The 56690-nt window shown below is 72.8% G+C and carries 54 protein-coding genes (1 of these 54 cut by a window edge); 22 read left to right on the plus strand and 32 right to left on the minus strand.

All coding sequences use genetic code 11. The features are described from left to right. Window positions 1-3 precede the first annotated feature (3 nt). Complete coding sequence (edd, locus tag LNK82_RS10245) at window positions 4-1869, plus strand: phosphogluconate dehydratase (protein WP_230566694.1); 1866 nt, start codon at window positions 4-6, stop codon at window positions 1867-1869. Further along, window positions 1866-2504, plus strand: coding sequence for a bifunctional 4-hydroxy-2-oxoglutarate aldolase/2-dehydro-3-deoxy-phosphogluconate aldolase (eda, locus tag LNK82_RS10250; RefSeq protein WP_230566695.1), 639 nt, complete (start codon window positions 1866-1868; stop codon window positions 2502-2504). The genes edd and eda overlap by 4 nt, the downstream gene beginning before the upstream one ends. A 57-nt stretch (window positions 2505-2561) precedes the next feature. Here eda and LNK82_RS10255 read toward each other — a convergent pair whose 3' ends face one another. After that, window positions 2562-3203, minus strand: coding sequence for an HAD family hydrolase (locus LNK82_RS10255; RefSeq protein WP_230566696.1), 642 nt, complete (start codon window positions 3201-3203; stop codon window positions 2562-2564). A gap of 54 nt (window positions 3204-3257) precedes the next feature. On the opposite strand from LNK82_RS10255, the gene LNK82_RS10260 reads away from it, so the two are divergent. After that, complete coding sequence (locus tag LNK82_RS10260) at window positions 3258-3947, plus strand: YqeB family protein (protein WP_230566697.1); 690 nt, start codon at window positions 3258-3260, stop codon at window positions 3945-3947. A 19-nt stretch (window positions 3948-3966) separates the two neighbouring features. Further along, entirely contained in the window at window positions 3967-4455 is a 489-nt protein-coding gene (locus LNK82_RS10265) for a hypothetical protein (RefSeq protein ID WP_230566698.1), read from the plus strand. Between the two features lie 37 nt (window positions 4456-4492). On the opposite strand, the gene LNK82_RS10270 is transcribed toward LNK82_RS10265, so the two are convergent. The 6 genes from LNK82_RS10270 to LNK82_RS10295 form a co-directional block, all read right to left on the minus strand. Continuing rightward, window positions 4493-5047, minus strand: coding sequence for a regulatory protein RecX (locus LNK82_RS10270; protein WP_372470461.1), 555 nt, complete (start codon window positions 5045-5047; stop codon window positions 4493-4495). 36 nt (window positions 5048-5083) lie between these two features. Further along, a complete protein-coding gene (gene recA, locus LNK82_RS10275; RefSeq protein WP_230566699.1) occupies window positions 5084-6127 on the minus strand; it encodes a recombinase RecA in 1044 nt (347 codons plus the stop codon). A 172-nt stretch (window positions 6128-6299) separates the two neighbouring features. Further along, on the minus strand, window positions 6300-6494 hold the full coding sequence (locus LNK82_RS10280; RefSeq protein WP_230566700.1) for a DUF3046 domain-containing protein: 195 nt from the start codon (window positions 6492-6494) through the stop codon (window positions 6300-6302). A gap of 61 nt (window positions 6495-6555) precedes the next feature. Continuing rightward, window positions 6556-7317, minus strand: a complete 762-nt coding sequence (locus LNK82_RS10285) for a glucose 1-dehydrogenase (RefSeq protein WP_230566701.1) — start codon at window positions 7315-7317, stop codon at window positions 6556-6558. 81 nt (window positions 7318-7398) lie between these two features. Then, window positions 7399-8247 (minus strand): helix-turn-helix transcriptional regulator, encoded by an 849-nt coding sequence (locus tag LNK82_RS10290; protein ID WP_230566702.1) that lies wholly within the window; start codon window positions 8245-8247, stop codon window positions 7399-7401. Window positions 8248-8271: 24 nt separating this feature from the next. Next, window positions 8272-8733: a cupin domain-containing protein gene (locus LNK82_RS10295; protein ID WP_230566703.1), complete on the minus strand. Its 462-nt coding sequence runs from the start codon at window positions 8731-8733 to the stop codon at window positions 8272-8274. A gap of 71 nt (window positions 8734-8804) precedes the next feature. Between LNK82_RS10295 and LNK82_RS10300 the strand changes: the two genes are divergently transcribed. Together LNK82_RS10300 and LNK82_RS46665 are read left to right on the plus strand one after the other, a co-directional pair. Continuing rightward, window positions 8805-9644, plus strand: a complete 840-nt coding sequence (locus tag LNK82_RS10300) for a LysR family transcriptional regulator (protein ID WP_230566704.1) — start codon at window positions 8805-8807, stop codon at window positions 9642-9644. 9 nt (window positions 9645-9653) lie between these two features. Then, window positions 9654-9779, plus strand: a complete 126-nt coding sequence (locus LNK82_RS46665; protein ID WP_268996229.1) for a hypothetical protein — start codon at window positions 9654-9656, stop codon at window positions 9777-9779. Here the strand turns inward: LNK82_RS46665 and LNK82_RS10305 are convergent, their stop codons facing one another. Next, complete coding sequence (locus tag LNK82_RS10305; protein WP_230566705.1) at window positions 9780-10997, minus strand: MFS transporter; 1218 nt, start codon at window positions 10995-10997, stop codon at window positions 9780-9782. A 51-nt stretch (window positions 10998-11048) separates the two neighbouring features. Then, window positions 11049-12980 (minus strand): Hsp70 family protein, encoded by a 1932-nt coding sequence (locus LNK82_RS10310; protein WP_230566706.1) that lies wholly within the window; start codon window positions 12978-12980, stop codon window positions 11049-11051. Between the two features lie 216 nt (window positions 12981-13196). On the opposite strand from LNK82_RS10310, the gene LNK82_RS10315 reads away from it, so the two are divergent. Then, window positions 13197-17741 carry an ATP-dependent helicase gene (locus tag LNK82_RS10315; protein WP_372470454.1) on the plus strand — a complete coding sequence of 1515 codons (4545 nt, stop codon included), beginning with the start codon at window positions 13197-13199 and terminating at the stop codon, window positions 17739-17741. A gap of 656 nt (window positions 17742-18397) precedes the next feature. Here LNK82_RS10315 and LNK82_RS10320 read toward each other — a convergent pair. The 3 genes from LNK82_RS10320 to LNK82_RS10330 all read right to left on the minus strand — a co-directional run bounded on the left by LNK82_RS10320 (window position 18398) and on the right by LNK82_RS10330 (window position 20890). After that, window positions 18398-19393 carry a 1-aminocyclopropane-1-carboxylate deaminase gene (locus tag LNK82_RS10320; RefSeq protein WP_230566707.1) on the minus strand — a complete coding sequence of 332 codons (996 nt, stop codon included), beginning with the start codon at window positions 19391-19393 and terminating at the stop codon, window positions 18398-18400. A 1-nt stretch (window position 19394) separates the two neighbouring features. Then, a complete protein-coding gene (locus LNK82_RS10325) occupies window positions 19395-20039 on the minus strand; it encodes a GntR family transcriptional regulator (protein WP_230566708.1) in 645 nt (214 codons plus the stop codon). Between the two features lie 158 nt (window positions 20040-20197). Further along, the gene (locus LNK82_RS10330; RefSeq protein WP_230566709.1) at window positions 20198-20890 is read right to left on the minus strand and encodes a class I SAM-dependent methyltransferase; all 693 of its coding nucleotides are present in this window, start codon (window positions 20888-20890) and stop codon (window positions 20198-20200) included. 133 nt (window positions 20891-21023) lie between these two features. On the opposite strand from LNK82_RS10330, the gene LNK82_RS10335 reads away from it, so the two are divergent. Beyond that, the gene (locus tag LNK82_RS10335; protein WP_230566710.1) at window positions 21024-21920 is read left to right on the plus strand and encodes an RNA polymerase sigma-70 factor; all 897 of its coding nucleotides are present in this window, start codon (window positions 21024-21026) and stop codon (window positions 21918-21920) included. 39 nt (window positions 21921-21959) lie between these two features. Here LNK82_RS10335 and LNK82_RS10340 read toward each other — a convergent pair whose 3' ends face one another. After that, window positions 21960-22670 (minus strand): VOC family protein, encoded by a 711-nt coding sequence (locus LNK82_RS10340; protein WP_230566711.1) that lies wholly within the window; start codon window positions 22668-22670, stop codon window positions 21960-21962. A gap of 23 nt (window positions 22671-22693) precedes the next feature. Here LNK82_RS10340 and LNK82_RS10345 point away from each other — a divergent pair, with 23 nt between their 5' ends. Beyond that, window positions 22694-24286 carry an alkaline phosphatase D family protein gene (locus LNK82_RS10345; RefSeq protein ID WP_230566712.1) on the plus strand — a complete coding sequence of 531 codons (1593 nt, stop codon included), beginning with the start codon at window positions 22694-22696 and terminating at the stop codon, window positions 24284-24286. Window positions 24287-24357: 71 nt separating this feature from the next. Here the strand turns inward: LNK82_RS10345 and LNK82_RS10350 are convergent, their stop codons facing one another. After that, complete coding sequence (locus LNK82_RS10350; RefSeq protein WP_230566713.1) at window positions 24358-25122, minus strand: maleylpyruvate isomerase family mycothiol-dependent enzyme; 765 nt, start codon at window positions 25120-25122, stop codon at window positions 24358-24360. Then, entirely contained in the window at window positions 25119-25532 is a 414-nt protein-coding gene (locus tag LNK82_RS10355) for an SAV_6107 family HEPN domain-containing protein (protein WP_230566714.1), read from the minus strand. The genes LNK82_RS10350 and LNK82_RS10355 overlap by 4 nt, the downstream gene beginning before the upstream one ends. Window positions 25533-25714: 182 nt before the next feature. Between LNK82_RS10355 and LNK82_RS10360 the strand changes: the two genes are divergently transcribed. After that, a complete protein-coding gene (locus tag LNK82_RS10360; protein WP_230566715.1) occupies window positions 25715-26215 on the plus strand; it encodes a YbaK/EbsC family protein in 501 nt (166 codons plus the stop codon). After that, window positions 26212-26772, plus strand: coding sequence for a GNAT family N-acetyltransferase (locus LNK82_RS10365; protein ID WP_230566716.1), 561 nt, complete (start codon window positions 26212-26214; stop codon window positions 26770-26772). The genes LNK82_RS10360 and LNK82_RS10365 overlap by 4 nt, the downstream gene beginning before the upstream one ends. 316 nt (window positions 26773-27088) lie before the next feature. Here LNK82_RS10365 and LNK82_RS10370 read toward each other — a convergent pair whose 3' ends face one another. Together LNK82_RS10370 and LNK82_RS10375 are read right to left on the minus strand one after the other, a co-directional pair. Next, window positions 27089-27715 carry a CHAP domain-containing protein gene (locus tag LNK82_RS10370; RefSeq protein ID WP_230566717.1) on the minus strand — a complete coding sequence of 209 codons (627 nt, stop codon included), beginning with the start codon at window positions 27713-27715 and terminating at the stop codon, window positions 27089-27091. An 86-nt stretch (window positions 27716-27801) separates the two neighbouring features. Next, entirely contained in the window at window positions 27802-29481 is a 1680-nt protein-coding gene (locus tag LNK82_RS10375) for a DUF885 domain-containing protein (protein ID WP_230566718.1), read from the minus strand. 105 nt (window positions 29482-29586) lie between these two features. Between LNK82_RS10375 and LNK82_RS10380 the strand changes: the two genes are divergently transcribed. Beyond that, a complete protein-coding gene (locus tag LNK82_RS10380) occupies window positions 29587-30237 on the plus strand; it encodes a DUF3153 domain-containing protein (protein WP_230566719.1) in 651 nt (216 codons plus the stop codon). 151 nt (window positions 30238-30388) lie between these two features. On the opposite strand, the gene LNK82_RS10385 is transcribed toward LNK82_RS10380, so the two are convergent. Further along, on the minus strand, window positions 30389-31276 hold the full coding sequence (locus tag LNK82_RS10385) for a methylenetetrahydrofolate reductase (RefSeq protein ID WP_230566720.1): 888 nt from the start codon (window positions 31274-31276) through the stop codon (window positions 30389-30391). 105 nt (window positions 31277-31381) lie between these two features. Between LNK82_RS10385 and LNK82_RS10390 the strand changes: the two genes are divergently transcribed. From LNK82_RS10390 to LNK82_RS10400, 3 genes are all read left to right on the plus strand, one after another. Beyond that, window positions 31382-32449: a polyprenyl synthetase family protein gene (locus LNK82_RS10390; RefSeq protein ID WP_230566721.1), complete on the plus strand. Its 1068-nt coding sequence runs from the start codon at window positions 31382-31384 to the stop codon at window positions 32447-32449. A 2-nt stretch (window positions 32450-32451) separates the two neighbouring features. After that, window positions 32452-33951, plus strand: coding sequence for a phytoene desaturase family protein (crtI, locus tag LNK82_RS10395; RefSeq protein ID WP_230566722.1), 1500 nt, complete (start codon window positions 32452-32454; stop codon window positions 33949-33951). Between the two features lie 117 nt (window positions 33952-34068). Then, window positions 34069-34956, plus strand: a complete 888-nt coding sequence (locus LNK82_RS10400; protein WP_230566723.1) for a phytoene/squalene synthase family protein — start codon at window positions 34069-34071, stop codon at window positions 34954-34956. 69 nt (window positions 34957-35025) lie between these two features. Here LNK82_RS10400 and LNK82_RS10405 read toward each other — a convergent pair whose 3' ends face one another. After that, a complete protein-coding gene (locus tag LNK82_RS10405) occupies window positions 35026-35391 on the minus strand; it encodes an Rv2175c family DNA-binding protein (protein WP_230566724.1) in 366 nt (121 codons plus the stop codon). A gap of 185 nt (window positions 35392-35576) precedes the next feature. Here LNK82_RS10405 and LNK82_RS10410 point away from each other — a divergent pair, with 185 nt between their 5' ends. Next, window positions 35577-37634 (plus strand): Stk1 family PASTA domain-containing Ser/Thr kinase, encoded by a 2058-nt coding sequence (locus tag LNK82_RS10410; protein ID WP_230566725.1) that lies wholly within the window; start codon window positions 35577-35579, stop codon window positions 37632-37634. A gap of 228 nt (window positions 37635-37862) precedes the next feature. Here LNK82_RS10410 and LNK82_RS10415 read toward each other — a convergent pair whose 3' ends face one another. Beyond that, the gene (locus LNK82_RS10415; RefSeq protein WP_230566726.1) at window positions 37863-39251 is read right to left on the minus strand and encodes a class II 3-deoxy-7-phosphoheptulonate synthase; all 1389 of its coding nucleotides are present in this window, start codon (window positions 39249-39251) and stop codon (window positions 37863-37865) included. A 64-nt stretch (window positions 39252-39315) separates the two neighbouring features. Here LNK82_RS10415 and LNK82_RS10420 point away from each other — a divergent pair, with 64 nt between their 5' ends. Beyond that, on the plus strand, window positions 39316-40335 hold the full coding sequence (locus LNK82_RS10420; RefSeq protein WP_230566727.1) for a DUF2891 domain-containing protein: 1020 nt from the start codon (window positions 39316-39318) through the stop codon (window positions 40333-40335). On the opposite strand, the gene LNK82_RS10425 is transcribed toward LNK82_RS10420, so the two are convergent. Continuing rightward, the gene (locus LNK82_RS10425; protein WP_230566728.1) at window positions 40322-42037 is read right to left on the minus strand and encodes an AfsR/SARP family transcriptional regulator; all 1716 of its coding nucleotides are present in this window, start codon (window positions 42035-42037) and stop codon (window positions 40322-40324) included. The two genes, LNK82_RS10420 and LNK82_RS10425, sit on opposite strands and share 14 nt — an antisense overlap. Window positions 42038-42139: 102 nt before the next feature. On the opposite strand from LNK82_RS10425, the gene LNK82_RS10430 reads away from it, so the two are divergent. Continuing rightward, window positions 42140-42388, plus strand: coding sequence for a DUF4242 domain-containing protein (locus tag LNK82_RS10430; RefSeq protein WP_230566729.1), 249 nt, complete (start codon window positions 42140-42142; stop codon window positions 42386-42388). Window positions 42389-42404: 16 nt separating this feature from the next. Beyond that, on the plus strand, window positions 42405-42767 hold the full coding sequence (locus LNK82_RS10435) for a cupin domain-containing protein (RefSeq protein ID WP_230566730.1): 363 nt from the start codon (window positions 42405-42407) through the stop codon (window positions 42765-42767). A gap of 93 nt (window positions 42768-42860) precedes the next feature. Here the strand turns inward: LNK82_RS10435 and LNK82_RS10440 are convergent, their stop codons facing one another. From LNK82_RS10440 to LNK82_RS10450, 3 genes are all read right to left on the minus strand, one after another. Next, window positions 42861-43886: a 6-phosphofructokinase gene (locus LNK82_RS10440; protein WP_230566731.1), complete on the minus strand. Its 1026-nt coding sequence runs from the start codon at window positions 43884-43886 to the stop codon at window positions 42861-42863. An 80-nt stretch (window positions 43887-43966) separates the two neighbouring features. After that, window positions 43967-44479, minus strand: coding sequence for a polyadenylate-specific 3'-exoribonuclease AS (locus LNK82_RS10445; RefSeq protein WP_230566732.1), 513 nt, complete (start codon window positions 44477-44479; stop codon window positions 43967-43969). Between the two features lie 22 nt (window positions 44480-44501). Next, the gene (locus tag LNK82_RS10450; RefSeq protein ID WP_230566733.1) at window positions 44502-45233 is read right to left on the minus strand and encodes a lysophospholipid acyltransferase family protein; all 732 of its coding nucleotides are present in this window, start codon (window positions 45231-45233) and stop codon (window positions 44502-44504) included. 200 nt (window positions 45234-45433) lie between these two features. On the opposite strand from LNK82_RS10450, the gene LNK82_RS10455 reads away from it, so the two are divergent. Next, the gene (locus LNK82_RS10455; RefSeq protein WP_230566734.1) at window positions 45434-45922 is read left to right on the plus strand and encodes a hypothetical protein; all 489 of its coding nucleotides are present in this window, start codon (window positions 45434-45436) and stop codon (window positions 45920-45922) included. A 229-nt stretch (window positions 45923-46151) separates the two neighbouring features. Here LNK82_RS10455 and LNK82_RS10460 read toward each other — a convergent pair whose 3' ends face one another. The 7 genes from LNK82_RS10460 to LNK82_RS10490 all read right to left on the minus strand — a co-directional run bounded on the left by LNK82_RS10460 (window position 46152) and on the right by LNK82_RS10490 (window position 51351). Further along, the gene (locus LNK82_RS10460; RefSeq protein ID WP_230566735.1) at window positions 46152-47084 is read right to left on the minus strand and encodes an anti-sigma factor RsbA family regulatory protein; all 933 of its coding nucleotides are present in this window, start codon (window positions 47082-47084) and stop codon (window positions 46152-46154) included. Window positions 47085-47185: 101 nt separating this feature from the next. Next, the gene (locus LNK82_RS10465) at window positions 47186-48157 is read right to left on the minus strand and encodes an ROK family protein (RefSeq protein WP_230566736.1); all 972 of its coding nucleotides are present in this window, start codon (window positions 48155-48157) and stop codon (window positions 47186-47188) included. Continuing rightward, window positions 48151-48483, minus strand: a complete 333-nt coding sequence (locus LNK82_RS10470; RefSeq protein WP_230566737.1) for a hypothetical protein — start codon at window positions 48481-48483, stop codon at window positions 48151-48153. The genes LNK82_RS10465 and LNK82_RS10470 overlap by 7 nt, the downstream gene beginning before the upstream one ends. A 5-nt stretch (window positions 48484-48488) precedes the next feature. Beyond that, complete coding sequence (locus LNK82_RS10475) at window positions 48489-49697, minus strand: ArsA family ATPase (RefSeq protein WP_230566738.1); 1209 nt, start codon at window positions 49695-49697, stop codon at window positions 48489-48491. After that, a complete protein-coding gene (locus LNK82_RS10480; protein ID WP_230566739.1) occupies window positions 49694-50143 on the minus strand; it encodes an SRPBCC family protein in 450 nt (149 codons plus the stop codon). Before LNK82_RS10480 ends, LNK82_RS10475 begins: the two co-directional genes overlap by 4 nt. A gap of 27 nt (window positions 50144-50170) precedes the next feature. Then, window positions 50171-50959: a metallophosphoesterase family protein gene (locus LNK82_RS10485; RefSeq protein WP_230566740.1), complete on the minus strand. Its 789-nt coding sequence runs from the start codon at window positions 50957-50959 to the stop codon at window positions 50171-50173. A gap of 11 nt (window positions 50960-50970) precedes the next feature. After that, window positions 50971-51351 carry a polyketide cyclase / dehydrase and lipid transport gene (locus LNK82_RS10490; protein WP_230566741.1) on the minus strand — a complete coding sequence of 127 codons (381 nt, stop codon included), beginning with the start codon at window positions 51349-51351 and terminating at the stop codon, window positions 50971-50973. Window positions 51352-51463: 112 nt separating this feature from the next. Between LNK82_RS10490 and LNK82_RS10495 the strand changes: the two genes are divergently transcribed. After that, complete coding sequence (locus tag LNK82_RS10495; RefSeq protein ID WP_230566742.1) at window positions 51464-53272, plus strand: AMP-dependent synthetase/ligase; 1809 nt, start codon at window positions 51464-51466, stop codon at window positions 53270-53272. A 361-nt stretch (window positions 53273-53633) separates the two neighbouring features. Further along, the gene (locus tag LNK82_RS10500; protein WP_308257190.1) at window positions 53634-56579 is read left to right on the plus strand and encodes an AfsR/SARP family transcriptional regulator; all 2946 of its coding nucleotides are present in this window, start codon (window positions 53634-53636) and stop codon (window positions 56577-56579) included. Window positions 56580-56671: 92 nt separating this feature from the next. Here LNK82_RS10500 and LNK82_RS10505 read toward each other — a convergent pair whose 3' ends face one another. After that, a protein-coding gene (locus LNK82_RS10505) for a glycosyltransferase family 4 protein (protein WP_230566743.1) crosses the window boundary here: on the minus strand, window positions 56672-56690 show its final stretch. It continues 1112 nt past the right edge of the window; 19 of the gene's 1131 nt are visible here — the last part of the coding sequence; the start codon falls outside the window, past its right edge — the gene reads right to left on this strand; its stop codon occupies window positions 56672-56674.

The following is a 56690-nucleotide window of genomic DNA, read 5'->3' on the forward strand; positions in this document are numbered from 1 at the left end:
ACCATGAGCGTGCATCCCGTCGTCGCCGAAGTGACGGCTCGAATCGCCGCCCGCAGCGCCGCCGGCCGGTCCGCCTACCTGGAACGAATCGCCCAAGCCCAGCAAGACGGCCCCGCCCGCCGCGACATGGCGTGCAGCAACCTGGCCCACGGCTTCGCCGGGATCACGGGCGGTGACAAAGACCTCCTCCGGGCATTGCGTCGCCCGAACGTGGCGATCGTGTCCGCGTACAACGACATGCTGTCCGCCCACCAGCCGATGCACGAGTACCCCGCGTGGATCAAGGACGCGGCGCGGGCCGTCGGCGGCGTGGCGCAGTTCGCGGGCGGCGTGCCCGCCATGTGCGACGGCATCACCCAGGGCCGCGCGGGCATGGAGCTCTCGCTGTTCAGCCGCGAGGTCATCGCGATGGCCACCGGCATCGCCCTGTCGCACGAGATGTTCGACTCGGCGCTGCTGCTCGGCGTGTGCGACAAGATCACGCCCGGCCTGCTGATCGGCGCGCTGTCGTTCGGGCACCTGCCCGCGATCCTGGTGCCCGCGGGCCCCATGAGCTCCGGCCTGCCGAACTCGGAGAAGGCCCGCGTGCGGCAGCTGTTCGCGGAGAACAAGGCGACCCGCGAGGACCTGCTCGAAGCCGAGGCGCAGTCCTACCACAGCCCCGGGACCTGCACGTTCTACGGCACGGCGAACTCCAACCAGCTCGTGGTCGAGGTCATGGGCCTGCACCTGCCCGGCGCGAGCTTCGTGCCGCCGGGCACCAAGCTGCGCAAGGCGCTGACCGAGGAGGCCGCGCGGCGCGCGGTGGAGATCAGCCGGGGCGAGGACTACACCCCGATCGGGCACGTGGTGGACGTGAAGTCCGTGGTCAACGGCGTGATCGCGCTGCTGGCCACCGGCGGGTCGACCAACCACACCATGCACCTGGTCGCCATCGCGTCGGCCGCCGGCATCGAGCTGAGCTGGGACGACTTCGCCGAGCTGTCCTCGGTGGTGCCGCTGCTGGCCCGCGTTTACCCGAACGGGTCGGCGGACATCAACCACTTCCAGGCGGCCGGCGGCGTGTCGTTCCTCGTCTCGACGCTGCTGGACGCGGGCCTGCTGCACGCCGACGTGAAGACCGTGGCCGGCGCCGGGCTCGACCGCTACCGGCAGGAGCCGGTGCTGGTCGAGGGCGTGCTGATGTGGCGACCGGGCCCGCCGCGCTCGCTCGACACCGACGTGCTGCGGCCCGCGTCCGAGCCCTTCGCGGCCGACGGTGGCCTGCGCATGCTGTCGGGCAACCTCGGGCGTGCGGTGATCAAGGTGTCGGCGGTCAAGCCGGAGGACCGGGTCGTGGAGGCGCCCGCCAGGGTGTTCACCTCGCAGGAGGCGTTCAGCGCCGCGTTCCAGGCCGGTGAGCTGGAGCGGGACGTGGTCGTGGTGGTGCGGCAGCAGGGTCCGCAGGCCAACGGGATGCCCGAGCTGCACAAGCTGACGCCCGCGCTGGGCGTGCTGATGGACCGGGGCTTCAAGGTCGCGCTGGTCACCGACGGGCGGATGTCCGGCGCGTCGGGCAAGATCCCGGCGGCCATCCAGGTCACGCCGGAGGCGGCCGTGGGCGGTCCGCTGGCGCGCGTGCGTGACGGCGACGTGCTGCGGCTGGACGCCGAGACCGGCACGCTGGAGGCGTTCGTGGACCCGGCGGAGCTGGCCGCGCGCGATCTGGTGGACTTCCCGCCGGACGCGCAGGCGTGGACCGGCACGGGCCGGGAGCTGTTCGCCGCGCTGCGCCGGGCGATCGGGCCCGCCGACCGGGGCGCGAGCGTGTTCGGACCGATCGCGGCCTCGCACTTCGAAGGCCAGCTCAACCAGGAGGTGTCCCGGTGACCAACGCCCCGGCTCACGCGACGGCGGCGGATCTGCTGGCGCTGTCCCCCGTCATCCCGGTCGTCGTCGTGGACGACGCCGAGCACGCCGTGCCGCTGGCGGAGGCGTTGCTGCGCGGCGGTGTGCGCGTGATCGAGCTGACGCTGCGCACGCCGGCGGCGCTGGCCGCGATCGAGCGGGTGGCGGCGGAGGTGCCGGGCATCGTGATCGGCGCCGGCACCGTGACCGCGCCGGAGCACGCCGAGCAGGCGGCCAAGGCCGGTGCTGCGTTCCTCGTCACGCCGGGGTCGACCGACCGGGTGCTGGACGCGGCCGAGGACACCGGGCTGCCGTTCCTGCCGGGCGCGGCGACCGTGTCGGAGGCGATGCGGCTGGCCGAGCGCGGGTTGACGTCGCTGAAGTTCTTCCCGGCCGAGGCCGCGGGCGGGGTGGACTACCTGAAGTCCATCGGCGGCCCGCTGCCCGGCCTGCGGTTCTGCCCGACCGGCGGCATCACGCCGGCGACCGCGCCGAACTACCTGGCGCTGCCGAACGTCGGGTGCGTCGGCGGGTCGTGGCTCGCGCCCAAGGACGCGCTGGTGTCCGGCGACTGGGCTCGGATCGAAGAGCTGGCGCGGGCCGCGTCGGCCCTCTGATCACTGTGCTCTGATCTCGACGGAGGGCGTCTTCCCGTGCCGGGGAGGCGCCCTTCGTCAGGTCAGGTAGGCGAGGGCTTCCGGGATCGAGTCGGCGACCGGTGCGCCGGTGCGTTCGAGCACCTGGCGCGAGCTGGTGCCGGTGGCGACCAGGACGACCTGCGCGCCGACGTGCCGGGCGGCTTCGGCGTCGTCGGCCACGTCGCCGATGAGCACGACATCGCGCGGGGACAGCCGCAGGGCCGCCAGGTGCTCGGCGAGGTGCTCGGCCTTCGAGCCGCCGTCGCCCGCGGACTTGAGGCCGTCGACCCGGCTGAACAGCTCGCCGAGGCCGAAGCGGGTGACCAGCGGCACCAGCTCGTCGTGGAACCACATCGACAGCAGCGACTGGCTGTGGCGCAGCGCCCGCAGGTGGTCGGGCACGCCGGCGGCCAGGCCGCAGCGGTCCATCAACGCGCGGTACTCGGCGTGGTAGACGGTGTCGATGCGAGCCCAGTCCGCCGCCGTCAGCGGACGGCCGAACATCCGCTCGTAGCAGTCCTTGATCGGGCGGCTGAACACCTCGCGCCAGTGCTCCAGCGTGATGGCCGCGTGGCCGAAGTCGGCGCAGACCCGGTTGACCGCGGCGAGCACGGCGTCGTTGTCGGCGAACAAGGTGCCGTTCCAGTCCCAGACGACGTGGTCGGCCCTGATCCTCACTCGAACAGGCTACGGCGATAGGTTGAGTGCTCACTTCTGGGGAGGTAGTGGGGGATGGACGCGCGACGAACCACGGTGGTCGCCGAGCCACGCGGGCAGGTGGCGCTGGTGTCGGTCGGGTTCCCGGTGCTGGGCGCGCTCGTGGTGTGGGGCTTGAAGTCGATCGCCGGGTGGGTGGCCGACCTGTCGTGGGCCCCGATGCAGGGACCGTTCCGGTTGGTGGCGTCCGTGCCGGAGCCGTGGGCGACGATCGGTTCGGTCGCGGTCGGCGCGTTGCTCGGGCTCGTGGTGGCCGGGATCGCGGCGCACGAGCGGCTGGTGGTCGAGGTGTTCAACGAGGGGGTCGAGCTGCTCCGGGGCGGCAGGCACCGCAGCTTCGACCGGACGCTGGTGTCCGGGGTGTTCCTGGACGGCAAGAAGCTCGTGCTGCTCGGCGTGGACACCGGCGAGCTGGCCCGGGAGGGTCACGACCTGAAGCCGGAGGCGCTGGCCGAGGCGTTCCAGACGCACGGCTACCAGTGGTTGGACGGCGACCCGTACCGGGAGGACTACCGGCGGTGGGTCGACGGCACGCCGGACCTGCCGCCCGGCGCGAACGCGCTGCTGAAGGTGCGGGCCGAGGCGTTGCGCAAGGAGGACAAGGAGGACGCGGCCGAGCTGCGGGAGGAGCTGAGCCGGCTCGGCGTCGTCGTGCGCGAGGAGAAGAAGCGCCAGTACTGGCGGCTGACCCGAACGCTGCCGTGAGTGCGCATACGCTCACGGGGTGATCACCGGCGGGGGCGGGAACGCCAGGCAGGCGGAGACCGACGGCGCGGGCGGGCGGTTGTGGCTCAGGGTCAGCGCGGTGTTGTGCTGGCTGTGCGCTCTGATCCCACTCGCGGTGTGGTACCTCGAAGACCTCGACTGGCCGTGGTGGGCGCTGGTCGGCGTGGTCATCGCGATGGTGGTCCTGGCGGCCCTCGGCGGTGACATGTGGGCGACGGCGAACCGGGCCGAGGCGGACACCGCGCGGCTGCGGCAAGCCGGTCGGCCCGCGATCGCCGAGGTCGTCGGGTTGGAGGTGGTCCACCAAGAGGAAGGGCCTGACACCTCGGTGCTGAGCCTGCGCATCGGCGGTGACGACGTGCCGCCGTTCGACGCGACCTACCGCGGCCGGCACCGGCCGGACCACCGGGTGGGCGCCCGCTTCGACGCGGTGGTCGACCCGACCGACAACCTGTTCGCCCTCGAGCCCCGCCTCGGCCCGCGATGACCGGTCGCCGCACCCGATCCCGGCGGCGGTCCGCCCTTCAGTCCTGAGCCAGGTCGTCCAACGTCGTGGTGTCCTCGCCCGCCCGGCGCAGTTCCTCGCGGACCACGCGGTAGGCCAGGCCTTCCCCGTAGCCCTTGCGGGCCAGGGCGGCGACCAGGCGGCGGATCTTGGTGGTGTCGTCCAGGCCCGCCATGGTGCGCAGCTTCTTGCGCACGAGGTCGCGCGCCCGGTCTTCCTCGGCCTCGTCGTCCACCGCGGCGACGGCCTCGGCCGCCACCTCGTCCGCCACACCCTTGCGCCGCAGTTCCACGGCCAGGGCACGGCGGGCCAGGCCCTGGTGCGCGTGCCGCGAGCGGACCCAGACCTCGGCGAACGCGGCGTCGTCGATCAGGCCCGCCCGGTCGAACTTGGCCAGCACCAGCTCGGCCGTCTGCTCGCTGATGCCCTTGCGCAGCAGGGCGTCCTTCAGCTCGACGCGGGTCCGGGCCCGGGCGGTGAGCAGCGCGTAGCAGATGTCCGTCGCCTTGCGCTGCTCCTTCGCCGGGTCGACCGGGCGCGGCTCGGCGTCGTCGGCCGAAGGGTCGCGGGACAGCCCGCGACCACGGCCACCTCGTCCCGCCACGCCGGCTTAGAACTCGACCGGCGCCGCGGCGGGCTCCTCGGCGTCGAGGGTGGCACCGATGCCCAGCTTGTCCTTGATCCGCTTCTCGATCTCGTTCGCCACGTCCGGGTTGTCGCGCAGGAACTTCCGCGCGTTCTCCTTGCCCTGGCCCAGCTGGTCGCCCTCGTAGGTGTACCAGGCGCCGGACTTGCGCAGGATGCCCTGGTCGACACCCATGTCGATGAGCGAACCCTCACGGCTGATGCCCTGGCCGTAGAGGATGTCGAACTCGGCCTGCTTGAACGGCGGGGCCACCTTGTTCTTCACGATCTTGACCCTGGTGCGGTTGCCGACCGGCTCGCCGCCGTCCTTCAGGGTCTCGATGCGCCGCACGTCCAGCCGCACCGACGCGTAGAACTTCAGCGCCTTGCCACCGGTCGTGGTCTCGGGCGAGCCGAACATCACGCCGATCTTCTCGCGCAGCTGGTTGATGAAGATCGCGGTGGTGTTGGAGTTGCTGAGCGCGCCGGTGATCTTGCGCAGCGCCTGGCTCATCAACCGGGCCTGCAGACCCACGTGGTTGTCGCCCATCTCGCCCTCGATCTCGGCGCGGGGCACCAGGGCCGCCACCGAGTCGATGACCAGGATGTCGAGCGCGCCGGAGCGGACCAGCATGTCCGCGATCTCCAGCGCCTGCTCGCCCGTGTCGGGCTGGGAGACCAGCAGCGCGTCGGTGTCGACGCCCAGCTTCTTCGCGTACTCCGGGTCGAGCGCGTGCTCGGCGTCGATGAACGCCGCGATGCCGCCGGCCCGCTGGGCGTTGGCCACGGCGTGCAGCGCCACCGTCGTCTTGCCCGAGGACTCGGGGCCGTAGATCTCGACCACGCGGCCGCGGGGCAGGCCGCCGATGCCGAGCGCGACGTCGAGCGCGATCGCACCGGTGGGGATCACCTGGAGCGGGGCGCGGACCTCGTCGCCGAGCCGCATGACCGAGCCCTTGCCGTACTGCTTGTCGATCTGGGCCAGGGCCAGTTCGAGGGCCTTGTCCCGGTCGGGTGCCTGGGGTGCCATCTGGAAGTCCACCTCGGAGTGTCTTGGGTTCGCGGTGCGATGTCGGGGCCGACGTTACGGGTGGGGTCCGACATTTTCCGGTGGGGACCAGGTCACCCGCGGGGTGCTGTCACCCGGTCGTGTCGGGGAGTGTAGCCGAACAGGTGTTCGACCACTTGGTCGACACGCCGGGTCACCGCCGCTGTTCCGGCACGTCGAAGGCGTCGCAGACGGCCAGCCAGATCTCCTTGGCCGACAGACCCGCCTCCAACGCCTGGTCGGGAGTCCGACCGCCGAGGGCGGACAGCACGTGGTCCCGGGCCACCATCTCCGCCCTGACCTGGCCGAACTCCCTGGCCATCAGCTTGCGGAACATCGTGATGCGCATCGGGTCCAGCCTAACGCGCGGCCACCCGGACCGGACCGCCGACGTCGTCGAGCGGAACCGGTCAACTCAGAGCGGCGGCGACCAGGCCACCGTCGACGACCAGGTCCTGCCCGTTGACGTAGGACGCCTCACCGGAGGCGAGGAACGCGACCGCGGCGGCGACGTCCTCGGCGGTGCCGATCCGACCGGCAGCGACCGCGGCGACGACGGCGGCTCCCGCCTCGGCGGAGACGTTGTCGTGGAACATCGGGGTCTCGATGTAGCCGGGGCTGACCGAGTTCACCCGCACTCCCCTGGGCGCCAGTTCGGCCGCCAGGGTGTGCGCCAGGTTGTGCACGGCCGCTTTGGTCGCCGCGTAGAGGGACGCGCCGGGCAGACCGCGGTGCAGCGTCCACGACGCGTTGATCACGATCGAGGCGTGGTCGGACAGCAGCGGGAGGGTCTTCTGGACGGTGAAGAACACACCTTTGAAGTTGATGTCCACGAGGCGGTCGAACTCGGCCTCGGTGACGTCGCCGCTCGGCTGGAACGACGCGACGCCCGCGTTCGCGAAGACCACGTCCAGCCGCCCGTGCCGGTCCCGGATCGCGTCCGCCAGCGCGTCGAGGTCGGTGAGGCTCGCCACGTCGCCGCGCACCGCGAGGACGGAGTCACCGCCTTCCAGCTCTTCGACCGCGGCGTCCAGCCGGGCCTGGTCGCGGCCGGTGACGACCACCCGCGCGCCCTCGGCGAGCAACCTCCGCGCGACGGCCAGCCCCATGCCGCTCGTGCCGCCGGTGACGAGCGCGATCTTGTCCTTGAACCGGGAAGTGCTGTGCGTCATGGCACCCAGCGTGCCGACCGGCGTCGAGGGCAGGCAGTGCGCGCTCAACCCGGGAGTGCCACCACCACCTTCGCGCGCCGATCAGACCGGGACGGCCGCGTGCGCCAAGCGTTCGAGTTGTTCCTCCGTCCCGGTGCCGGGCCGCGGGTTGCACAGCTCCAGGTACCGGTCCGAGCCGTCGGCCACCGCCAGGGTCGTCACGTCGAAGACCAGGTCACCGGCCTCCGGGTGGCGGATCGCCTTCACCGCCTGCACCTGCGCGCCCACCTCGTGGCGCGCCCACAGCTCGGCGAACTCGGCGCTCACGGCGCCGAGCTCGTCGACCACCCGGTCGAACCCGGGGTCGCCGGGCGCGTGCGCCGCGTCGGCCCGGAAGGCGGCGACGACGACCGGCGCGACCGACGCCCAGTGGACGTGCATGTCGCGGTACCGGGCATTGGTGAAGAACGTGACCAGGCAGTTGTGGTCGGTGTCGTCGTAGCCGAACACCGTCCGGGTCGCGTCGTTGATCGCGAGCAGGTTCCAGTACCGGTCCCGGAGGATCGCGGGCCGCGGCAGCCACGCGTCGAGCAGGCGCCGCAGCTCCGGGCTGACCTCGTCACCTCGCGCGCCACCGACCCGCGGCGGGTTGAGCCCGGCCAGCAGGTACAGGTGCGCGCGTTCGAGGTCGGTCAGGCGCAGCGCCCGGCTGACCGCGTCGAGCACCTCCGACGAGACCGTGATGTCACGGCCCTGCTCCAGCCACGTGTACCAGGACACCCCGACCCCGGCCAGCGCGGCGACCTCCTCGCGCCGCAACCCCGGCGTCCGACGCCTGCCCACCGCCACCACGCCGACGTCCGCAGGCGTGAGCCGCGCCCGGCAGGTCCGCAGGAAGTCGCGGAGCTGCTCGCGCCGACGCGGTCGGACCGCAGGGGATTCGCTGGTCATGCGCCACGGTAACAACGGGCCCGGTCAGCGCGCCGCCGTCCAGGCCGGGCTGTCGACGTAGTGGTTGTCGAACCGGTCCTGCGAGTCGCGGATCTCCTGCGGGCTCGCCTCGCCGCGCTGCACGCGGTCGAGTAGGCGGTAGTAGTCGAACCGACCCACGCCCGGCGTGAAGACGTACAGGACGTCCGCGTCGGCGCCCTTGAGCGCGCCGAACGCGTGCGGCACGCGTGGCGGCACCACGAGGAAGTCGCCGCGCTCCAGGGTCACCACGTCCTGGTCCAGCAGCACCTGGAGCGTGCCGTCGAGCACGAAGAACAGCTCCGAGGCGCGGGTGTGGAAGTGCGGCGGCGCGCCGTCGGCGCCGTCGCGGAAGGTGGACCGGTTGCTGGTCAGGCCGTCGAGGTCGGCGAGGAGGGTGACCACGGCGGCGGGGTCGGCGTCGAGCTTCTCGGCCTGGTCGGCGCGGACGAGCAGGGTGTTTTCCATGAGGTCGAGACTCGTCGCGGCGCAGGCGCCGAACAACGACGACGATCGAATGGAACGATAACCTGAGGGTTATGGAACGACGTGACCTGGAGGTTTTCCTGGCGCTGGCGGAGGAGCTGCACTTCGGCCGCACCGCCGAGCGGCTGCACGTCTCCCAGGCGCGGGTCAGCCAGTCCGTCAAGCAGTTGGAACGCCGCATCGGCGCGCCGTTGTTCGAGCGGACCAGTCGAAGGGTCGCGCTCACGCCCATCGGCCGCCGCCTGCGTGACGACCTGGCGCCGGCCCACAAGCAGATCGTGGACGGCATAGCGCGCGCTGTGGAGGCCGCCCGCGGCACGTCCCTGCTGCGCGTCGGGTTCGAGGCGCCTGCCCTCGCCGATCTCGTCTCCGACGTCCTCGACACGTTCCGCGCCCGCCACCCCGACAGCCGGGTGCGCGTGCGGGAGGCGCCGTTCACCGACCCGTTCTCGCTGCTCAGGGCCGACGAGGTGGACGTGCTGGTGACGTTGTTCCCGGTCCGCGAGCCGGACCTGACGTCCGGGCCGGTCGTGCACGAAGAGCCCTTGGTGCTCGCCGTGTCCGACACCCACCCGTTCACGCGGCAGGAGTCCGTGACCCTGGAAGACCTGGCCCGCGACACGGTCTTCCGCGCCGCCTACTGGCGCGACACGACGCCGAAGGGCGCGCCGATCAAGCGCGGTCGGGACGTCACGACGTTCCAGGAACTGCTCACCGCGATCGCCGACGGCGAGGGCGTCTGCCCGCTGGGCGCGCACGCGGTCGGCTACTTCGCCCGCCCGAAGATCGCGTTCCTGCCGCTGGTGGGCGCGCCGCGCCTGGCCTGGGGCATGGTCTGGCGCACGGCGGGCGAAACGGTCCGCGTGCGCGAGTTCGCGGCGGCGGCGCGCTAACCTCGACGGGTGCTGTTGTTGCAGGAAGACCCCACGGGCATGTCGTCGCCGATCGCCACGATCGCGGTGATCGCCGGTCTCGTCGCGGCGATCGTGGTCGGCCTGCGCGCGCTCTGGTACAACCGCAAGCGCTGATCACCACACCCGCTGCGACGACGCGAACAGGCACGTCATCAGCAGCGGCAGCGCGGTGAACCCGACGACCAGGCCCAGCGCGGCGTAGGACCACGCGGTCACCACGACGCCCGCCACGACGCCGCCGAGCGCGCCGCCGACGTTCATGCACAGGTCCGACAGGCCCTGCGCGGCCGGCCGGTCCACCACGTCGACCGACTCCGTGAGCAGCGCCGATCCCGCCACCACGCCCGCCGACCAGCCGAACGCCAGCAGCGCCATCCCCGCGGCGAGCTGCGGCGCGTCGTGCGACGGGGCCATGCCCGCGATGCCGGACGCGGCGACCACGAGCGCCGCGCCGATCGCCAGCACCGGCACCCGGCCGAGCCGGTCGGCCATCCACCCGAACAGCGGGCCGGCCGCGTACATCGCGGCGACGTGCAGGCTGACCACCACGCCCACGACGCGCAACGACGAGCCCCCGTGCTCCATGTGCACGGGCGTCATCGACATCAGGCCGACCATCGCCGTGTGGCACAGCGCCAGGCCGCCCAGCGCGAGCTTCCCGGCGGCGGGCAGCGACCGCCACACCGCCACCGACCGCTTGGTGCCGGCCGCGGGCGCGACGGCCGCTTTCGCCACCGTGAGCGGATCGGGCCGCAGGAACCGCAGGACGACGAGCGCGGCCAGGCCGAACAGCACCGCCGACAGCAGGTACGGTCCGGCGCCCACCGGCAACCCCAGCCGCACGGCCACCTGCCCCGCCGGGTCGGCCAGGTTCGGCCCGACCACCGCGCCCACCGTCGCCGCCCACACCACCAACGCCACCGAGCGCGCTCTGTGGTGCGGGTGGGCCAGGTCCGCGCCCACGTACCGGGCGGAGAGGTTCGCGCCGGCCGCCGCGCCGAACAGCACGAGCGCGACCAGCAGCACGTGCCACGAGCCGAGCACGACCGCGCACGCCGCCACCGCCGCGCCCACCGCGCCCGCGCCGTAGCCCAGGACCAGCGCCGGACGGCGTCCGCTCCGGGCCGCCAACCGGGCCGCGGGCAGCGCGAACACCGCCGCGCCCAGCACCGCGGCCGTCTGCGCCATCCCGCCGACCGCGTCGGAGTCGGCGAGCACGGCCGCGATGAGCGTGCCGACCGCCATGCCGATGGCGACGCCCGCCGCACCGAGGACCTGGGTCACCGCCAGCACCCGCAGGACCCTGCGCTGCACGGCGTCGACCACAGTCATGATCTTGAGGGTGCCAGGGCGGAACGAGCCCTACCAGCCACCGTCCGGGTCTCAGGTGCCGGGTTGGACCGCGGCCTCGAAGAAGTCCGCGACCTGGTCGGCGGTCAGCTCCTCGCCACCGCTCTTGGTCACGATGCCGAGCAGCGGCAGGTCGTTCGCGGTGAACACGAGCAGCCCGAGCCCGCCGTCCGCGGCGGCCCGGTACTTGCCGGTGAGGCCGTTGCCGGCCCACTGCGCCTCGACCATGTCGGTCTTGAGCGACCGCACGACGGCCTCCGCGCCGTGCTGCGCGCCGACGACCGTCTCGGTGAGCACGTACTGCACCGAGTAGTCGTCCTTCACCGCGCAGCTGACCACGGTGCCCTTGATGCCGTCGACGCCGCCCACGCCGGGCGTGCCGCCCGCCTTGCACGTGCTGGTGTCCGGGATCGTGCCCGCGAGCAGGCGCAGGCACTCGGTGAAGCCCTTGTCGTCCTGCTGGGTGTCGTTCTTGCACTCCTGCGCGCTGGGCACGCCGGGTCCGTTGAGCGCGAAGATGCCGCCGACCACGGCCAGCACGAGCACCACGGCCGCGCCCGCCGAGATCAGCACGGTCCGGTTGGGCTTCTTCCGCTCCGGCTTGGTCTGCGCGCGGGGTGCGACGGTCGGGAAGTTGAACTGCTGCGGCCCGGTCTGCGGGTAGACCTGGTACGCGCCGCTGGCGTTCGGGTTCACCTGGTAGGCGCCGCTGGCACTGGGGTTGACCTGGTACGCGCCGCTCGCGCTGGGGTTCACCTGGTACGCGCCGCTCGCGCTCGGGTTCACCGGGTGCGCGCCGCTGACCGCCGGGTTCGGCTGCTGGAACGCGCCGGACGGCGGGGTCACCGGCTTGGTGACGACCGTGTCGGGCTCCATTGGCCTGGCAGGCTCCTGGGACCGCGGCGTGACGCCGTTCTTGGGCACGTGGTGCGCGCCGAGGGCGACCGAGGTCTCGGGCTGGTCCAGGCTCGTCGGCACGATCCGCACCTGCTCGGCGATCATGGTCGCCACCAGCGGGATCCGGCTGGCGCCGCCGACCAGGTAGATGCCCGCGAGCTGGTTGGGCGCCATGCCGGTGGAGCGGATCGTGGACTCCAGCAGCTCCACGCTGCGCATCATGCTCGGCCGGACCAGCGCTTCCAGGTCGGACCGGTTGACCAGCACGTCCTCGAACGGCTCCGGCATCGGCACCTCGGTGTGCGCGTGCCGCGACAGCGACTCCTTGGCCGCGCGCACGTCCTCCTGCAACGTGCGGCGGGCCCGGCGGTCGGCCGTCGACTCCGGGCGCAGCAGCCGCTGCCAGGCGGCCGGGTCGCGGTGCGAGACCTGCCGGCCGACGTGCTCGAGCAGCGCCTGGTCGACGTCGAGGCCGCCCAGGTCCGGCAAGCCGTCCTCGGCGAGCACGGTGAAGCCGCTCTGGGTGGCGCCGACGATGGCCACGTCGAACGTGCCCGCGCCGAGGTCGTACACCGCGAGCGCCTGGCCGACGGCCAGCGAGGCGTAGTGGGAGGCAGCGGCGACCGGCTCGGGCACCAGCACGATCTCGCCGGTCACGCCCGCGAGGCGGGCCGCGGACAGCAGCACGTTGCGGCGCGTCGGGCCCCACTGCGCGGGGTGGGTGAGGCGGACCTCGTCCAGCGGCTCGCCGCCCAGCTGGCGGGTGGTCTCGTCGAGCACGCGGCGCAGCACGGCGGCCAGCGCGTCGGTGACCGGCACCACGTTGTCGCCCAGCAGCAGCACGCCGTCGTCCACCCGGCGCTTGGGGTTGGGCTCGAAGCGGGCGGGGTCGAGGCGGGCGCGGCGCTCGGCGTCACGGCCGACGACCAGCGTGCCGTCCTCTTCGCAGTAGACGGCCGACGGCATGGTGGCCGAGCCGTCCACCTCCACGACCCTGGGCGGCCGTCCGTGCGCCGCGAGCACCGCGACGGTGTTGGAAGTGCCCAGGTCGACGGACAGGACGCGCACGATGGATACACCCCTCAGGTTCAAGCCGTGGGTGATCGTGCCACAGGCCGACCACCGCGCGAGGTCGCGTCGGTCGTTCGTGACTCATTTTCCGGCGATCACGCTTTTCGATCGTCGGAGAATCAGGCGCGAACGACCGACTTCCGGGCGACCTCGCCCGCGACGCCGGAGGCGGCGCAATCCGAAATTGTCGGACCGCTGGTTCAAGATGTGGGGGTGGATGTTCTGGCCGCGTTCTCCCCCGCGACCCGGCAGTGGTTCGCCGGGGCCTTCGCCGCGCCCACGCCGGCGCAGGCGGGCGCGTGGGAGGCGGCGGCGGCCGGTGAGCACGCGCTGGTCATCGCGCCGACGGGGTCCGGCAAGACGCTGGCCGCGTTCCTCTGGGCGCTCGACCGGCTGGCGTCCACGCCGAAGCCCGACGAGCCGAAGCGGCGGTGCCGGGTGCTGTACATCTCGCCGCTGAAGGCGCTGGCGGTGGACGTGGAGCGCAACCTCAGGGCGCCGCTGGCGGGCATCCGGCAGGCCTCCCACCGGCTGTCGCTGCCCGAACCGGACGTGACCGTCGGCATGCGGACCGGCGACACACCGGCGGACGCGCGGCGTGCGTTCGCCCGGACACCGCCGGACGTGCTGGTCACCACGCCGGAGTCGCTGTTCCTGGTGCTCACGTCGGCCGCGCGGGAGTCGTTGCGCGGCGTCGAGACGGTGATCGTCGACGAGGTGCACGCGGTGGCCGGCACCAAGCGCGGCGCGCACCTCGCCCTGTCCCTCGAACGGCTGGACGCGCTGCTGGAACGGCCCGCGCAGCGGATCGGGCTGTCCGCGACGGTCCGGCCGGTCGAGGAGGTGAGCGCGTTCCTCGCGGGCGGGCGGCCGGTGCGGGTCGTGCAGCCGAAGACGGCCAAGACGATCGAGGTCCAGGTCGAGGTGCCGGTCGAGGACATGTCGGTGCTCGGCGAGCCGACCGGCGAGGTGTCGGGCTCGGCGGCGGGAGCGGAGCAGCGCGCGTCGATCTGGCCGTCGGTGGAGCAGCGGATCCTGGAGCTGGTCCGGGAGCACCGGTCGACCATCGTGTTCGCCAACTCGCGGCGGTTGGCCGAACGGCTCACCGCGCGGCTCAACGAGCTCGCCGAGGAGGCCTTCGAGCTGGAGCGGTTCCCCGCCGAGGCGCCCGCCCAGTCCGGCGTCACGACCCAGCGCTCGGCCGCGATCGCCCGCGCCCACCACGGCTCCATGTCGCGCGAGCAGCGGGTGGTGGTCGAGGAGGAGCTGAAGTCGGGGCGGCTGCCGTGCGTGGTGGCGACGTCGTCGTTGGAGCTCGGCATCGACATGGGCGCGGTCGACCTGGTGGTGCAGGTGGAGGCGCCGCCCACGGTGGCGTCCGGGTTGCAGCGCGTCGGCCGGGCCGGGCACCAGGTTGGCGCGGTGTCGCGCGGGGTGATGTTCCCGAAGTTCCGCGGCGACCTGGTGTCGTGCGCGGTGGTGGCGGAGCGGATGCGGGACGGCGCGATCGAGGCCGTGCGGTACCCGCGCAACCCGCTGGACGTGCTGGCGCAGCACGTCGTGGCCATGGTGGCGATGGAGACGTGGACGGTCGAGGCGCTGTCCGGGCTGGTGCGGCGGGCCGCGCCGTTCGCCGCGCTGCCGGAATCGGCCCTGCAGGCCGTGCTCGACATGCTCGCGGGCCGCTACCCGAGCGAGGAGTTCGGCGAGCTGCGGCCCCGGATCACGTGGGACCGGATCACGGGCGAGCTGCGCGGCAGGCCGGGTTCGCAGCGGCTGGCGGTGACCTCGGGCGGCACGATCCCGGACCGGGGCCTGTTCGCGGTGATGACGCCGCCGTCCGAGCGCGGCCCCGGCTCGCGGGTCGGCGAGCTGGACGAGGAGATGGTCTACGAGTCGCGGGTGGGCGACACGTTCCTGCTGGGCACGTCGTCGTGGCGGGTCGAGGACATCACCCACGACCGGGTGATCGTGGTACCCGCGCCGGGTCAGCCCGCGCGGATGCCGTTCTGGAAGGGCGACGCGCCGGGCCGTCCGCTGGAGCTGGGGCGGGCGTTGGGGAAGTTCCTGCGCGAGGTGTCCACGATGGACGACGCGAAGGCTTCCGAGCGGACGGCGTCGGCCGGGCTGGACGCGTGGGCGACGTCGAACCTGCTGGCCTACCTGGGCGAGCAGCGTGAGGCGACCAGGCACGTGCCCAACGACCGGGTCGTGCTGGTCGAGCGGTTCCGCGACGAGCTGGGCGACTGGCGGCTGGTGGTGCACTCGCCGTTCGGGGCGCAGGTCAACGCGCCGTGGGCGTTGGCGATCGCGGCCCGGCTGCGGGAGCGGCGCGGCATCGAGGTGCAGGCGGCGCACTCCGACGACGGGATCGTGATCCGGCTGCCCGACGCGGTCGACCTGGACGGCGCGCAGGTCGTGGCGGGTGCCGACGACGTGCTGCTGGACCCGGAGGAGGTCGAGCAGGTCGTGGTGGCCGAGGTGGGCGGCTCGGCGCTGTTCGCGGCCCGGTTCCGGGAGTGCGCGGCGCGGTCGCTGCTGCTGCCCCGGCGAGACCCGCGCAAGCGCTCGCCGTTGTGGCAGCAGCGGCAGCGGGCGGCGCAGCTGCTGTCGGTGGCGGCGAAGTACGAGAGCTTCCCCGTGGTGCTGGAGGCGATGCGCGAGGTCTTGCAGGACGTGTACGACGTGCCCGGCCTGCGTGAGCTGATGACCGACATCAGGGCACGGCGGGTGCGCGTCGTGGAGGTGGAGACGCCGTCGCCCTCGCCGTTCGCGCGCAGCCTGCTGTTCGGGTACGTCGGGATGTTCCTGTACGAGGCGGACGCGCCGCTGGCCGAGCGGCGGGCGGCGGCGTTGTCGCTGGACTCGGCGCTGCTGGCGGAGCTGCTGGGCTCGGAGGCGATCCGGGAGCTGCTCGACCCGGAGGTCGTGGAGGAGGTCGAGCGCAACCTCCAGCGCCTGGCGCCGGACCGGCACGCGCGTGACGCGGAGGGTGCGGCGGACCTGCTGCGGTTCCTCGGCGACCTGTCCGAGGCGGAAGCCGCGGAGCGGGGCGTGCGGCCGGAGTGGCTGGCGGACCTGGTGGCGCAGCGGCGGGCGATCCGGGTGCGCATCGCGGGCGAGGACCGGGTGATCGGGATCGAGGACGCGGGGCGGGTGCGCGACGCGTTGGGCGTGGCGCTGCCGGTGGGCGTGCCGGAGGTGTTCACCGAGCCGGTGGCCGACCCGTTGGGCGACCTGCTGGGGCGGTACGCGCGCACGCACGGGCCGTTCCCGGCCGTGGAGGTGGCGGAGCGGTTCGGGCTCGGTGTGGCCGTGGTGACCGGGGTGCTGGAGCGGATGGCGGCGACCGGTCGGCTGGTGCGCGGTGAGCTCAGACCCGGTGGGACGCACACCGAGTACTGCGACGCCGACGTGCTGCGGCGGTTGCGGCGGGCGTCGTTGGCCCGGCTGCGGGCCGAGGTCGAGCCGGTGGAGCCCGCGGCGCTGGGCCGGTTCCTGCCGGGCTGGCACGGCGTGGGTCGGCGGCTGCGGTCCGCGCCGACCGTGGACGACGTGTACTCGGTGGTCGAGCAGCTGGCGGGCGCGCCGCTGCCCGCGAGCGCGGTGGAGTCGCTGGTGCTGCCCTCGCGGCTGCCCGGCTACAGCCCCGCGCTGCTGGACGAGCTGACCGCGTCCGGCGAGGTGACGTGGACCGGGTGCGGCTCGCTGGCCGGCGGTGACGGCTGGATCGCGCTGGCGCCGGCGGACGTGGCCGACCTGCTGCTGCCGGACCTGGTGCCGGAGGCGATGCCGGACTCGTCGCTGCACACCGCCGTGGTGGAGGCGTTGGGCGGCGGCGCGTTGTTCTTCCGGCAGGTGGTCGACCGGGTGTCGTTGCAGGGTCCGACGACGGACGGCGAGGTCGTCGGCGCGCTGTGGGACCTGGTGTGGGCGGGCGTGGTCACGAACGACACGTTGGCGCCGTTGCGGGCGCTGGTCGCGGGCGGCGGCACGGCGCACAAGCCCCGGCGGGCCGCGCCACGTGGCCGGTACGCGCGGATGCGGGCCGGCAGACCGGACATGCCCAGCCGAACCGGGCCGCCGACGGTGGCGGGCCGGTGGTCGCTGGCCGTGGTGCCCGCCGTGGACGCGACGCGGCGGGCGCACGCGCGGGCCGAGGCGTTCCTGGAGCGGCACGGCGTGCTGACGCGTGGCGCGCTGGACACCGAGCGGGTGACCGGCGGGTTCAGCGGCGTGTACCGGGTGCTGCGCGCGATGGAGGAGTCCGGGCAGGTCGTGCGCGGGTACGTGGTCGAGGGGCTCGGCGCGGCGCAGTTCGCGGCCCGGGGCGCGGTGGACCGGCTGCGGGCGTCGTCGAGATCGCCGGGGCAGGAGCACGCGGGCACGCCGGACGCCGTCGTGCTGGCCGCCGCCGACCCGGCGCAGCCCTACGGCGCGGCGCTGGCCTGGCCGGAGCCGTCGGGCGAGGGCAAGCACCGGCCGGGCCGCAAGTCCGGAGCCTTGGTCGTGCTGGTGGACGGGCTGGCCACGCTCTACGTGGAGCGGGGCGGCCGTTCGCTGCTGTCGTTCACCGAGGAGGAGGCGCCGTTGCGCGCCGCGGCGCAAGCCCTGAGCCGAGTCGTGCGCGACGGCTGGCTGGGGCAACTGGCGGTGCAGCGCGCGGACGGCGAGGTTGCGCTGGGCTCCCGCCTGGCGGTCATCCTCCAGGACGCAGGCTTCCGCGCCACCCCCAAGGGATTGAGGCTGCGCGCGTGACATCCACCGAGATCACCCGAAAGGGGAAGCGAACCGGAAACTTTCGGCACACCATTGACGTTGCCGGGATGGAAAGGAGGCGGCGGCGCACGGCGACCGGTCTCACGCGACCAACCAAGTGGCCTCACGCGACCAACTACCAACCACCGACCTCACGCGACCTGCCTCCGCCACCGAGCACACGCCGCTGACACCACCGACCACACGCGGCAGACCACACGCGGCAGACCACACGCGGCAGACCACACGCGGCAGACCACACGCGGCAGACCACACGCGGCAGACCACACGCGGCAGACCACACGCAGCCTGCCTCATCGGCCACTGGACTGGCCTTCGACGGCCTGGTCGAGTTCGCCCACGAGCTCGACGAGCACGAACTGCCCCTGGCGTTCCGACGGCACTTGGACGAGGCAGCTCGCGAGACGGGGCTGTACGACGCAGCACTGCACCCACCGCACCTCGCCTCGCACCTCGCCTCGTCTCGCCTCGCCTCGCGCCTCACCTCCGCCGACGTCTGCCTCCGCCACCTGGCCACCGCCACGCCACCCTGCCACCGCCACTGAGCGCGACCCGGGCGGCCGGGGAAACTCACGCGGCCAGGCCGCCGGGAAATCGGCGGCCGGGAAATCACGTGACCAAGCGACCGGGGGCGCTCAGCGGAACAACGCGCTGTAGGCGTTGAGCGCGGGTTGGCCGCCCAGGTGGGCGTAGAGGACGTCGGAGTCGCGCGGGATTTCGCCGGTGGAGACCAGTTCCACCAGGCCCGCCAACGACTTGCCCTCGTACACCGGGTCGGTGATCATGCCCTCCAGGCGGGCGCCGAGCTTCATGGCGTCCACAGTGGACTCACCCGGCACGCCGTAGATGCCTTCGTGGAACCGGTCGTCGAGGATGACATCTTCGTCGGTCACCTTCACGCCCAGCAGGTCGGCCGTGTTCTTGGCGATGCGCGTGATCTGCGCACGGGTGTCGCACGGCTCGGCGGAGGCGTCGATGCCGATCACCCGCCGGCCGCTGCCCGCGAACCCGGCGACCATGCCCGCCTGCGTGCTGCCGGTCACCGAGCACACGACGATCGTGTCGAACCGCACCCCCAACTCGACCTCCTGCTGCTCGACCTCGGCCGCCCACCCGGCGAACCCGAGCCCGCCGAGCGGGTGGTCCGACGCGCCCGCCGGGATGGCGTACGGCTTGCCACCGGCCGCCCGCACGTCCTCGATCGCCTGCTCCCACGCGGGTTTCACGCCGATGCCGAAGCCCGCCTCGACCAACCGCACCTCGGCGCCCATCAGCCGGCTGAGCAGGATGTTGCCCACCCGGTCGTACACCGCGTCCGGCCAGTCGACCCAGCTCTCCTGCACCAGCACGCACTTCAGCCCGGCCCGCGCCGCCGCCGCGGCGACCTGGCGCGTGTGGTTGGACTGCACGCCACCGATCGACACCAACGTGTCGCAGCCCGTCGCCAACGCCTCCGCCACCAGGTACTCCAGCTTGCGGGTCTTGTTGCCGCCGTAGGCCAGCCCGGAGTTGCAGTCCTCCCGCTTGGCCCACACCCGCGCGCCGCCGAGGTGCCTGGTCAGCCGCTCCAACGGGTGCACCGGGGACGGGCCGAAGGTCAGCGGGAAACGCTCGAAATCGCCCAGCGCCATGTCAGTTCTCCTCAACCGGGAACAGGTCTGCCAACGTCGCCCAGTTCCGCTCGACCAGCCGTGCCGCGAGGTCGGCGTCGGCCGCGGCGAAGGCGGTGATGATCTCGTCGTGCATCGCCACCGAGTGGCGGCCGGTCGGCGCGGCGAACCGCAGCCGTTCCAGTCTGCGCACCAGGGGCGTGTAGCGCTCGATGGTGGCCGTGAGGGCGAAGTTGCCACCACTCCGCACGGCCACCGCGTGGAACTCGTCGTCGGCGGCGAGCGCGGCCGGCACGTCGCCGGAGGCCAGGGCGTGGGCGAACACCGTGTTCGCGGCACGCATCGCGTCCAGGTCCGCCTCGACCAGGCGTGGCGCGGCCAGCCGGGCGGCGAGCGCGTGCATGGCCTGGACGACGACGTGCGCATCCCGCACCGCCGCCGCGTCCAGCGGCGTGACCCGCGTGTAGCTGTGCGGCTTGCTCTCGACCAGGCCTTCGTCGGTCAGCCGCGCCAACGCCTCGCGCACCGGCGTCCGGGACAGCCCCAGCCGTTCGGCCAGCTCCACGTCCTTGATCGGCACGCCGGGCGCCAGGTCGCCGCCCAGGATCGCCTCGCGGATCGCGACCAACGCCTGGTCGCGGTACAAGGCGCGGCTAATATATTGCATACCGGCGCACTGTAGACGGTCACCGCCAAGATCACCAGAAGTCGTGCGACCACCGGCAAGACCGGCCAGCGGGTGTAGCGCACTGCGGGTTGGAGCCGACGGGGTAGGGCGGAAGGCGGGTGGAGCGGACGGCGGCCCGTTGGGCCGGGGCTCAAGGGCTATCCGACCGGTCGGGTCGCGTCGGCGTAGTGCGAGTTCACCGCGGGCTGGCCGGTGTAGTTGGGGCCGGCCTGGTCGTCCGCGCCGAGGTAGTGGAACGGGAGGTCGACCTGCCTGCGCCCGACGCACCTGACGCGGCGTCGTCGCGAGTCGTAGTCGAACCCCGCCGCCCGCAGCGGCCCGGTCAGCCGGCGGCCCCACGGACGACCCTCCGCCGACACGACCGCGGCGAGGTCGAGGTTCGCCACCAGGACGCCGTCCGCCGTCAGCCAGGACGCCGCACGGGCGAGGACGCCGAGCTTGTCGCCGACGTAGTGCAGGCCGTGGACGCAGGTCACCAGGTCGAAGGAACGTCGCGGGACGAAGGACTCCACCGGGCCCGTGACGAACTCCACCCCCGCATGCGGTGGTCCGGCGAAGAAGTCGACGAGGTCGACACCGGTGATCCGCAGCCCCGGGTCGTCCACCAGCCGGGCGCATTCCAGCAGTGCCGTGCCGGTGCCGCAGCACAGGTCGAGCCAGTGGAACGGCTCGCCGCCCCGCGCCAACCGGTCGGTGATCAGGTCGACGACGTCGATGCCGAGTTCGCGGCCGTAGCCGTTGGAACCGGTGAGCCCGCGTTCCCGGTTCATGGCGCGGTTCGCCACGACCGACGACCTCTCCAGCGACTCGTTGTCCAGCAACCGAACCATGGTTCAGCCTAGCCAACGCGCGGCGTGATCCGCACCACGCGCCTGTCACAACTCCCGACCACGCGGTGTCTTGTGACCGCCCCGGGAACGAAGGAGACACCATGGCGCAGCTCGAGACCGCGTGGACCGGCTGATGGCCGAGCACACCACCGACGCGGCGACCGCGGCGTTCGTCGCCCACCGCAACCTGCTCTTCACGGTCGCGTACGAGATGCTCGGCTCGGCCGCCGACGCCGAGGACGTCCTGCAAGAGGTCTGGCTGCGGTGGGTGGAGGTCGACCTGGCGCAGGTGCGCGACCAGCGCGCCTACCTGGTCCGGATCACGACCAGGCAGTCGCTCAACCGGCTGCGCACGATGCAGCGCCGGAAGGAGGCGTACATCGGCTCCTGGCTGCCCGAGCCCATGCTCACCGCACCGGACGTGGCCCAGGACGTCGAGCTCGCCGAGAGCGTGTCGATGGCGCTGATGCTCGTCCTGGAGACGCTGTCGCCGACCGAGCGCGCCGTCTTCGTGCTGCGCGAGGCCTTCGCCGTCGGCTACGACGAGATCGCCGCCGCCGTCGACAAGACCCCCGCGGCCGTCCGCCAGATCGCGCACCGCGCCCGCCGGCACGTCGACGCCCGCCGTCCTCGTGAGGCGGTCTCGCCGGACGAGGCACGGGCGACGCTGGAGTCGTTGCGGCGCGCGCTCGAAGCCGAGGACGTGCAGGGCCTCCTCGCCGTGCTGGCCCCTGACGTCGTGCTGGTCAGCGACGGCGGCGGCGTCAAGCGGGCCGTGCCGCGGCCGGTCACCGGCGCCGACCGGGTGATCCGGATGGTCCTCGGCGGCCTGGGGCGGCTCGAGAGCACGTTCACCGGCGATCCCGTGGTGGTCAACGGGAACCCGGCGCTCGTCGTGCGCTTCGACGGCGAGATCGACGGCGTCATGGCGATCCGGGTCGAGAACGCCCGCATCACCGGCCTCTACTACGTCCGCAACCCGGAGAAGCTGACCCGGGTCGGGGCCGAGACCGCGCTCACCCTGCGGTGAGCGCCGACGGGTCAATGGGAGGTGTCGCGGCGCGAACGGTCAGCGAGGGGTGAGCACGCAGAACTCGTTGCCCTCCGGGTCGGCCAGCACGACCCACGGCACGTCGAGCTGCCCCACGTCCACCCGCACCGCGCCCCACGCCTCCAGCCGGGCCACCTCGGTCGGCAGGTCGCCGTCCGCGAACGGCGCGAGGTCGAGGTGCAGCCGGTTCTTCACCAGCTTCGGCTCGGCCACCCGCACGAACTCCAGCGACGGTCCGGCCTCCTGCGTCAACGACGCGAAGTCGGCCGCCGCGCGCGTCACGGGCAGCCCGGTCGGACCGGCCCAGAACGCGGCCAGCGCGGGCGGGTCGGACGCGTCCACCACGACCGCCGCCACCGGACCGGTGTGCGCGTACTCGTCACGCTGCTCCAGCACGCAGAACTCGTTGCCCTCCGGGTCCGCCAGGACCACCCACGGCACGTCGCCCTGGCCGATGTCGATCGGCTTCGCGCCCAGCCCGACGGCCCGCGCCACGATCGCCGCCTGGTCCTCCGGCGACGTCGACGCCAGGTCGAGGTGCACCCGGTTCTTCACCTCCTTCACGTCCGGCACGAGCCCGAACACCAGCTCCTGCCCGGCGCTGAGCGCCACGTCGACCTCGTCGTCGCTCTCACCGGTGATCGGTCGACCGAGCAGCGCCGACCAGAACCGGCCGAGCGCGGCGGGATCGGCCGAATCGACCACCACATCGCACCACCTCGTCGCCATGGTCCGAAGGTAACGTCTGCGCAATGGCTCAGCTGGTTCTCGGTCCGGTGCTGCGGCACGTCGACCTCTCCTCGGCCACGGTGTGGGTCGAGACCGACGCGGCCTGCGAGGTCGCCATCGCCGGCCACCGCGCCGAAACGTTCCAGGTCGGCGAGCAGCACTTCGCCCTGGTGGTGGTCGAAGGGCTGGAGCCGGGCACGACCACGCCCTACGACGTGCGGCTGGACGGTGACGTGGTCTGGCCGCCGCCGGACTCGCCGTTCCCGGCCCCGAGCATCCGCACCACGCCGGTGCGGCGGCTGCTGTTCGGGTCGTGCCGCGCGGCCAAGGGCGAGGGCACGCCGGACAAGCTCGGACCGGACGCGCTGGACGCGTACGCGTTGCGGATGAAGGACGAGCCGCAGGAGCGGTGGCCGGAGGCGCTGGTGCTGCTCGGCGACCAGGTCTACGCCGACGAGCCGACGCCGCGGGTCAAGCGGTGGCTGGCCGAGCGCAGACCGGAGCCGGCGGGCGAGGTGGTGTCGTTCCGCGAGTACGCCGAGCTGTACCACGAGTCGTGGGCCGATCCCGAGATCCGCTGGCTGATGTCCGTCGTGCCGACGTCGATGATCTTCGACGACCACGACGTGCGCGACGATTGGAACACCTCGCACACGTGGCGCGAGCAGATGGCGACCAAGCGCTGGTGGCCGGAGCGCATCCGGGCGGGGCTCGCGTCGTACTGGGTCTACCAGCACCTGGGCAACCTCAGCCCGGACGAGTTGGCGACCGACGAGCTGTACGCCAAGGTGCGGTCCACCGGTGGTGACGTGCAGGAGTTGCTGGAGGACTTCGCCGAGCGGGCGGACCGGGAGGTCGACGGCGGCAAGTCGACGCGGTGGAGCTACCGGCGCGACTTCGGCCGGGTGCGGCTGCTGGTGATCGACACGCGCAGCGGGCGCATCCTGGCCGGGCCGCGGCGGCTGATGGTGGGCGACGGGGAGTTCGCCTGGATCGAGGAGAACGCGCGGGGCGACTTCGACCACCTGCTGGTCGGCTCGTCGCTGCCGTGGCTGATGCCGCACGCGTTGAGCCACTTCCAGTCGTTGAACGAGCGGATGGCCGGTCTGCCGGGGTGGCGGGGCCGGGTGGGCGAGAAGGTGCGGCAGGTCGCGGACCTGGAGCACTGGCCCGCGTTCCGGGCGTCGTTCGAGCGGATGGCCCGGCTGCTGGAGCGGATCTCGGGGGGCGAGGGCGCGCCGGGCACGGTGTGCGTGCTGTCGGGTGACGTGCACCACAGCTACGCGGCGCGGGCGACGTTCGCCTCGTCGGCCGGGGCGGCGGGGTCGGTGAGGGCGAAGGTGTACCAGCTCGTGTGCTCGCCGGTGCACAACGAGCCGCCGTGGGTGTTCCGGCCCGCGTTCCGGTTGTCGTGGTCGAAGCCGATCGCGCGCGTGCTGCGGTGGTGGGCCGACCGGCGCGGCATCTCGCCGGACCCGGTGGCGTGGCAGAAGCTCAGCGGACCGCACTTCGGCAACTCGGTGGGCGTGCTGGAGATCGACGGTCGTGCGGCGCGCTTCCGTCTGGAGACGGCGACGGATGAGGGGTTGGAGGAAGTCACCGCGCTGACGCTCTGACCCCGGGTGCGAGCGCGCTCGAGAACGGCGGGTCCGCCGCCGACGGGTGGGTGCCGGCGGCGGACTCGCGGCTACTTGGTGGCCAGCCTCAACAAGGCCCACAGCTGCGCGATCGCGTCGTGGTCGCCGGTCGTCGGCGGCAGGTCGCGGTCCGGGATGCGGCCCCACAGCCAGCGGTACACCTGCATCGGCGGGCCGGTGACCTCGCCGTTGGCCGCGGCCGCCTCCTCCTCGGTCACGATCCTCGCCACCGCCGGGTCGGGGCCCGTGGTGGCCAGCCACACCTTGTCGCCCGTGCGGATCGCCACGGTTCCCTTGCGGGTGCCGCGCACGCCGAGGATGTCCAGCCGGTGACCCAGCCAGAGCGTGAGGATCTCGTCCACGCCGTCCTCGGCCACGTCGTCGTCCACCGGGTCGATCGGCAACCCCGCCGCCGCCTGCACGTCCATCCGGTGCACGGTCGACTCGTGCGCCAGCCGCCGTGCCCAGAAGTTGTGGTTGCGCTCGGCGGGCCACCACGTCTCGCACGGGTCGTCCGGCTCGTGCGGCCGCAACGCGCGCACGAGGGGCCGCACGCCCGCGCGCACGTACTCCGGCAACTCCTGCCCCGGCTCGGGGTCCTGTTGCCACACCAGGGGTTGGCTGCCTTCCCTCAGCCACGTCGCCACCATCCGGTACGTGCTGCCCACGTGTCGCGCGGTCTCCCCGAGGTTGAGCCCGGGGCACGCGGGCACCTGGCGTTCCGGGCGCTGTCCCTCGGCCGACGCCGCCAGGCGCTCGGCTTCGGCCTCCACTACGTCGATCAGGCGGTCGTAGGCGACCAGTCCCCTGCTCACAGTCCGTCCTCGTACATGATCTCGTCGACCAGCTCGGTGAACTGCGCCGCTTGGCGCACCAGGTCGTCGGCTGCGCGCTGGGTGACCTGCCTCGTGATGCCCGCCAGCACGGCCGCGCGCGTCGCCGAGCACTCGGCGAAGAACGCGGCCCACTCGCGCAACTCCGGCGCGAGGGAGGGCAGCAGGACCCACACGCTGGTCGGTTTGGCCCGGCCCCGGTGGGGTCGGCCCCTGGCCGCCAGCACGGCCGCCGCCGCCCTCATCGCGGCCAGGTAGGCCGTGGCGAAGCGGGTGGGCGGGTTCGGGTCGCGTTCGGCCTCGGCCAGGCACTCGCGGGCCTGTCCGAGCAGGGTCACCGCCGACGCCGGTGGTAGCGGGAGGGGAATGCGGCGGGGGAAGGTCTGAGTCATCTCGCGGCCTCCTCGCGGCGTCGGGACAGCGACGACCGCCGCGGGGAGACGGCGGCACTTGGTGGTGGGGCGCTTCCCCCGCCCCACCACCAAGGCATTGCTCGAACAAACGTTCGAGCCAGACCAGACTATCCTGCCGGCCCGGAACTCCTCAAGCCGACCGCCCGTGGTCTCATGAACAGGTGAGCGCACTCGACCACCCCGGCATCCGCAAGGTGGCCGCCGCACTGTCCGAGGCGGGCCATCATGAAGCGGCGAACGGGATCCGCGTGTTGGCCGACGCCGTCCGCACCGCCGCCGCGGCGGCCGAGGCGGTGGGCGTGCCGGTCGGCGCGATCGCCAACAGCCTGATCTTCGCCGCGGTCCGCGACGGCGTCGCCACGCCGTTGCTCGTGCTCACCTCCGGCGCGCACCGCGCGGACACCGCGAAGCTCGCCGTGCTGGCGGGCGTGGACGCGATCGAACGGGCCACGCCCGCGTTCGTGCGCGAGCACACCGGGCAGGTGATCGGCGGCGTCTCCCCGGTGGGGCACCCGGCGCCGATCCGCACGTTCGTGGACGTCGCGCTGGAGCAGTACGAGGTGGTGTGGGCAGCGGCCGGGCACCCGCACGCGGTGTACCCGACGACGTACGCGGGCCTGCTCGACCTGACCGGTGGCACGTCCGCCGAGGTCGCGCAGTGACCGCCGCGCCGTCCCAGCGGGTCGTCGCGCTGTCCGCGCGGGAGTTGAACGTCCGGCTGGACGAGGCGCTCGCGCTCTACGTCAGCGCGATGGAGTACCCGCCCGGCACGGCCGAGCAGCGCGCACCCATGTGGTTGGCGCACATGCTGCGCGACGGGTGGCGGTGCGTGGTGGCGCTGGGCGAGCAGGACGAGCTGATCGGGATCGGGTACGGGTACCGGGGCTCGGTCGGCCAGTGGTGGCACGAGCAGGTGCGGCACGGGTTGACGCTGGTGTCCGGGCCGAGGGCGGTCGAGGAGTGGATGCACGACTACTTCGAGCTGACCGAGCTGCACGTGCTGCCGCGGGCGCAGGGGCGAGGGGTCGGCGAGCAGTTGCTGCGGAACCTGGTGGACGGTGTGCCCAGCTCGCGGGTGCTGTTGTCGACGCCGGAAGGGCCCAGCAAGGCGTGGCGGTTGTACCGGCGGGTGGGGTTCGTGGACGTGCTGCGGCACTACCAGTTCACCGGCGATCCGCGGCCGTTTGCGGTGTTGGGGCGGGTTTTGCCGCTCGGGTGAAGCTGCTCGGGTGAGGGTGAAGCTTCAAAGATTGAAAGAGTCCTCGCCGGACGGGCAGATCAGCAGGATGACGGCCGGTGGGTGGGGATGTGCCGGGTCCGTTGTCGGTCCGGGTTTCGTGTCATCCCACCGACCTCCCTACGGGCTACCACACGTGTCAAGGGGGGCGGCATAGGTGAACGCCGACAGGTATCGGTGAGACAGCGCCCCCCTTGACACGCGCGGTAGGGCGGAGCCAGGTCGGCGGGATGACACGAAGCCCTCCCATTGGGAGGGCGAAGGCGTGCCAGTGGACGAGGTGAGGGCCGGGGGTTGGCTAGAAGGGGGAGACGAAGCCGGAGGCTTGGAGGTACTTGCCGGCGTTCAGGCCTTCGATCTTGCGCAGCTTCGAGTAGACGACGCGTTCGCCGAAGTTGCCCTCGACGGTGCGGACGTGGGTGGCCTTGCGGCCCGTCCGGTCGTACTTGACTTCTACGACGAGGCCCACGTGGGCGTGCATGTCCGGGTAGTTGCCGTAGACGACGGCGTCGCCGGGTGCCACGTCGCGCTCGGAGATGTCCTTCCACCGGCCGTTGGCCTTGCCCCACTTCTGCCAGTAGGTCGCCCAGTGGCCCTGGTCCAGGACGGAGGCGCCGGGTGCCGGGCGCATCGACGGCCTGTCCGGCACGCCGGCGGTGGTCCAGGCCCAGTTCACGAAGACGCCGCACCACTCGGCCGGGCGAAGCACGCCCTGGCCCGCCACCTGGTACTGCGGCGGGTAGTAGTTGCCGTTGCCCTCGCGTTGGCCGACCTGGCGCAGGGCGTGGTCGACGATCTCCTGCCTGATGCGCCACTCGGCCTGGTCGCCCAGCGGTTGGGCTTGGCCGAGTGCGGGCGACCCGGCGACCAGCAGCGCGCCGGCCAGTACCACGCCGAGTGCGGCACGCATCGCACGTCCGGTCATCAGGTCGTCCCCCTCGGTCGTTCCGCCCACGACATCAAACACCTGATCCGGTGACCTCGGCGTGAGGCCGAGGTCACCGGGTCGGATCAGAGTTCCGTGAGCCGCTCACGAAGAGTGTCCAACCCCATGGCCCCCATCTCCAAGGCCTGCCGGTGGAACGTCTTCAGGTCGAACGCGTCACCGTGCCGGGCGCGGGCGTCGTCGCGGGCCGCCAGCCACAGCCGCTCGCCCAGCTTGTACGACGGGGCCTGGCCCGGCCAGCCCAGGTAGCGGTCGATCTCGTCGCGCACGTGCGCCGGGTCGGTGATGGTGCGGGTGAGCATGAACTCCAGGCCGAGGTCCGGGGTCCACCGCTCGCCCTCGTGGAAGCCGGTGCCCTTGGGGATCTCCAGCTCCAGGTGCATGCCGATGTCGATGATCACGCGGGCCGCGCGGAACAGGTGCGCGTCGAGCATGCCGAGCAGGTCGCCGTCGTCCTCCAGGTAGCCGAGCTCGCGCATCAGCCGCTCCGCGTACAGCGCCCAGCCCTCGCCGTGGCCCGACACCCAGCACAGGAGGCTCTGGAACTCGTTCAGCTTCCCCGCCTGGTAGACGGCCGTGGCGACCTGGAGGTGGTGGCCGGGCACGCCCTCGTGGTAGACGGTCGTGACCTCGCGCCAGGTGGAGAACGTCTCCTTGTCGTCCGGCACGGACCACCACATGCGGCCGGGACGGGAGAAGTCCGGCGTGGGGCCGCTGTAGTACGCGCCGACACCGCCGCCGGGCGGCGCGATGCGGCACTCCAGCTTCATCAGCTCGTCCGGCAGGTCGAAGTGCACGCCGCGCACGTCCTGCAACGCCTTGTCCGACAGCTCCTGCATCCACGACCGCAGGCCGTCCTTGCCGTGCACCAGGTAGCGGGAATCGGCGTCCAGCGCGGCGGCGGCCTCGGCGAGGGTGGCGCCCGGCTTGATCCGGTTCGCGACCTGCTTCATCTCGGTCTCGAGGCGGGTGAACTCCTCCCAGCCCCACTCGTAGGCCTCGGCCAGGTCGAGACGGGAGCCGGTGAAGTAGCGGGACTGGAGCCGGTAGACGTCCTCGCCGACGGCGTCCTTCTTCGGCGCCTTGGGCGCGAGGTCGTCGCGCAGGAACGCGGCCAGGTCGCCGTAGGACTCCGCGGCGGCCTTCGCGCCGGCTTCGAGCTCGGTGCGCAGCGCGCCGTCCGCGGGGGCGTCGGCGATCAGGGTGGCGAAGAACGACTTGCCACCGGTGCGGCCCGCCCAGGTGTCGCACTGCTCGGCGACCTTGCTGACCTGCCGCAACGCCGAGACGTGGCCCTTGTCGGCGGCGTAGGCCAGTCCCGCGCGCAGGTTCGCCACGGCCTCCGGCACGGCGGTGAGCCGCTTGGCGATCACGGCCCAGTCGTCGGCGGTCTCGGTGGGCATCTGGTCGAACACCTCGCGCAGCGACTGCACGGGGCTCGCGATGACGTTGAGGTGGCCCTCCATCTGCCCGGCCTCGTAGAGCTCGACGTCGAGGCCGACCCGCTCCAGGAACACGGCCTTCGCGTCCGCCTCGGACTTGTCGGCGGGCTCGGCGGCGGTGATCGCGGCGAGCGCGTTGCGCGACAGCTCGTTGCGGGCGGCGTGCCCCTCCGGCGAGTAGTCGGTGAGCCGGTCGTCGTGGCCGGGCTTGCCGATGAACGTCGCGGTCAACGGGTCCGCGGCCGCGTAATCGGCTACGAACTGGTTGCTGATGCCGTGCACGCCGGCGGAGGAGGTTGACATGCGCCGCACGTTACCTCCGGGCCGTGTCCCTCCAACAGGTAATTAGCCACGCTCACGATCGTGTGTCGTCGGTCAACTTTTGACCGTGGCCGGCAGGATGGCCGGGTGCCCAGGGCCTCCGCGCTCCTCCTGCCGGTTCTCCTCCTCGCGCTGTTCGCGCTGACGGGGTGCGTGCGGCTGCACGCCGCCATGGCGTTGTCCACCGACGACCGCGTGTCCGGCGAGATCATCGCCGCCACACCGCCGACCAAGGACAACGACCCCGGCCCGCAGTTGAAGGTGCCGAACGAGCTGGCCAGCCGCGTCAGCACCAAGCCGTACAAGGTGGACGACTACGTCGGCACGCAGCTGTCGTTCAACGGGCTGTCGTTCGACGAGGTTCGGGCGCTGTCGGTGGCGACGAGCGCGTCGTCGAGCCGCTACCAGCTGACGTTCCGGCGGTCCGGCGACCTGGTCACGCTGTCGGGGTCGGTCGACTTGACGCAGGTGCCGCCGGAGCGCGCCGACATCCAGGTGAAGATCAGCTTTCCGGGTGAAATCATCGACACGAACGGGCGAGAGGAGGACAACGCGACCATCGCGTGGTCCCCGAAGCCCGGCCAGGCCTCGATGTTGAGCGCGACGGTCCGCTACGCCGGCGCCAACTCGGTGTCGTACGTCGGCTGGACCATGCTGGTGGCCGGATTGACCGGTGGTGCGGCGCTCATCGTGCTGATCCTCGCGATCGTCGCCCACCGCCGCCACCAAGTCGCCTAACCGCAGATCCGGTTCCGGTGACGGCCCCGCCAGGTCGCCTGAGCCCGAGGTCGGGGGTCGGCATCCGACCTTCGGTTACGCCCGACGTTGCCCGAGGCCGTCACCGGTTACACACCGCGACCTCGCCCGCGACGCCGGAGGCGGCGCAATCCTACAGAGCGCGGGCTGGGACAAGGCCCAGGCGGCTGACGATCTCCCGGGTCGCCTTCGACCGGTTGAAGGTGTAGAAGTGCAGGCACGGGACGCCCTCGGCGAGCAGCCGCTCCCCCACCTCGGTCACCAGGTCGATGCCGGCCGCGCGGAAGCCCGCCGGGTCGTCGGCGTACGGGTCGAGGCGGCGCGCCACCGAGTCCGGCACGGGCGCGCCCGACAGCTCCACCGTCTTGGCCAGCGTCCGCGGCGTCGTCAACGGCATGACGCCGGGGATCAGCACGGTGTCGCAGCCGCGTGCGGCGACCCGGTCGCGCAGGCGCAGGAAGTCCTCCGGCTCGAAGAACAGCTGCGCGATGGCGAAGTCGGCGCCGGCGCGCAGCTTGCGCACCAGGTACTCGGTGTCGGAGTCCAGGTCGGTCGACCGGGGGTGGCCGTAGGGCGAGGCCGCCACGCCGACGCAGAAGTCGCCCAGCTCACGGCACAGCCGGACGAGCTCCTCGGCGTAGGTCAGGCCCTCCGGGTGCGCCACCCACTCGCCGTTCGGATCGCCGGGGGGATCGCCGCGCACGGCGAGGATGTTGCGCACGCCGACGGCCGCGTACCAGCCGATGACGTTGCGCAGCTCGGCCACCGAGTGGTCGACCAGCGTGAGGTGCGCCATCGGCAGCAGGGTCGTCTCCTGCGCCACCCGGCTGGTGGTGCGGATCGTCCGGTCGCGCTGCGAGCCGCCCGCGCCGTAGGTGATGGACACGAAAGCCGGGTCGAACGCTTCCAGCTCGCGGATCGCCCGCCAGAGGATGGTCTCCTCGTTCGCGTCGCGCGGGGGGAAGAACTCGACGGAGAACACAGGGGTTCCCCTGTGCAGGCGTTCGACCACCGACGTCATGCCGCACAGCCTAGAGGTTCGCCCGAGGCGTGGAAGCAGGCTGTCACTGGATGGGACGAGCCCCCCGGTTGGGCACCCCGAAGTCGCAGAGGTGACCATAGACGGGTGCCGCCCCACCCGTTGGACCTCGAACTGCCCAAGCACGTCGACGAAGCGCTGGCCGCTTATCTGGCCGACCGCCGGGCACTGGGTGCGCGCATGGAGGAGAACTTCACGAGCGCGGTCGACGCGCTGGCCGACTTCGTCCTCGGCGGCGGCAAGCGGATCCGGCCCACGTTCGCCTGGTGGGGCTGGCGGGCGGCGGGCGGCGACCCGGAGGGCGAGCTGGCCGAGGCCGTGCTCACGGCGGTCAGCTCTCTGGAGCTGATCCAGGCCTGCGCGCTGGTGCACGACGACCTGATGGACGCCTCCGAGACCCGCCGCGGCATGCCGACCGTGCACGTCCGGTTCGCCCGCAAGCACCGCGACGAGGGCTGGCTCGGCGAGCCCGAGCGGTTCGGGCTGGCCGCGTCCGTGCTGATCGGGGACGTGGCGCTGGCCTGGGCGGACGACATGCTGTTCGCCGCGGGTCTGCCGACCGACGCGTTGCAGCGGCTGAGCCTGCCGTGGCGGGACATGCGCACCGAGATGCTGGCCGGCCAGTACCTCGACGTGCTCACGCAGGCGCGCGGCGACAGCTCGCCGGACGCGGCGCTGCGCATCGACCGGCTCAAGACCGCCGCCTACACCGTGGAACGGCCGCTGCACATGGGCGCGGCGATCGGCGGGGCGTCGCCGGAGCTGGTGGACGGCCTGCGCTCGTTCGGCACGGACATCGGCGTGGCGTTCCAGCTGCGCGACGACCTGCTCGGCGTGTTCGGCGACCCGGCGGTCACCGGCAAGCCCGCGGGCGACGACCTGCGCGAGGGCAAGCGGACGCTGCTGGTCGCGCTGGGCATGGAGTTCGGCGCGGACGTGCTGCACGAGGCGCTGGGCAAGCCCGACCTGGACGTGGCCACGGTGGACGAGGTGCGCGCGCGGCTGCGCGAGGTCGGCGCGGTGGACGCCGTCGAGGAGCGGATCGCCGAGCTGACCGGGTCCGCGCTGCGGGCCCTGGACCGGTCGCCGATCGCCGAACCGGCCGGTGCGCGGTTGGCGGAGCTCGCGATCAGCGCCACCAAGAGGACCTCCTGACGATGCGCACGGTCACCGGCCGCACGGACCACGTCGTCGTGGTCGGCGCGGGGCTGGCGGGGCTGTCCGCCGCGTTGCACCTGCTCGGCGCCGGTCGCCGGGTCACCGTGGTCGAGCGCGACGCCGTGCCCGGCGGCCGGGCGGGCCGGCTGGACCTGGGCGGCTACCGGTTCGACACCGGGCCGACCGTGCTGACCATGCCGGAGCTGGTGGACGAGGCGCTGAACGCGGTCGGCGACTCGCTGGCCGACCGGCTGGACCTGCGGCCACTGCACCCCGCCTACCGGGCCCGCTTCGCCGACGGCAGCACGCTGGACGTGCACTCCGACGGCGAGGCGATGGAGGCGGAGGTGCGCCGGTTCGCCGGTCCGCGCGAGGCCGCGGGGTACCGGGCGCTGCGCCGCTGGCTGACCGAGCTGTACCGGGTGGAGCGCGAGCAGTTCATCGGTGCGAACTTCGACTCGCCGTTGTCCCTGCTCACGCCCCAGTTGGCGAGGTTGGCCGCGGTGCGCGGGTTCGCCAGGCTCGGGCCGTCGGTAGCGCGGTTCCTGCACGACGAGCGGTTGCAGCGGGTGTTCTCGTTCCAGTCGCTGTACGCGGGCGTGGCGCCGCGCAAGGCCCTCGCCGCGTACGCCGTCATCGCCTACATGGACACCATCGCGGGCGTGCACTACCCCGAGGGCGGGATGCGGGCGTTGCCGGACGCGTTGGCGGCGGCGGCCCGGGACGCGGGCGCGGACCTGCGGTTCCAGACGCCGGTGGCGTGGCTGGAGCGCATCGGCGGCCGGGTCACCGCGGTGCGCACCACGCACGGCGAGCGCATCCCGTGCGACGCGGTCGTGCTCACGCCGGACCTGCCCATGGCGTACCGCCTGCTCGGCCACCGGCCGCGCCGCCCCGTGCCGATCACGTGGTCGCCGTCGGCGGTCGTGCTGCACGCGGGCGTGGACCGGACGTGGCCGGAGCTGGCGCACCACACGCTGTTCTTCGGCCGGGAGTGGGACCGGACGTTCGACGAGCTGACCCGCCGGGGCACGTTGATGAGCGACCCGTCGTTGCTGGTCACGGCGCCGCCCGGGCAGGGGATGTTCGTGCTGGCGCCCGCGCCGAACCTGCGCGTCGGCCCGGTCGACTGGGACCGCGTCGGCCCGGCCTACCGCGACGAGCTGGTCGGCGTGCTGGAGGCGCGCGGGCTCACCGGGTTCGGCGACGCGATCGAGGTCGAGCACCTGGTCACGCCGGCGGACTGGGAGGCGATGGGTCTGGCCGCGGGCACCCCGTTCTCGGCCGCGCACACGTTCGCCCAGACCGGGCCGTTCCGGCCACGCAACCTCGTGCTGGACAACGCGGTGCTGGCCGGGTGCGGCACCACGCCGGGCGTCGGCGTGCCGCCGGTGCTGATCTCCGGCAAGCTGGCCGCCCAGCGGATCACGGGGTCGGTGGGCGCGAGGTCGCGGCGGCCCGCGCAGGCGCGGCGGGCGCACCGGACCACGCGCGGGTGACGAGGCTGTCACGTGCGACGATGTCGGCACGATGGCCGCGACCACGTCCTTGCCCCGATCGAGCGCCGCACCTGTCGAGCCGGTGCGGTCGTCGGCTACCCGGGTGGCGGAGCGGCGGTGACCGACCTGGCCGCGGCGTACGCCCGTTGCCGCGAGCTGAACGCCCGGCACGGCCGCACGTTCTTCCTCGCCACCCGCCTGCTCACGCCCGCGCAGCGGCCCGCCGTGCACGCCCTGTACGGCTTCGCGCGGTGGGCGGACGAGATCGTGGACAGCGGTGAGTCGACCGATCCGGCCGGTGACCTCGAACTGCTGGCCGCCCAGCTGGCCGACGAGCTGGCGGGACGTCGGACCGGTCACCCCGTGCTCGTCGCGCTGGTGGACACCGTGCGCCGATACTCCATCGACCCGGAGCTGTTCACCGCGTTCCTGACGTCGATGCGGATGGACCTGACCGTCACGTCCTACCCGGACTTCCCGGCGTTGGAGCGCTACATGCACGGCTCGGCGGCGGTGATCGGGCTGCAGCTGCTGCCGGTGTTCGGGACGGTCGTGCCGCGCGCGGAGGCCGAGCCGCCCGCCGCCGCGATGGGCCGCGCGTTCCAGCTGACGAACTTCCTGCGCGACGTCGGCGAAGACCTCGACCGGGGCCGGCTGTACCTGCCGCGGGACGTGCTGGCGGCGTACGGCGTCGACCGGGAGCTGCTGGTGTGGTGCCGGCGGACGGGGAGGGCCGACCAGCGGGTGCGGCGGGTGACGCAGCACTTGGTCTCACGCACGTTGGCGGAGTACCGGGAGGCCGAGGCGGGTGTGCCGATGCTGCGGCCCGTGTCGCGGCCGTGCGTGCGGACCGCGCTCACCCTGTACCGGGAAATCCTGGACGAGATCGCGGCGGCCGACTACCAGGTGCTGGACCGGCGGGTGGTGGTGCCGAACCGGCGACGGCTGGCGGTGGCCGTGCCCGGGTTCGCGCGGGCGCTCCTGGCGAGGCTCACCGGGCACTAGAACACGACGTCCGGGCGGCCTGGGTGGCCGCCCGGACGTGGTCGGTCGTCTGGGGTGGTGCGGTGCTCGTCAGAAAGCCAAGGCCTGTGCCCGGCGCTTCACCTCACGGCCGCGGTCGCCGCGCAACGCCTCGACGGGCGTGCCGGGCAGGGTCTCGTCCTCGGTGAACAGCCACCGGAGGATCTCTTCGGTCGAGAAGCCGGAGTCCCGCAGCACCGTGATGGTGCCGGGCAGGCCCTTCACCACGCCTCCGGCGGCGAGGAACTGCGCGGGGACGACGAGGACGCCGTTGCGCCGCTCGGCGATCAGCTGACCGTCGCGCAGCAACTGGTGGACTCGGTTGATGGGCAGGTCAAGACGCTCGGCGACCTCGGGGAGGGGCAGGACCTCCAGGTCGGGAGCCAGCACATCCGCAGCGGCAGGAATCGCACTCACGTGCGTCACGATGCCACAACGACGTGGACGACGCCCTGCGCCAACCGGGTGGTGGCGATACACCCGAGGGTCGGGTTGCGGCTACCCCCTGTTTCACCCGACTTTGACGCGGATCCCACAAGCGCGCGTGGGATGCTCCAGCGCACAGCACTCGGTCGGCACCACCCACCGTACGATCCACGGCTGTGGAAAGGTCGGCGACGAACGTGATCGGCGGGCTGCTCGAACAACGCTACCGGGTAGGCGCCCTGGTCGCGCGGGGCGGCATGTCCACCGTGTACCGAGGTGTGGACACGCGCTTGGAGCGGACCGTGGCCATCAAGGTCATGGATCCCCGGTTCTCCGCCGACCCGCAGTTCGTGGCGCGGTTCGAGCGCGAGGCGCGGGCCGCGGCGAAGTTGCACCACCCCGGCGTGGTGCAGGTGCACGACCAGGGCGTGGACGAGGACCGGGTGTACCTGGTCATGGAACTGGTCGACGGCGGCACGCTGCGCGACCTGCTCACCGCGCGCGGCAGGCTGGACGTGCCGCTGGCGCTCACCGTCATCGAGAAGATCCTCTCGCCGCTGGCCGCCGCCCACCGCGCCGACCTCGTGCACCGCGACGTGAAGCCGGAGAACGTGCTGATCGGGCCCGGCGGCACGGTGAAGGTCGCCGATTTCGGCCTGGTCCGCGCGGTATCCACGGTGGGCGTGACCAGCGACACCATGATCCTGGGCACAGTCGCCTACCTGTCACCCGAACAGGTCACCACCGGCACCACGGACGCGCGCAGCGACGTGTACTCGGCGGGCGTGCTGCTGTACGAGATGCTGACCGGCGCGCCGCCGTACGTGGGCGACAACGCCATCTCGGTGGCCTACCGGCATGTGAACGACGAGGTGCCGCCGGTGCCGGACGTGCCCGCCGAGGTGGCGGAGCTGGTGCGCCGGGCGACCCGCAAGGAGCCGTTCCTGCGGCCCGCGGACGCCGAGTCGTTCCTGTCCGAGGTGGAGACCGCGCGGGCGAAGCTCGGCATCGCCGCCGTGGACGTGCCGGTGCCCGTCGCGGCGACGGCCGCCGAAGAGGCCACGGAGCACGTGCCGGCGCCGGTGAGCCCGGCCGAGCAGACGTTGCGGGTGGAGCCGGTGCGGGTGGGCGCGGGCGCGCCGTTCGCCGAGCCGACCGTGCCGGTGCGCCGGCCGAACCCGCTCGTGCCGCCGGCGGGCGGTCCGCAGGGCACCAGGGCGATCTCCCGGGCCGAGCTGCTCGCGCCGCCCGAGCCCAAGCCCGTCGGGCCGACTCCCCCGGCCCGACCGCGTCCCAAGAGACCTCCGAAGAAGAAGACGCCCGAGCAGCTGTACGAGGAGATGCGGGCGCGCGGCAAGCGGCAGTTCATCACGTGGCTCAGCGTCGTCGTGGTGGCCGCGATCCTGATCGGCGTCACCGTCTGGTGGCTGGCCATCGGCCGGGTCGCGACCGTGCCGAACCTGGTCGGCCAGGACGAGACCGTCGCCACCGCGCTGCTGGACGAGGCGTCGCTGAAGAAGACGGTGCGCCGGGAGAACAGCGACACGGTGCCGAGCGGGCAGGTGATCAGCACCGACCCGCCCGCCGGGACCAAGGCCAACCAGGGCGACCTGGTGCGGCTCGTGGTGTCCGCGGGCAAGCCGGTGGTGCCGCAGGTCAACGGGGGCGTCGAGGTCGCCGCGGCCGAGCGGGAGATCACGTCGGTCGGGCTGAAAGCGCAGCTCGACCCCGCCGAGGACGAGTTCAGCGACCGCGTGCCCAAGGGCAAGGTCGTGACGTTGAAGCCGGCGCCGGGCACACCGGTGCCGATCGGCTCGACGGTGACGATCGTGCTGAGCAAGGGCTCGGAGCCCAAGCCGGTGCCGAGCGTCACGGGCAAGACGAAGGACGAGGCGTTCGCCGAGCTGAGCGCGGCCGGGTTCGAGCCGGTCGAAGGCCCGACGGAGTTCTCCGACAAGGTCGACGGCGGCAAGGTGATCCGCACCGACCCGCCGGCGGGCACGAACATGCCCCCGGGCAACCGGCGGGTGACGGTCGTGCTGTCCGCGGACACGGTGACCGTGCCGCAGGTCGAGGGCAAGACGGTCAAGGAAGCGAAGAAGATCCTGGAAGAGGCCGGCCTCAAGGTCGACGTCCAGTTCAACGACCGCGACCGGGCACGTGTGGTCAACCAGTCCGTGCGGGCCGGTGAGCGCGTCCCGAAGGACACCAGGATCACGATCATCGCTGTGTAGAACTGCGCCGCCTCCGGCGTCGCGGGCGAGGTCGCCTGGAAGTCGACCGTTCGCGCCCTGATTCTCCGACGATCGAAAAGCGTGATCGCCGGAGAATGAGGACGCGAACGATCGACGCGACCTCGCGTGGTGGTCGGGTATGGGCGAGCCCCGGAGCAGGAGCTGTAAGACGGCGGTGGCCCCCGACTCGCGGAGTCGGGGGCCACCGGGCGTTTCGGGTGCGTCGGTCTAGCTGCGGAGCATTTCCGCGACCAGGAAGGCCAGCTCCAGCGACTGCTGCGTGTTCAGGCGCGGGTCGCAGGCGGTCTCGTAGCGGCCGGCCAGGTCCAGGTCGGAGATCTCCTGCGCGCCGCCGAGGCACTCGGTGACGTCCTCGCCGGTCAGCTCGATGTGGATGCCGCCGGGGTGGGTGCCCAGGCGCCGGTGCACCTCGAAGAAGCCCTGCACCTCGTCGACGATCCGGTCGAAGTGCCGGGTCTTGTAGCCGGTGGACGCCTCGTGCGTGTTGCCGTGCATCGGGTCGCACTGCCAGATGACCTGGTGGCCGGAGGCGGTGACCTTCTCCACGATCGGGCCGAGCACGTCGCGCACCTTGCCGTTGCCCATGCGGCTGATCAGGGTCAGCCGGCCGGGCTGGTTGTGCGGGTCGAGCCGCTCGACGTACTCGACGGCCATCTCCGGCGTGGTCGACGGGCCGATCTTCAACCCGATCGGGTTGGACAGCAGCTCGGCGAACGCGATGTGCGCGCCGTCCAGCTGCCTGGTCCGCTCCCCGATCCACAGGAAGTGCGACGACAGGTCGTACAGCCGCGGCTGCTCACCGTTGGTGTCCAGGCGCAGCAACGCCCGCTCGTAGTCCAGCAGCAGCGCCTCGTGCGAGGCGAAGATCTCGGTGGTGTGCAGCGACGAGTCGTTCACGCCGCACGCCGACATGAACCGCAGGCCGCGGTCGATCTCGCCGGCCAGGGCCTCGTACCGCTCACCGGCGGGCGACTGGCGGACGAAGTCCTTGTTCCAGTCGTGCAGCCGGTGCAGGTCGGCCATGCCGGCGGTGGTCATGGCGCGCAGCAGGTTCATCGCCGCGCCCGCGTTGGCGTAGGCGCGGATCATCCTGGACGGGTCCGGCACGCGCGCCTCGGGCGTGGCGACCAGCGAGTTCACGATGTCGCCGCGGTAGGACGGCAGGCCCAGCGCGTCGATGTTCGACGAGCGCGGCTTGGCGTACTGGCCGGCGATGCGGCCGATCTTCACCACCGGCAGGCTCGCCCCGTAGGTGAGCACGACGGCCATCTGCAGCAGGGTCCGGACGTTCGCGCGGATGTGCGGCTCGGTGTTGTCCGCGAACGTCTCCGCGCAGTCGCCGCCCTGCAGCAGGAACGCCTCGCCGCGGGCGACCTCGGCCAGGTTGTCGCGCAGCCGGTCGATCTCGGCCGGCACGGTGATCGGTGGCACGCTCTCCAGCACGGCGCGCACCCGGCGCACCTGCTCGGCGTCCGGCCACTCCGGCTGCTGGGCGGCAGGCCGGCCCAGCGCGTCGTCGAGCCGGTCGCGCAGCTCGGGCGGGAGGGGCGGAAGCTCGGGAAGCGTGTCCACGGGCACGTCCACGGTCCAGTTCACACGTTAAAGATAGCTGTCCACATCGAGAGACGGACGCGGGTCCGACCTGTGCATTATGTGGACCATGTCGGACACCCGATCGGATGACAACACGGCGGCGAGGCTGCTGTCGACCGCGGTGGAGAACGTCCAGCGGGACTACCCGGCGCACTGGTCGCACGTCGTCACCGGTGACGGCGACCTGGTGCCGCAGCGCGTGCTGCACCCGATCTTCGCCGGGTCGTTCGACTGGCACTCGTGCGTGCATCAGACCTGGTTGGCGGTCCGGCTGCTGCGGCTGCGGCCCGGGATCGAGGGTGCGGCGAAGGCCCGCCGGGTGCTGGACTCGCTGATCACGGTGGAGCACGCGGAGGTCGAGGCGGCGTTCTTCGACGGACCGAGCGGCGGGTTCTGGGAGCGTCCCTACGGGTGGGGGTGGCTGCTCGTGCTCGACGCCGAGCTGCGCACCTGGGGCTCGCCGCTGGCGGCGGCGCTGCGGCCGTTGAGCGCGGTGCTGCGTGACCGGTATCTCGTCAAGGTGGCCGGCGCGCGGCTGCCCGTGCGGACCGGCACGCACGGCAACACGGCGTTCGCGACCGGGCTGGTGCTGGACGCGGCGCGCGCGGTCGGTGACGACGAGCTGGCCTCGGCGTGCGCGGAGGCGGCGTTGCGGTGGCACCGGGAGGACGTCGGGTACGGCGGGTTCGAGCCGGACGCGGCCGACTTCCTCTCGCCCGCCCTGACCGAGGCGGACCTCATGCGGCGCGTGCTGCCCGCCGACGAGTTCACCGCGTGGTTCGAGGCGTTCCTGCCGCACCTGGACGACTCGCGCTGGAAGGTGCTGCGCGAGCCCGTGCCGGTGGACGACCCGGCTGACCCGCACGGCTCGCACCTGGTCGGGCTGGCGCTGTCGCGGGCGTGGCAGTGGCAGGCCGTCGCGGACGCGCTGCCGCCGGGGCACCGGTACGCCGACCTGGCCCGCACGGCGGCCGGGGCGCACCGGGAGACCGGTCTGGGGCTGGTGTTCGGGCACGGCTACTACGCCGAGCACTGGCTGGGCACGTTCGCCGCCTACCTGGACGTCGGCGCGTTCACGGATCGGTGAGGGACGCGGCGGCGTCCCGGCACCGGCGCTCTTCCAGCGGCCGGCGCATCGCCGCGAACCGCTCGGCCGCCTCCAGGAACAACGCCGACGCCTGCGTGCGGTGCCCTTGGGCGCGCCGCAGCTCGGCGCGCACCTCCCACAGCGCCGCCGTCCACGGGCCGCCCTGCCAGAGGCCGCTGATCCGCTCCGCCTCCGCCAGGTGCGGCCCGGCGCGGCTCGGGCTGCCCGCGTTCGCGCACGCCGTCGCCGCGGCGATCCGGAAGCCGATCGAGCACGGGTCGCACACGTGCGGCGCCTCGGTGAGCCACCGTTCCGCCTCGCGGATCGCGCCGAGCGCGCCGCCGATGGTGCCCGCGGCGAGCACGCGGACCCCGTGCACCCGGATGACCAGGTGCGACGGTATGCGTGACGAGCGGGCCAGCGGCAGCGCCCGGTCGAGGTCGGCGCGGGCCGCCGCACGGTCGCCGCGCCGGGTCTCGGCCTCGGCCCGCCGTTCCAGCGCCAGGGACTGGGCGGACACGCAGCCCGCGCGTCCGGCCTCGGCCAGGGACTCGCCCAGCGTGTCCACCGCGTCGTCGAGGCGCCCGGACAGCAGCGCGAACTCGCCCAGCAGCAGGTGCGCCAACGCCCGGCCACCGGCCGAACCCGCCCGTGACGCGATGGCGAGCAGGTCGCGGCCGAACGACTCCGCGCCGTCGTGCCCCTCCGCCCCGTACAGGTAGAACTCCTGCAAGCACAGGTGGGCGTCGTAGACCTCGGGACGGGGCGGCTGCCGCACCGCGTCGGCGAACTCCTCCCGGAACAGCCGGTGCCACGTGCCGCGGGCGTGCGCGACGAGGGCGAGCAGGGTCGAGGCCTCGCCCAGCTCGTGCCCCAGGTCGGCGTCCAGCGCCAGCACCCGCGCCTGCCTGGCCAGCCGTTCGGCTTCGGCGAGGCGGCGCCGCCCGAACGCGACCAGGCCGTTGGCCAGCGCGACCGCCGCCCGCTGCGCCGGTGACGGCGGCTCGGCCGCGTCCTGGCTGAGCGCCGACTCGTACAGCGCGACGGTCTCCGCGTCCGGCCCGACCCCGATCCGCTCGCGCAGCGTGCGGCGCAGCCGGTCGAACTGGCGCAACGCCTCACCGCGGCGACCGGCGGCCAGGTGCCGGCGCATCACCGCGCGGTGCGCCTGCTCGTCGGTCTCGTCGAGTTCGAGCAGCCGTTCCCAGTCGCCTGCGGCCCTGAGCAACGCGACGTACCGGCCCTCGACCTTCTCGTGCGGCTCCGAGACCCAGCCCTCGTAGCGGTCGTCGACGAGCAGGCCACCGCGGTACTCGGCGGCGACGAGCGCGCACCGGTCGGGGTCCCCCGAGGCCAGCGCGGCGTCGGCGGCCCGCTCGAACCGGTCGAGGTCCACGTCGACGACACCACCTGGCCACAACGTCAGCAGCCGTCCCTCGCAGCGGACGGCGTCGGCACGTCCCAGCGCGCGCCGCGCGTAGTACACCGCCTTGCGCAGGTTCGCCCCGGCCGCGTCGGCGGGCAGGTCGGGCCACAGCCGGTCCATCACCTGCTCGCGGTGCAGCCTGTGGTCGGGCGCCACGGCCAGCAGCTTCACCACGTCGGCCGCGCGCCGGTTGCGCCACACGTCACCGGGGACGGGTCGGCCGTCGACGGTGACGGCGAACCTGCCCAGCACGCGCACCTGGCAGGTGGACGGCATGGCGGCACCCTACGTCCGGCCCGGCGGGACCGCCGTGGGAACGGTTTGGGAACGCCGCGAGGCCTAGCGTGTCCCGATCCACTCCGAGTCGGGAGGACACCCATGTTGTTCATGGACGTGCACAACCACCTGCCGGAAGGCGCTGGTCCCCAGGACGTGGCCGAGGCGCACGCCGCCGACCTCCGCACCCAGGAGCAGTACGGCGTCCAGTACCTCAACTACTGGGTCGACGAGCAGGACGGGAAGGTCTTCTGCCTGGTCGACGCGCCGGACGCGGAGACGGCGCACCGGGTCCACCGCGAGGCGCACGGCTTGGTGGCGGACGAGATCTACCCCGTGGTGCAGGGCTGAGAGAACGAGGAAGGTGATGGAGATGTACGTGCTGGCGTCGAAGAGCTTCACCGAACCGGAAGAGGTGCGGGAGTTCCCGCACGGTCACGTGGACCTGGTCACCGTCGGCGACACGACGGTCGGCAGAGCCGAGTTCGAGCCGGGCTGGCGGTGGACGCAGGACGTCAAGCCGATCGCGGGCACCGACACCTGCCAGGCTTCGCACACCGGCTACATCCTGTCCGGCCGGATGCACGTCGTCATGGACGACGGCGCGGAAGGCGACGCCGGACCGGGCGACGCGGTCGTGGTGGAGCCGGGGCACGACGCCTGGGTCGTCGGTGACGAGCCGTGCGTGATGGTCGACTTCACGGGTCTGCGCGACTACGCGAAGAAGTGAGGGGCCCGCGAAACCGAGAGCGCCCTCGGACGCGGAGTCCGAGGGCGCTCGTCGTCGTGTTGGATCGCCGCTGCTCCGCGGACGGCGGGCGGCTCAGCCGAAGAAGACCTCGGCCTCGGCGTAGCGGTGCACCGGAACGGTCTTCAGCTCCGCCGTCGCCTCCGCCAGCTTCACCCGGACGATCTCCGTGCCGCGCAGCGCGACCATGACGCCGAAGTCGCCCTCGGCGACCGCGTCCACCGCGTGCAGGCCGAACCGGGTGGCGAGCACGCGGTCGTAGGCGGTGGGGATGCCGCCGCGCTGGACGTGGCCCAGCACGACCGCGCGGGACTCCTTGCCGGTCCGCTCGGCGATCTCCTCGGCCAGCCAGGTGCCGACGCCGCCCAGCCGGACGTGGCCGAACGCGTCCTTCTCACCGGAGTGCAGCACCTCGGCGCCGCCCTCGGGCATCGCGCCCTCGGCGACCACGATGATCGGGGCGAACTGGCGCTCGAAGCGCCGCTCCACCCACTCGACCACCTTGTCGACGCTGAACTGCCGCTCCGGCACCAGGATCACGTTCGCGCCGCCGGCCAGGCCGGAGTGCAGCGCGATCCAGCCCGCGTGGCGGCCCATGACCTCGACCACCAGCGCGCGGTGGTGCGACTCGGCCGTCGTGCGCAGCCGGTCGATCGCCTCGGTGGCGATGTGCACGGCGGTGTCGAAGCCGAACGTGTAGTCGGTCGCACCCAGGTCGTTGTCGATGGTCTTCGGCACGCCCACGACGCCGATGCCGTCGTCGGTGAGCCGCTTCGCGACGCCGAGGGTGTCCTCGCCGCCGATCGCGATCAGCGCGTCGACCTTGTTCGCCGCGAGGGTCTCGCGGATCCGGTCGACACCGCCGTCGATCTTGTACGGGTTGGTGCGCGACGAGCCGAGGATGGTGCCGCCCCTGGTGAGGATGTCCTCGACGTCATCGAGCCCGATCGGCTTGGTCAGGTTCTCGACCGGACCCTGCCAACCGTTGCGGAACCCCAGGACGTCCCAGCCGTGGGCCTCGATGCCCTTGCGGACCACGCCGCGGATGACCGCGTTGAGGCCGGGGCAGTCGCCACCGCCGGTGAGCACACCAATGCGCATTTGCTTAGCCAATCTCTTCTCGTGGCGTTGGTCACCCAAGCCTGACACGCGCTGGATCGGTGCAGCAAGCGAGGGTCCACCTACCGGACCGTGAAACCCTTCCGCAAGCGCTCGCTCTCGATCACCTTCCAGCGCGCGAGGTTGTGCCGTGCGTCGGCCAGGGCGTCGTGTGCGTCCGCGGGCGCCGGCGGCAGGTGGGGTTTGCCCACGTCCTCCCAGCGTTGGCGCAGGTCGCGGGTGAACCGGGGCAGGCAGCGCGGCAAGGCCGGCATCGGGCCCCAGAGCTGCGCCAACGCCACGTGGTCGTAGGCGGCGAACCATGCCCAGAGCTCGATGTCGTCCCGGTTGGCCTTGGGCCCGCCGAGGAAGTCGAGGAGGTCGGCCCGGATCCGCTCGCGGCTGCGCCACGCCCGGTCGGCGGGCGACGGCAGCTGGTTGAGCACGTTGGCGCGCACCCACGGTCCGGCCTTGGCCGGGTCGAACTCGGTCGACACGGCGTAGAACTCGCGGCCTTCCTCGTCGACCACTCCGATGGAGACGAGGTCGATGGTGACCCCGTCCTCGATGAACTCACAGTCGTAGAAGAACCGCACCCCGCCAGCCTAGGGGTGCGGATCAGCCCGCCTTCGCCTCGGGCAGCCGATCGACCGCTTTCGCGGGCTTCTCGTCGCCCTGGCCCTCCTTGGCCTTGGCCGCGTACACGTCGACGTACTCCTGGCCGGACAGCTCCATCAGGGCGTACATGATCTCGTCGGTGATGGACCGCAGCACGAACCGGTCGCCGGACAGGCCCTCGTAGCGGGAGAAGTCCAACGGCTTGCCGATCTTGATCCGGATCGGGTACGGCCGCCACATGCGCGAACCGATGGGGTTGGCCTTGTCGGTGCCGAACATCGCGATCGGGATGACCGGCGCGCCGGACTCCAGCGCGATCCAGGCCACGCCGACCTTGCCCTTGTACAGCCGGCCGTCGGGCGACCGCGTGCCCTCGGGGTAGATGCCGAGCAGCTTGCCCTCGCGCACGATCCGCACGCCGGTGTCGAGCGCGCCCTGGGCGGCCGACGCGCTGGACCGGTCGATCGGCACCTGGCCGACGCCGTAGAAGAACCAGCGCTGGAACCGGCCCTTGAGCCCCTTGCCGGTGAAGTACTCGATCTTGGCCGGGAACGTGACCCGGCGTGACAGCTTCAGCGGGAGGAAGAACGAGTCGGAGACCGCGAGGTGGTTGCTCGCGAGGATGGCGCCGCCGTCCTTGGGGATGTTCTCCGCGCCCTCGATGATCCGGGGTCGGAAGAACAGCTTCAGGAGCGGCCCGAGAAAGATGTGTTTCATCAACCAGTACAGCACCGCTGCGAGCGCCTCCTCGACGTGCTTGATCCCCGGCGCCAGCCTACGGAGCCGACGGCGAAACACACAACGAACACCCACGCGGAGGCGGTACGGTCCAAGTGCCACCGGCTGCCGTAATCCGCGACACAACGGGCTCGTGGGACGATGGACCCTGGCAGAGGATTGGCCTTCACGACCCGGAGGGCTGGAGCACGCCGATGAACTCCCGACGCGACTCGACCGACGGCCCGGAGGACGTCGACGCGACCTTCGCCGAGATCGTGGCGGGTCTGGAACGCGAAGGCGTGGGCAGGCAGGCCTACCCCGACGAGGCCGAGCCGGACGAGGGCGACGAGGCCGAGCCGGCGCGGTCGGTGCGGCCCGAGGGCCAGCCCGCCGTGGCCACGGCCGACGACGACCCCGACGCGTACCCGGACTCGGACCCCGACTCGGACGACCCGAACGACCACTACGTGCCGCCGGAGCCGCCTCCGCTGCCCGCGTTGCGGCCGGGCACGGTCGCGGCGCTGCTGCTGATCGCCCTGGGCGTGGTCGTCCTCCTGTTCCCGGGCCTGTTCGGCCTGACCGGCGTGATCGGCACCCCGCTGGCGCTGATCGTGATGTGCTCGGGCGCCGGCTGGCTGATCCTGCGCATGCGCAACACCGACCCCCCGGACTCGGGCTGGGACGACGGCGCCGTCCTCTGACCCTCGCGCGTGTCGAACCTTCAGCGCCCGCGTGTCGAACCTTCAGGACCGGCGTGTCGAACGCTCAGGACCCCCGAGTTCAACGCTCAGGACGGGCGTCGGTCTGCCGCGCCGGTGCCTGAGTGTGGAACTCGGGTACCTGAACGTTCGACACGCGGGACGCGAAGGTTCGACACGCGCGACGCGAGCGTTCGACACGCGGGACCTGGAGGTTCGACACGCGCGGGGGTCAGGAGCCCGAGATCAGGCGGATGGTGAAGCCCTCGGCGTCTCGGCTCATGCTCACTTCGCGGCACGTCCGGTGCGTCAGCCACAGGCCGACGCCCGCCGTCGCGGTCCGGTCGGTCGGCACGAGGCCCGCCAGCGGTGACGCGGGCCCGTCACCCCGATCCGTCACGGCCACCAGCACGTGCGTCGGCCCCGCCCACGCCCGCAGCCGCACGGGCGGCCGGCCGTGCGACTGCGCGTTGGTCACGGCCTCGCTCGCCGCGTACACGATGTCGTCCACCTCGTCGTGGCTCAGCCGGGTGCCGACGCACGCCGTCGTCACCGCACGCCTGGCCTCCGCGGGCGTCGGGTCGGTCAGCTCGACCAGCGGCCGCCCCGCCTCGAACGCCGTCGGCCCGGTCGGCGGCAACGCCCACGACGACCGGTACCGCGGGTTCGGCAGGTGCGACCCGTCCGTGCCGGCCACGTGCGGGTGGGTGCGCACCACGTCCGCCAGCACCCGCGCCGGCGTGGTCCGCAGGTCGTACGGGCACAGGCCCCACAGCGGGTACTCGGCGAAGACCTCGTTCACCGCAGCCTCGTACCGCGACCACCAGTCCCACGCCGCGCCGACGCCGGGGTGCGGCACGTCGCCGACCACCCGGATCTGCGCCGCGCCCGCGTACTCCGCGAACAGCTTCCGGTAGGCCATGATCGCCTCGGTCGGCCGGTCGTACTGGTCGCCGCCGTGCAGGAACACCACGCCGGACGGGTCGGCCACCGCGTCCCGGACCAGCCGCTCGTTGGCCGGGCGGCACGCCACCAGCACCGGCTCGCACGCCGCCACGCCCTCGTCCACGAACGGCACGACGACCGACCGGTAGTCGTCGTCGCTGCCGTAGAACGCGGTCTCGTGGAAGTAGCCGACGTGCCCGCTCGCCGCACCGGACCTCATCGGCGCACCACGAGGTCGAGGAGGGACTCGCGGACGTGGTGGTCGCGCGGTCCCCGCATGACGGCGGTCCGCATCCCGCGATGCTACGCGGAATGCGGGGATCAGCGGTGCCTGCCGTTGCGGGCCGTGCTCGCCGCCACGTCACGCGCCAGCGTGGCCACGCCGACGATCCCGGCGTCGTCACCGAGCTGCGCGGTCCGGATGCGGGCCAGCGGCCGGTGCCCGGCGCCGGTCACCACGGCCGCGTACCGCTCGCGCGCGTCGTCCAGGAACAGCGGCGCGGACTCCGACACACCGCCGCCGATCACCACGACCTCGGGGTCGTACACGTCGGCGACCAGCGCCAACCCCTCACCCAGCCACCGCGCCAGGTCCGCCATCGCCCGTTGCGCCAACGGGTCGCCGTCGCGCGCCGCGCCCGCCACCCGACGCCCGGTGACGGCCCGCGAGTCGCCCAGCGCCTCCCGCGCCAGCACGGTCGACTGGCCGGGGTAGCGGGCCAGCAGCTCGACCGCCGTCGTGCTCAACGCCGTGCCGCTGCAGTACCGCTCCCAGCAGCCGTGCTTGCCGCACGGGCACGGCCGGCCGTCCGGCACGAGCCGCAGGTGGCCCAGTTCGGGCGCCACGCCGTGCGCGCCGCGGAACACCTGCCCATCGATCAGCAGCGCGCCGCCGATCCCGGTGCCGATCGCGACCAGCGCGGCGATCTTCGCCCCGCGCGCCGCCCCGAACCGGTGCTCGGCCAGCGCGGCGGCGTTCGCGTCGTGCTCCAGCACCACCGGCATGCCGATCCGCCGCGAGATCCGGTCCGCCACCGGCGCCTGCCGCCACGCGAGGTGCGGCGCGAACCTCACGGTCCGCAGGTCGGAGGCCACGAACCCGGCCACGGCCAGGCCGACGCCCGAGATCCGGTGCCGGGACGCCAGCTCGGCGACGGCCTGCCCGATCGCCTCCTCCAACGCCTCCTCGCCGCTCGGCGTGGCCGCGCGCGCCGTGTCGAGGACCGCGCCGTCGCCGTCGACCACCCCCGCGCGCACGCTCGTGCCGCCGACGTCGACGCCGACAGTCAGCACTGCGCCCCCCGGTCACGCCGCACCACGGGGATGTGCTGGACCCGCGGCTTCTCCGGCCGCGCCGGCTCGTCCTCCGGCACCGGCGGCGACGGCTCAGCCAACGCCGCCCGCAGCACCGCGATCAGCCCGGCCACGTGCTCGGCCGCCTTCGCGGCCAGCTCCGACCGGTCGCCGCGGGCCAGCGCCACCGCGTTGCACAACGGGCACCAGCCGCACGTCCTCGGGTCGTGCTCGCCCTCGGCGGCCACCCGGTGCAGCCACGGCTGCGCCCGCTCGGCGGCGGCGTCGAGCAGCAGGCGCAGCTCTTCGGCGAGTTTGGAGTCCACGTGCCTCACCGCATCCACAGATCGGGGTCGGGTGCGAACCGCACCGCCAACCCGGCCTCGTCCAGCTCCGCGCCGGTCACCAGGCAGCGCTTGAGCAGCGACGGCAGCGCGACCAGCCGCCGCCTGCCGTCCACCGTCACGGCCAGGTCGTCGCCCACCCGCGCGAGGTCGAGCGACGAGTCGCCGACCGGCAGCGCGACGCGCAACGTGTACTCCAGCTCGCCGGTCCGCTCCACGGTCAGCAGCTGCCGGTCGGCGTCGGCGCCGTCGAGCGGGTCGCCGCCCTGGTAGAGGCCCTCGGCGACGTCCAGCAACGCTGCCGTGCCGACCGGTTCGGCGGCCCGGTGCTCCACGGTGCGCACCGATCCGAGGTCGGCCAGCCCGGCGAGCACCGCGTCCTGCTCGGCACGACGGGTGCGCAGCCACTCGGCGGCCGGACCGCGGTCCGCGCCGGGGTGCGGCACGACCCGGTTGGCCACCACGCCGTCGACCCGGATGCCTTGCAGCGCGAGCGCCGTCACGGTCCGCCTGGTCTCCGCCGCGACCACCCGCTCAGGGGTCAGCACCAGCCGCACGCTGGTCGTCGGCGAGGTCAGCAGGCCGCGTAGCTGCTCCAGCTCCTCCGCCAGCCTGCCGAGCGCGTCGGCGGTGGCGTCCCACTTCTCCAGCGCGTCGCTGCCCGCGACACCGGCCAGCAGCCCGCGCACCACCCGGCGGTGGGTCGGGAACAGCCGTTCCAGGTAGGAGGCGAACGCCTCGGGCAGCGCCAGCAGGCGCAGCGTCTCGGCGGTCGGACCGCAGTCGACGACCACCACGTCCCACGGCCCGGTGGCGGCCAGCCGCCGCACCTCCGAGAGCGCCAGCAGCTCCTCGACGCCGGGCAGGACGGTCAGCTCCTCGGCGTCCAGCTCGTCGACGCCCGCGCCCGCGAGCACGGTCCGCAGGTGTCCGCGCAGGTCGCGCCACGCGTCGTCGACCAAGGCGCGCGGGTCGATCTGGGCCGCGTGCAGCGAGGCGGCGGACGGGCCGCCGTCGACCTCGGCGACGTCACCGGACAGCGGCACGCCGAACGCGTCGCCGAGCGAGTGGGCCGGATCGGTGGACACGACCAGCGCCTTGCGGCCACCGGCGGCGAGCGCGGTGGCGGTGGCGGCGGCCAAGGTCGTCTTGCCGACCCCGCCCTTACCGGTGAAGAGCAGCAGGCGGGCGCTCATCCAGCGTTGTCCACCCGGTTTTCCACCCGGCGCTTGAGCTCCTTGAGCGCGGTGTCCATGATCATCTTCTCGGCCTTGCGCCGGAACAGCCCGATCATGGGCACGACCAGCTGCACCGACAGGGTGTAGGTGACCTCGGTCGAGCCGCCCTTGGGCGCCAGCGCGTAGCTGCCCTCCTGCGACTTCTGCATCTGACCCTTGACCAGGTGCCACGAGATGCGGCTCGGCGACCACTCGTCGTAGGCGAGCACGTACTCATCCTTGATCGGGCCCTGGTCGATGTTGAACCTGACCTGCGCCGCGCGACCGTCCGCCCCGGTCTCCAGCACCTCGGCGCGCTTCACCCCGTTGGCCCACTCGGGGTAGGCGTCGAAGTCGGCGATGACCGCCGCGATCTCCTCGGGCGTCGCGTCGATGACGATGGACTGGGTGGACTCGTCGGCCATGCGGGGGAGGCTACCCGGTGGTTCGGCTCACCAACGCAGGACGTGGGGCGTGCCGGTGCGCTGGAAGTGGCCGACGTTGACGCACTCGGTCCAGCCGACCCGGACCCGGCGCGCCAGGGGCTGGTGCACGTGCCCGAACACCGACCACCGCGGCCGGTCGCGCTCGATCACCTTCAGCAACGAGGTCGAGCCGAGCTCCGGCCGGCGGGCCACCACGTCGTAGGTCAGCTCGGCCACGGCGGGCGGCACGTGCGTGCACAGCACGTCCACCTCACCCAGCCCGGCCAGGGCCGCGCCGAACTCCTCCTCGGTGCGCAGGTAGGGCCGCCACGGTCCGCGCCGGTTCGGCACGAAACCCGGGTGCAGCACCGCGCCGCCCGCGAAGCCGAACCGCAGCCCGCCGATCTCGGCCACCTGCCCGTCCAGCACGTGCACGCCGTCGTGGGCGAACAGCGGCCACAGCTCGGGGCTGTCCACGTTGCCCGGCGTGGCGTAGGTGGGCGCGCTCATCACCGCGAACATCGCGGCGTACTGCTCCATGACCGCCTCTTGGACGACGTCCGCGGCGTTGTCCAGGCTCTCCCACAGCGACCGCATGTAGCGGACCGTCTCCGCGCCGAACCGGCCGCGCCGCAGCCGGGCGAACACCTCGACCTTCTCCGCGCCGAAGACCCGGCCCAGGATGCCCTTGCCGTGGTCGTAGTAGTCGACGAAGTCGACCAGGTCACCGAGGACGACCAGCGCGTCCGCCCCGTCACCGGCGCGCGCGAGCGCCTCCGCGTTGCCGTGGACATCCGAGACGACGTGAACCCGCACGAGACCCAAATCTACGGCAGCACGGGCGGCTCACCAGGCGGCCGACCGGCCTCCAAGATCATCTTGAGGCCGAGTGACACCTCCTTGGCGGCCAACTGGCGGCTGCGCACCTCGCGGCGTATCCGCTGGTCGGACGCGTCGCCCGGCAAGTCGGCACGCAGGAAGTAGTGCAGCAGGGTGCCGTCCAGGACCGGCTCCAGCCACACCTCCATCGTTCCGACCAACGCGCCGGCGACCGTCCAGCGCAACCCCTGAGTGCCCCGATCGGCGTACGCGTCGAGGGTCAGGTCCGGCCAGAACCGCCTCCACGCGTCGGGCGGCGCGAAAGCGGCGGCGACCACCGCCGGAGGCACTGCGAGGAACGTCTCGTCAACGACGTCGACACTGGGCACGGGTGGGAAGAGTGCCACGACACGGTTACGGAAACACCGGCCGGCCTGGTGTATCGCCGGAATCACAGGCTAAGTTTCCCCACCGGTAACAAACAATCGTCCGGAGGTCGACGTGCGCGAGTTCAGCGTCCCCGCCACCGCCACTGTGGCTGCCGAGGAGAACCTCACCGACATGGTGTGGGCGAACGCGGAGCGCTTCGGCAACGCCGTCAGCTTCCGCCGCCGCGTGGACGGCACGTGGGTGGACGTCACCGCCCGCGACTTCGCCGCCCAGGTCCTCGCGGTCGCCAAGGGGTTGGTCGCGGCGGGGTTGCAGCCAGGCGAGCGGGTGGGCCTGATGTCCAAGACCCGCTACGAGTGGACCCTCCTCGACTTCGCCATCTGGCACGCGGGCGGCGTCGTGGTCCCGATCTACGAGACCTCCTCGGCCGAGCAGGTCGAGTGGATCCTGTCCGACTCCTCGGCCAAGGCCGTGTTCGTGGAGACCTCCGAGCACCGCGCCACAGTGGACTCGGTGGTGGCGGGCCTGCCCGAGGTGCGGCACGTGTGGCAGGTCGACGGACCGTCCGGTGACGCGGCGGGCGCGATCGACGAGCTGACCGCGCTGGGCGCCTCGGTGTCCGACGACGACGCGCGGGCCCGGCGCAAGGTGGTCGGCGCGGACGACACCGCGACCATCGTCTACACCTCCGGCACCACCGGCCGCCCCAAGGGCTGCGAGCTGACCCACCGCAACCTGCTGTCCGAGGTGCGGGCCGGGATCACCGCGTTCCCGCAGCTCATGCAGGCCGGCAACTCGCTGCTGGTGTTCCTGCCGCTGGCGCACATCCTGGCCCGCGCGCTGGCCCTGTGCGGTGTGTACACGCGCGTGACCATGGGCCACACGTCCGACGTGAAGACCCTGGTGCAGGACCTCCAGTCGTTCCGACCCACGTTCGTGGTGGCCGTGCCGCGCGTGTTCGAGAAGGTCTACAACGGCGCGAAGCAGAAGGCGCACGCGGCGGGCAAGGGCAAGATCTTCGACGCCGCCGAGGCGACCGCGGTGGCCTACAGCGAGGCGCTCGACAAGGACGGCCCCGGCCTCGGGCTCAAGATCAAGCACGCGCTGTTCGCGAAGCTCGTCTACAGCAAGCTCCTCGCGGCGCTCGGCGGCCGGTGCACCAACGCGGTCTCCGGCGGCGCGCCGCTGGGTGAGCGGCTGGCGCACTTCTTCCGCGGCATCGGCGTGCCGGTGTTCGAGGGCTACGGCCTGACCGAGACCAGCGCCGCGTCGAACCTGAACACCGCGTCGGCGTTCCGGGTCGGCACGGTGGGCCGGCCGGTCAGCGGCACGTCGATCCGCATCGGCGAGGACGGCGAGATCCTGATCAAGGGCGACGTCGTGTTCCGCAGCTACTGGAACAACCCGACGGCCACGGCGGAGGCGCTGGAGGACGGCTGGTTCCACACCGGTGACATCGGCGAGCTGGACGACGACGGCTTCCTGAAGATCACCGGGCGCAAGAAGGAGATCATCGTGACGGCCGGCGGGAAGAACGTCTCGCCCGCCGTGCTGGAGGACCGCCTGCGCGCCCACCCGCTGATCAGCCAGTGCATGGTGGTCGGCGACGCGCAGCCGTTCATCGGCGCGCTGATCACGATCGACCCGGAGTTCTTCCCGGCCTGGAAGGAGCAGAACGGCAAGCCCGGCTCGGCGACCGTGGCCGACCTGGTCGACGACGAGACGCTGCGCGGCGTGATCCAGGCCGCGGTGGACGAGGCCAACCAGGCGGTGTCCAAGGCGGAGGCGATCAAGAAGTTCCGCATCCTGCCGGTGGACTTCACCGAGGCGGGCGGCGAGATGACCCCGAGCCTCAAGCTCCGTCGTTCGGTGGTCGCCACGACCTACAAGCAGGAAATCGAGTCGATCTACGCAGGCTGAAACCCGTCCCGCGAGGTCGCGTCGACCGTTCACCACCGACGCGACCTCGCCTGCCATCTGCGGAGCAGCGGCAATTGGACACAGACGAGTGGCCCGCACCGAAGTGCGGGCCACTCGACCCCCAGTGATCGCGTATCCGCTGACGCGGACCCGAGAAGTTCTGTTGTCCCGGTCCCCCAACCGGGACGCTTCATAGCGTGCCGCAGCGCGCTGTCGTATCGCTGACGCGGCGATGACTCGTGCCGTCAGCGCCCGCCCTAGGCTGTGCACAGCGAGGCGGAACGAGGGGACGCGAAGGATGGGCGCTGGGCCGTGGTTCGGCCTGCTCGGCCCGCTCGAGGTGCGCATACAGGGTCGACCGGTGCCCGTTCGGGCAGGTAAGCACCGGGCGCTGCTGGCCGCCCTCTCGCTGCGCGCGGGCCGTGCCGTCTCAATTGGCGAGTTGGTCTCCTTCCTGTGGGGCGGCGACCCGCCCGCCCGCACGCGCGGCACGTTGCAGACCTACGTCATGCGGTTGCGGCAGTTGCTCGGCGACCCGTCGCTGATCCGGACCACTTCGGACGGCTACCGGTTGGTGGTGCCGCCGGAGCAGGTGGACGTGCACCGGTTCACCACCACGGCCGGGCTGGCGAGGCAGGCCGCGCAGTCCGGGCACCTGACCGACGCCGCCGAGCTGTACGCCGAGGCGCTCGGCCTGTGGCGCGGGCCGGCGCTGTCGGACGTGCCGTCGGAGGCGTTGCGCGACGACGAGGTGCCGCGGCTGGCCGAGCGGCTGCTGGTCGTGCACGAGGAGCGCAACGACGTCGAGCTGGCGCTGGGCAACCACGAGCGGCTGGTGCCCGTGCTGCGCTCGTTGACCGCGGACCACCCGCTGCGCGAGCGGTTCTGGGCGCAGCTGATGGTGGCGCTGTACCGGGGCAGCAGGCAGGCCGAGGCGCTGGAGGCGTTCCGGCTGGTCGACCGGCTGCTCGGCGAGCAGCTGGGCATCGAGCCCGGTCCGGCGCTGCGCGAGCTGCACCAGGCGATCCTGGTCGGCGACCCGAGCCTGGCCGCGCCCACCGAGCGGGTCGACCCGGACGTGCCCGACCAGCTGCCGCCGGACGTGCCGGACTTCGTCGGCCGGACCGAGCTGGTCGACCGGATCTCCCGCCTGATCGCGCCGGACGGCCCGCGCACCGCGGTGCCGATCGTGACGCTGACCGGCGTGCCCGGCGTGGGCAAGACGGCGTTGGCGGTGCACGTGGCGCACCGGCTGCGCGACCGGTTCCCGGACGGTCGGCTGTACGTCGACCTGCGCGGGTACGCGTCCGGGCCGGCCACGCCGGTGGTGGAGGTGCTGACCCGGTTCCTGCGCGCGCTCGGCGTGCCGCCGGAGCAGATCCCGGTGGACTCCGACGAGCAGAGCACCCTGTTCCGGTCGCTGCTCACGGGCCGGCGGATGCTGCTGGTGCTGGACAACGCCGCCGCGCCGGACCAGGTGCGCCCGCTGCTGCCCGGCGCGGCGAGCTGCCCGGTGCTGGTGACCAGCCGTGACGACCTGCGCGGGCTGATCGCCGTCGACGGCGCCCGGCGGGTCGGGCTGGACGTGCTCGCGCCGGAGAAGTCGCTGGCCGTGCTGCGCCGGTCCGGGCCGGCGGCGGAGGAGCTGGCGCGGCGGTGCGGGCACCTACCGCTGACGCTGCACATCGCGGCGGCCTCGGTGGCGGGCGGTTCGGTGGTGAGGTACCTGGAGAAGCTGGGCGACCGCCGTCCGCTCGACCTCGCGCACGCCGCCCTGACGCCGGGCGCGCGGCGACTGTTCGCGCTGCTCAGCGTGGTGCCGGGAGCGGACTTCACGACGGAGGCGGCGGCGAACGCGGCAGAGCTGACCGTGCCGGAGGCCGCCGCCCTGCTCGGGCAGCTGACCAGGGCGCGGCTGGTGAGCGCCGACCGCGGCCGGTACGCGTTCCACGACGCGCTGGCGCGGTTCGCGGCCGAGATGGCGGAGGCCGGGAACGAGGACGTGGCCGCGGCGCGCGTGCGGCTGCTGGAGTTCTACGTGCGTGCCGTCGACCACTGCGCAGAGCTGCTGTACCCGGACCTGATGCGGCTGCCGACGCCCGCCGGGCGGGCGGTGCGGCTGCCGCGGATCGAGACGACGGCGCAGGCGCGGGCGTGGCTGGACGCGGAGCGGCCGAACCTGACCGCGGCGATCCGCTCGGCGGCGGAACGGGGCCCGGCCGCGATGTCGTGGCAGCTCGCCGACGGGCTGCGCGGCTACCTGTGGATCGGCAAGCACGTCACCGAGTGGCTGACGACCGCGCAGTACGGGCTGGACGCCGCGCACGAGCAGCGGGACGTGGCGGGCGAGGCCGCGATGCACCAGAACCTGGCCACGCTGCACTGGCGGCTCGGCGACTTCACCACGTCCATCGCGCATTACACCCGGGCGGTGGAGCTGCACCGCGCCTCCGGCGACCTCGCGTCGGAGGCGGGCGTGCGCAGCTACCTCGGCGTGGTGCGGATGGAAGCGGGCGACCTGGAGGGCGCCCGCGACGACCTGGAGATGTGCCTGGCGCTGAAGCGCGAGTCCGGCGAGCCGAGGTCGGGCGAGACGGGCGTGCTGACCGGGTTGGGCGTGCTCGCGATCGAGACCGGTGAGCTGGCCGAGGCGGTGGACCTGCTGGGCGAGGCGCTGGCGATCAGCGTGGAGCACGGGTTGCGGGGCAGCGAGATCACCGCGTTGACGCTCCTCGGCGTGGCGTCACAGCTCATGGGCGAGCCACAGCGCGCGCTCGCCCACCTGTCCGAGGCGTTGCGCCTGTCGGTGGAGGCGGGATTCCGCGAGGCCGCCGCACGGGTGCTGGAGAGCACCGCGTCCGTGCGGCTGGACTTGGGCGAGCACGCCGCGGCGCTGGACCTGGCCGACCGGGCGCTGGCCGAGCTGCGGGAGGGCGGTGACCAGCGGATCACCACGAACGTGCTCGTGGTGATGGCGTCGGCGAACCGGGGCCTGGGTTCCCTGCGGACGGCCGACGAGCAGTTCCAGCAGGCCCTGACCAAGGCGCGGCGGATCGGCTACCTGCCGGGCGAGGCGCGCGCCCTGATCGGCCTGGCGGCCGTGCGCAGGCTGCTGGGCCAGCTCGCGGAGGCCAAGACCCTGGCCGCCCAGGCCGTCACCCTGACGGCGGGCCTCGGCCTGCGGATCACGGAGCGCACCGCCCGCACCGAGCTCGCCACCATCCACGACGCCCTGGGCGAGCACACCGCCGCCGCCACCGAAACGACCCGGGCGTCCGACCTCCAGGACCAAATCGGCCACCCCTGACCCCCACCCGCACGAGAGTCCTACGTCCAAACCGCGCGTGTCCTACGTCCAGGGCGCGAGAGTCCTACGTTCAGGACCCACGAGTTCAACGCTCAGGCGTCGATCAAGCGG

The organism is Saccharothrix luteola, assembly GCF_020859565.1.
Lineage (GTDB): Bacteria > Actinomycetota > Actinomycetes > Mycobacteriales > Pseudonocardiaceae > Actinosynnema > Actinosynnema luteola.

What these genes read in the sequence shown, in the direction of transcription:
- LNK82_RS10325 (WP_230566708.1), bottom strand. Translation starts at nt 20,039, where the DNA reads ATGCAATATATTAGCCGCGCCTTGTACCGCGACCAGGCGTTGGTCGCG.
- LNK82_RS10385 (WP_230566720.1), bottom strand. Translation starts at nt 31,276, where the DNA reads ATGACGTCGGTGGTCGAACGCCTGCACAGGGGAACCCCTGTGTTCTCC.
- LNK82_RS10355 (WP_230566714.1), bottom strand. Translation starts at nt 25,532, where the DNA reads ATGACTCAGACCTTCCCCCGCCGCATTCCCCTCCCGCTACCACCGGCG.
- LNK82_RS10290 (WP_230566702.1), bottom strand. Translation starts at nt 8,247, where the DNA reads ATGACCAGCGAATCCCCTGCGGTCCGACCGCGTCGGCGCGAGCAGCTC.
- crtI (WP_230566722.1), top strand. Translation starts at nt 32,452, where the DNA reads ATGCGCACGGTCACCGGCCGCACGGACCACGTCGTCGTGGTCGGCGCG.
- LNK82_RS10330 (WP_230566709.1), bottom strand. Translation starts at nt 20,890, where the DNA reads ATGGTTCGGTTGCTGGACAACGAGTCGCTGGAGAGGTCGTCGGTCGTG.
- LNK82_RS10285 (WP_230566701.1), bottom strand. Translation starts at nt 7,317, where the DNA reads ATGACGCACAGCACTTCCCGGTTCAAGGACAAGATCGCGCTCGTCACC.
- recA (WP_230566699.1), bottom strand. Translation starts at nt 6,127, where the DNA reads ATGGCACCCCAGGCACCCGACCGGGACAAGGCCCTCGAACTGGCCCTG.
- LNK82_RS10455 (WP_230566734.1), top strand. Translation starts at nt 45,434, where the DNA reads ATGAACTCCCGACGCGACTCGACCGACGGCCCGGAGGACGTCGACGCG.
- LNK82_RS10460 (WP_230566735.1), bottom strand. Translation starts at nt 47,084, where the DNA reads ATGAGGTCCGGTGCGGCGAGCGGGCACGTCGGCTACTTCCACGAGACC.
- LNK82_RS10475 (WP_230566738.1), bottom strand. Translation starts at nt 49,697, where the DNA reads ATGAGCGCCCGCCTGCTGCTCTTCACCGGTAAGGGCGGGGTCGGCAAG.
- LNK82_RS10345 (WP_230566712.1), top strand. Translation starts at nt 22,694, where the DNA reads ATGGCTCAGCTGGTTCTCGGTCCGGTGCTGCGGCACGTCGACCTCTCC.
- LNK82_RS10320 (WP_230566707.1), bottom strand. Translation starts at nt 19,393, where the DNA reads ATGGCGCTGGGCGATTTCGAGCGTTTCCCGCTGACCTTCGGCCCGTCC.
- edd (WP_230566694.1), top strand. Translation starts at nt 4, where the DNA reads ATGAGCGTGCATCCCGTCGTCGCCGAAGTGACGGCTCGAATCGCCGCC.
- LNK82_RS10370 (WP_230566717.1), bottom strand. Translation starts at nt 27,715, where the DNA reads ATGACCGGACGTGCGATGCGTGCCGCACTCGGCGTGGTACTGGCCGGC.
- LNK82_RS10375 (WP_230566718.1), bottom strand. Translation starts at nt 29,481, where the DNA reads ATGTCAACCTCCTCCGCCGGCGTGCACGGCATCAGCAACCAGTTCGTA.
- LNK82_RS10480 (WP_230566739.1), bottom strand. Translation starts at nt 50,143, where the DNA reads ATGGCCGACGAGTCCACCCAGTCCATCGTCATCGACGCGACGCCCGAG.
- LNK82_RS10280 (WP_230566700.1), bottom strand. Translation starts at nt 6,494, where the DNA reads ATGCGCATCACGATGTTCCGCAAGCTGATGGCCAGGGAGTTCGGCCAG.
- LNK82_RS10430 (WP_230566729.1), top strand. Translation starts at nt 42,140, where the DNA reads ATGTTGTTCATGGACGTGCACAACCACCTGCCGGAAGGCGCTGGTCCC.
- LNK82_RS10340 (WP_230566711.1), bottom strand. Translation starts at nt 22,670, where the DNA reads ATGGCGACGAGGTGGTGCGATGTGGTGGTCGATTCGGCCGATCCCGCC.
- LNK82_RS10440 (WP_230566731.1), bottom strand. Translation starts at nt 43,886, where the DNA reads ATGCGCATTGGTGTGCTCACCGGCGGTGGCGACTGCCCCGGCCTCAAC.
- LNK82_RS10295 (WP_230566703.1), bottom strand. Translation starts at nt 8,733, where the DNA reads ATGGAAAACACCCTGCTCGTCCGCGCCGACCAGGCCGAGAAGCTCGAC.
- LNK82_RS10420 (WP_230566727.1), top strand. Translation starts at nt 39,316, where the DNA reads ATGTCGGACACCCGATCGGATGACAACACGGCGGCGAGGCTGCTGTCG.
- LNK82_RS10305 (WP_230566705.1), bottom strand. Translation starts at nt 10,997, where the DNA reads ATGACTGTGGTCGACGCCGTGCAGCGCAGGGTCCTGCGGGTGCTGGCG.
- LNK82_RS10425 (WP_230566728.1), bottom strand. Translation starts at nt 42,037, where the DNA reads ATGCCGTCCACCTGCCAGGTGCGCGTGCTGGGCAGGTTCGCCGTCACC.
- LNK82_RS10260 (WP_230566697.1), top strand. Translation starts at nt 3,258, where the DNA reads ATGGACGCGCGACGAACCACGGTGGTCGCCGAGCCACGCGGGCAGGTG.
- LNK82_RS10435 (WP_230566730.1), top strand. Translation starts at nt 42,405, where the DNA reads ATGGAGATGTACGTGCTGGCGTCGAAGAGCTTCACCGAACCGGAAGAG.
- LNK82_RS10335 (WP_230566710.1), top strand. Translation starts at nt 21,024, where the DNA reads ATGGCCGAGCACACCACCGACGCGGCGACCGCGGCGTTCGTCGCCCAC.
- LNK82_RS10300 (WP_230566704.1), top strand. Translation starts at nt 8,805, where the DNA reads ATGGAACGACGTGACCTGGAGGTTTTCCTGGCGCTGGCGGAGGAGCTG.